We start from the raw sequence: 56569 nt of genomic DNA on the forward strand, positions 1-56569 counted from the left end.
AGCGGCCGCTGCCAACGGGCAACCCACGCTTCCGCCCCCACAGCCTTCCAGCAGCGGCTCTGGGTTTCTGGGCGCTCTGTCCGCCAAGGTTTGGGAGGAAGCCGCCGATCAGCTGGACCTCCGCCGGCAGCGACTGGGGTTCGGGGCCCTCGTGGAGCCAACCTTTAGCTGAACTTGTAGCGGCGAGGGACCAGTCGTGTCCTTCGATGGGCGCCGCGACGGAGACACCCGGTGCACGTGTGCCTCTTGCTGCTGAGCGGGTGGTTCGCAGCGAATGAACGAATCTTCGAGAGGGAAAGCGATGGGCGGCAGGAGTCTGACCCAAACTGAGGCCGAGGGGCGGGCGAGCCTGCTGACGGTCGAGCGGTATGACGTTGCCGTGGACCTTTCGGAGTTGATGACCGGTTCGCGGGTCCGGTGCGCGTCGACGATCACTTTTACCTGTCACCGGCCCGGGGCCGAGACCTTTGTCGATTGTGCGGCGATGGTCGAGAGCGCCACGCTCAACGGGGTCGTGTTGCGGTCGGCTGTTGAGGGCCGGATCGCGCTGACCGATCTTGCCGAGCGCAACGTCCTCACGGTGGTTTCGGTGACGGAGTGCTCGGCCGATGGCCGGGGCGTGCACAAGGCGGTCGATCCCGCTGACGGCGAGACGTATGTCTACACCGACTTCAGTCCCGACTACGCCCGGTACGTGTTGGCCTGCTTCGATCAGCCGGACCTCAAGGCGCCGTGGGCGTTCACCGTGACCGCTCCTGCCGGCTGGCGGGTGTTGAGCAACAGCGGTGACCCGCAGATCGAAGACCTCGGCTCGGTGCGACGCTGGACCTTCCCGCCGACGCCGCCGCTGGCGGCGTACAACACCGTGATCAATGCGGGCCCGTACTACGAATTGCGTCGTAGCGGAGCTGGTCATGATCTCGGGCTCTTCGCCCGGCAGTCGCTGGCTTCGATGCTGGACCGGGACGCCGACGAACTGTTCACCCTGACCACCCAGGGGCTCGAGTTCTTCGCCGGCAAGTTCGGCATGCCGTTTCCGCAGCACAAGTACGACCAGGTCTTCACGCCCGAGTTCCCCGGCGCGATGGAGAACTTCGGCTGCGTCACTTGGATGGACTGGTTCCTGCGCAGGAGCACGCCGACCAGGGCGGAGTGGGACATCTTCGCGCGGTACCTGTTGCACGAGCTCGCGCATATGTGGTTCGGCAACATCGTCACGATGCGCTGGTGGGACGACCTGTGGCTGAATGAGGCGTTCGCGGAGTTCGCGAGCAATTGGGCCGCGGTGAGCGTGACGGCGTACACCGATGCCTGGACGGCGCATCTGGCCGGCGAGAAACTCAAAGCCTATTTCATGGACCAGGGACCGACGACGCACCCGATCCGCCAGCAGGTCCGCGACGTCTCCGAGGCCGCAGCGACGTTCGACGCCATCACCTACCCCAAGGGCGCGTCAGTGCTGCACCAGCTGATGACGTATGTCGGCGAGGCAAAGTTCTCCGCGGGTCTGACCAGCTACTTCGCCACGCATGCCTGGGGCAGCACCACGCTGGAGGACCTGATCGATGCGGTCGCCGACGCCAGCGGACGTGACCTGGACCAGTGGCGTGCGGGATGGCTGGAAACAGCGGGCACCGACCGGCTGACTCTTGACCACGACGGAGATGAGTTTGCCCTGGTCGCTCAGGGTCCGGGTGGCCAGCCGCGCCCGCATGTGCTTGCCGTCGGCGCCTACGAGCGTTCAGGGGACCGCCTTGAGCGGATGGCACTCGTCGGAGTCGAGGTAGCGGGCGAACGGACCCGGCTCGACCTTCCAGTAGGAGCCGACCTGTATCTGGTCAACGATGAAGACCTGACCTTCGCCTCGACGAGACCTGACGCCGCGACCAGGGACGCGTTCTTCCGCAACGCCGCCCGCCTGCCCACTGCGACCGCGCGGGGTGTCGCTGTCACTACGGCCTGGGACATGCTGATCAACGGCGAAGCGACAGCCGCCGAAGCTGTGCAGTGCCTGACCGGAGTGCTGGCTGTCGAGACGTCCGCGTCGGTGATCGAGCCGTATCTCAACCTGGCTGTCGAGGCCGCAGATCTGTGGAGCCCGGAGTCGGAGCGGGACGAGTTGCTGCGGGCAGTGGCTGCGGCGTGCCGCAGTCTCTCCGGCGTCGGCGCCTACCGCAAAGCGGCGTTGCGTGGCTTCGCTCGCACTGCGGCCGAGGTGGAGGAGGTTGCGTGGCTCCAGACCGAGGCTGGGGAGGACATTGATCTCCAGTGGCGAGCACTGGTTCGCAAGGCTCAGCTCGGAAGCCCGAACGCAGCCGAGGCTCAGGCTCTGCTCGACCGCGACCCGGATCCCGACGCATGGATCAGCAGGCTCCAGGTCCGCGCTGCGACCCCGGACGCGGCAGAGAAGAAAGCGGTGTGGCAGACGCTGGTGACGGACCGCGCGGTGCCTATCGCTTCGGTCCACTCAGTTGCGGCCCTGTTCTGGAGCGCCGGCCAGGACGGCTTGCTGAGGCCCCACGCGGAGGCCTACCTCGATCTCGTGCCAACCATCCACCACAGCGGAACCGTGCAGGCGAGGACCTACACCAGAAGCCTCTTCCCGCTGTTCGGTATCGACCTGACCTTCGTACGACGAGCGGAAGACCTGGCGGCACGGGCTGTCCCGGTCGTCCGTACGAACCTCCTGGACCAGGCCGACCGGATGCGCCGCATACTGCACTCCCGCGGCTGAAGGCTTTCCAGCCCGGTCCACAGCTCGATCTGCAATTCCTCGATGCTGGTGAGAAGCCATACCACAGTCGGTGATTTGTGACGCTCTGTAGGTGAGTTCATCACCGGGTCGGGCCCGCCGGGGTCACAGCCCCGTCCCCACCCATTCACGGCTGGATCTGACACAGCTTCTGAGGCAGGCGGTGCCGGCGGGCCGTCGGCGCTCAGCGGAGCACGGCCGCCAGCAGGTCGGTGCCGAGGGCTGTCAGGCCGGGCAGGTTGAGGGTGTAGCGGATGTAGCGACCGTGCCGCCGGGCGGTGAGCAGGCCCGCGCGGCGCAGGACGGCGAGGTGGCGGGAGACCTCCGGGGACGACAGTTCCCAGGTGTGGGCCAGCTCGCCGGTGGTGTGGGGGCCGCGGGCCAGGGTACGCAGCAGTCGCAGCCGTACCGGATGCGCGAGTGCCTCCAGCCGCAGGGTGACCGTCTCCAGCGACACCGGCTGCTCCGACGGACTCGGCTCGGCCACGGGGTACTGCACCACCGGCTGCCAGCCCGGCGCGTGGACCGCCACCAGGTGCGGTCGGCCGAAGACACTGGGGATGAAGGTGACCCCGGCGCCGTGGGCCGAGGTCGCCTTGTCCTGCAGCTTGTCCACGACTATGCAGTCGCCCTCCGGTGACAGGGTGACCGCCCCGGAGACCGATGCGAGGGCCGCCCCGACGCCCTGGCGCCTCAGCAGGTCGTTCTTCAGGCGCAGGTCGCCGGCGAGCTGCACGGCGACGTCCGCCCAGGCGGCGTCGAAGAAGGCCTCGGCGCACTGCTCCAGGGTGTCGCGCACCCGCGCCCGCACACCGGCCGGGTCCGCGAGCAGCCGCTGCGCGAACGCCTCCTGCCGCGGGCCACGCGCCTGTGCCAGCTCCAGGGCCCGCTCGCGCGCCGTCGCGTCGGTCAGGGGCGACGGCGCCGCGAAGCGCACCCGGTTGCCGCCGCACGTGGTCACGAGCGCGGCCGTCACATACGTCTCGTCGTCGATCCGGTCCACGTTGTCCAACTCCTCGGCGAGGGTCGGACGGGGCCGGGCGGGGATCAGGAAGTCGGCCTGTGAGGAACGCCAGAGGAACTCCGCCTCCCGGAGCCGCTCGGCCAGCTCGGGCCGCAGCCCGGCCCGGACGTCCGAGGCCCAGTCGGCGAGCTGCGGATGATGCCCGGGTTCGGCCAGCACGTGCAGCATCGCGGTCAGCTCGGCCAGCGGGGACGCGGCGAACCGCAGCCGCTCGGACGGCAGTCCGCCGATGTCGATCCTCAACGTCACCGCATCATCATCACGGACCGGTCAGCATCGCCGACAAGGCGGCCCGCGCCGGCGTCGGTTGACGGTGTTCGTCAACCGGCGCAGCCGGCCCGGCGTGGCGTCCGCACCGTTGGCGCCATGGCAACCACCGTCAAGATCCGGCCCCGCGTCCTCGTCCGTGCCTCCGGAGGTCCCCGCTACGCCGTCGCCCTGGTCGTGGACGCGCTCGGCACCGGCCTGCTGCGGCCCTTCCTGCTGCTCTACGGAGTCACGGTGCTGAGGCTGTCCGCGCCGGCCACCGGCATCGCCATGACGGCCGGCGTCGTCGTGGGCCTGGTGTGCATGCCCGCGGTGGGCCGATGGCTGGACCGGGGCGCGCGCAGCACGGTCGTCGCGGCGTCGATGCTGGTGCGGGTGCTGGGCGTGGTGCTTCTGCTCGCCACCCCGGCGGGGCACGTCTGGCTGTTCGCGACGGCGGCGCTCTTCCTCGGCATCGGCAACCAGGCATGGCCGGCCGCCCACGCGGCTCTCGTCGCCACCGTCGCCCACGGCCGGGAACGCGATGCCGCCCTCGCGGCGGGCCGAGCCCTGCGCAACGCCGGCCTGGGCGTCGGCGCGCTGCTCGCCACCGTGGCCCTGACGGGCGGCGCCACCGCGTTGCAGGCGCTGGCAGCCGTCACCGGGCTCGCCTATCTCACCGCGGCGGCCCTTGCCTGGTCGGTGCACCTCCACGCGCATCCGGCCGCCACCCCGGCCAAGGGCAGGGACGACGAGCCCGCGCCCCGGATGCGCGCGCTGCTGGCCGCCAACGTCATCTACGTCTTCTGCCTCAACGTCCCCGAAATCGCGCTGCCCTTGATCCTGGTGACGCAGTTGCAGGCATCCCCGGTGTGGTCGGCGGCCATCTTCGTGGCCAACACCGTGCTGGTGGTCACCCTGCAGGTGCCGGTCACCGTCCTGCTGTCCCGCTACTCCCGGCGGACCGTGCTCGCCCTGGCCGGGGTGGTGCTCACCGCGTCCTACCTCGGCTTCCTCGCGGCCACCTCAGTGGGGGACGGCTGGGGTGCCCCGGCCGTCGCCGCGGTGTCCGTCGTCTGCACGATCGGCGAGATCATCTACGCCGGCAGCGCCACCGCGCTGGTCACCGCCCTCGCTCCGGTCCATGTCCTGGGGCGTTCCCTCGCCCGTTTCGAGCTCTCCACGGGCTTCGGCCTGGCCGTCTCCCCGGCCGTCATCACCGCGCTCGCCCCTCACGGCCCGACCGCCCTCTGGGGCAGCCTCGCCGCCGCGACGCTGCTGTCCTCCTGCGCCGTCGTCACCGAGAAGCAACTCCGGTGACCGGAAACCGATCACCCGAGGCCGACGACGATACGATGCCCCCCGTAAAGGACGCGCCCAACTCCCGGAGGGAACCCTCATGGCAGGCGAGCCGCAGGACGACTGTCTGTTCTGCAAGATTGTCGAGGGACACGTCCCGGCGACGATCGTCCGGGAGACGGAGACGACCGTCGCGTTCCGGGACATCAACCCCCAGGCGCCCACCCACGTCCTGGTCATCCCCAAGGCGCACTACAAGGACGCCGCCGCCCTCGCCACCGCCGAACCGGACCTCGTCGCGGACGTCCTGCGGGAGGCCGGCGCAGTCGCCGACGAGGAAAAGCTCGAGAGCTACCGGATCGTCTTCAACACCGGCGCCGGCGCCGGTCAGACCGTCTGGCACGCCCACGCCCACGTCCTGGGCGGCCGCGGCATGCAGTGGCCCCCCGGATAGGTCGCAGCTGCCGTGTCCGTACGTGAATTGGTGGTCCTCGGCACCGCGAGCCAGGTCCCCACCCGGCACCGGAACCACAACGGGTACCTGCTGCGGTGGGACGGACAGGGAATCCTGTTCGATCCCGGCGAGGGCACGCAGCGGCAGATGCTGCGTGCCGGAGTGGCCGCGCACGACCTGAACCGGATCTGCATCACCCACTTCCACGGGGACCACTCGCTGGGACTGGCCGGGGTCATCCAGCGGATCAACCTCGACAAGGTTCCGCATCCCGTCACCGCCCACTACCCGCGTTCCGGGCAGCGCTTCTTCGACCGGCTGCGGTACGCCACCGCCTACCGCGAGACCGTCGACATCGCCGAGGCCCCGATCAGCGAGGACGGCGTCATCGCCGCCACCGGCGGCCACAATCTGGAGGCCGCGCGGCTCTCGCACCCCGTCGAGTCGTACGGCTACCGCCTCGTCGAGCCCGACGGCCGCCGCATGCTGCCCGAACGGCTCGCCGCGCACGGCATCAAGGGGCCGGACGTCGGACGGATCCAGCGGGAAGGGGTGCTGGACGGGGTCTCGCTCGACGACGTCAGTGAGGTCCGGCGCGGGCAGCGGTTCGCCTTCGTCATGGACACGCGGCTGTGTGACGGCGTGTACTCCCTCGCCGAAGGCTGCGACATGCTCGTCATCGAGTCCACCTTCCTGGACGAGGACGTGCAACTCGCCGTCGAGCACGGTCATCTGACCGCCGGCCAGGCCGCTCGGGTCGCGCTCGACTGCGGCGTACGGCATCTCGTGCTCACCCACTTCAGCCAGCGCTACGCCGAGCCGGACGAGTTCGAGCGGCAGGCGCGGGCCGCCGGGTTCGAGGGGGAGCTGACCGTCGCGCACGACCTGCTGCGGGTGCCACTTCCGAAACGGCGGTAGCACCGCCGTACGATGCTTCGATGCCCCTCCCCAAAGCAGAACTGCACCTCCACATCGAAGGCACCCTCGAACCCGAGCTCGCCTTCGAGCTGGCCGCACGCAATGGCGTCGAGCTGCCGTACCTGGACACCGACGAGATCCGCAAGGCCTATCAGTTCGAGGACCTCCAGTCCTTTCTGAACCTGTACTACGAGCTCATGGCCGTCCTGCGCACCGAGCGGGACTTCGAGGACCTGGCGAACGCCTACCTCGCCCGCGCCGCCGCGCAGGGCGTGCGGCATGCGGAGATCTTCTTCGACCCGCAGGCGCACACCAAGCGGGGCCTGGAGCTGGGCACGGTCGTCGAGGGGCTGTCGCGGGCGCTGGGGAGCAGCGAGGCGAACCACGGGGTCTCCACCCGGCTGATCATGTGCTTCCTGCGCGACGACTCCGCCGAGTCGGCCATGGACACGCTCCGGGCCGCCGAGCCGTATCTCGACCGGATCACCGGCGTCGGCCTCGACTCGGCCGAGGTCGGCCACCCGCCGGTGAAGTTCCGCGAGGTCTACGAGGCCGCCGCCGCGCTCGGTCTGCGGCGTGTCGCGCACGCCGGCGAGGAAGGCCCGCCCGCCTACATCACCGAGGCCCTTGACGTCCTCGGTGTCGAGCGCGTCGACCACGGGCTGCGGTGCATGGAGGACCCGGCACTGGTCGAGCGGCTGGTGCGGGAGCGGGTGCCGCTGACGTTGTGTCCGCTGTCGAACGTACGGCTGCGCACCGTCGACGTCCTCGCCGACCACCCGCTGCCCGCCATGCTCGACGCCGGGCTCCACTGCACGGTCAACTCCGACGACCCGGCCTACTTCGGGGGGTACGCCGGCGACAACTTCGACGCCGTACGTCAGACCCTCGGCCTCACCGACGAGCGGCTCCGGGAGCTCGCCCGCAACTCGTTCCTCGCCTCCTTCCTGGAGGACGACGAGGAGCTGCGGGCGCGGTACCTGGCCGAGGTCGAGGCCTACGAGTTCGGGTAGCCGGCGAGGCTAGGTGGCCGCGGTGAGGCGGTCGGGGGCCGCCGGGCCGGCCGCGGCGGTGTCCAGGGGGATCTCGACGACCTCGACGTTCTCCACGACCCCGACCTCGACCGTCCGCCGGCTCCGGCGGCTCAGCGCCACCGCCGTCATCGGTACGGCGACGATCAGCAGCCCGACCGCGAGGACCGCGCCCATGACCGGGAACCCGGCCTGTGCCGACAGAACGCTCCCGGTCATCGGGCCCGCCGCCGTGCCCAGCGACGACGCCGAGCCGACGAGGACGGCCCAGCGGCCGCGGGTGTCGAGGGAGGCGGCGAGGCCGATGAGGTACGACAGGACGATCGGGTAGAAGGTGTTCCAGGCGATCTCACCGGTCGCGAAGGTCGTCAGGTCGGTGGCGGACGCACTGAGCGCGATGCACGCCGCGATGACTGCCGTACCGGCGCCGATGGGCAGCGCCTTGCCGAGGCGCGGGCCGAGCGCGCCCGCCCCGGTCACGCCCAGCAGGCCCGCGCCGAGCCCCACGGCGAACACCGCGCCGACCGTGGTCTCGGTCAACTGCGCCTGCGTCAGACCTATTCGGCCGCTGACGCCCCAGAGGGAGTTCTGGGCGAGCGACCAGCACAGCATGCAGGCCGCGAGGGTCAGGCCGTGGCGCAGGTGGGGGAGGCCGGAGCCGTTCCAGCCGGGCTGGTGCGACGTGGCCGTGGCGGCCGGGAGCCGGCCCGTCAGTGGCCATACGGCGAGCGCGGTGAGCGCGATCGCGGCCAGCGGCTGGCCATGGCCCGGGCCGAGGTGCGGCACCGTCAGATAGACGCCGCCCGCGAGGGCGGAGACGCCGAGCAGGCCGAGCGTGGTGGCCCGGTGCGGGTCCGGCTGGGCGGCTATGCGGGTGGCGGCGACCGCGGTGGCAGTACCGGATCCGAAGCCGCCGATCATCACGCCCAGGACGACGGACGGTACGGCGTGCGCGAGCGCTGCCACGCCGTAGCCGAGGACGGCGAGCGTGAGGCCGGTACGGGCCAGCCTGCGCGCCCCGATCCGCTCGACGCGCGAGGCCAGCAGGAAGCCCGCCGAAGCCGAACTCAGCAGCAGTGCGCTGCCGACGGCGCCGGCCTGGGTGGGGGACAGCGGAAGACCGGAGTCGAGCCTGCCGACGACCGTCGGCAGCAGATATGGAGCGAGGTACCCGGCCGTGAAAAGGGCGACGAGGGGCCAGGGAGTGGTGCGAGGGGCGAACACGGGCGTTCCCAGGGCATGCGAAAGGAGCGGCTCAAGAGGGGGAGGGGCGCAGGCCGTCGACGGACAGGAACGCGCGGAGAATTTGTATCAAGCACATGGTTCGGAGAAGAAGCGCGGGGGGTGTGATCTGGCGCACGTTGTGTTTGGGGCGGGGAAGGCCGGGTAAAAGAGGGCTTTCCTGAGGGCGTCAGGTCAGGCAATCGGCGCTAGCGCCAGTGCACCGACCCGCCCGCCGCAGGCGCCGTCGCCTCGATCTTTGCCCTGACCTCGCGCATCACTGCGACGATCCGCTCCTCGTGTCCCGCCGACAGTCGTGCCACCGGCACCGAGCAGCTGATCGCGTCCTGGGCCGGGGAGTCGTAGCGCAGGGCGAAGCCGAAGCCGACGATGCCGGGGACGCCCTCCTCGCGGTCGATCGAGTAGCCGCGCGCCCGCACCTCGGCGAGGTCGGCGGCGAGGGAGACCCGGGTGGTGTGGGTGTGGGCGGTGAAGGGCTCGTACGGGCCCTCGGGGAGGTCGTCGTCGGGGCGCTCGGCGAGCAGTGCCTTGCCCAGCGCGCCCACGTGCGCGGGGAGCCGGCGCCCGACTCGGCTGATCGTCCGCAGGTACTCGTGCGACTCGCGCGTCGCCAGATACGCCACGTCCCGGCCGTCCAGCCGCGCCAGGTGGATCGTCTCGCCCAGCGCCTCCGACGCCTCGTCGAGATACGGGCGTACGGCGCGCACGCGCGGGTCGGAGTCGAGGTAGCTGGTGCCGGTGAGCAGGGCGTGGATGCCGATGCCGTAGAGGGAGCCGGTGACGTCCGTGCGGACCCAGCCGCGGGAGATCAGGGTCTGCAGCAGCGCGTACATGGAGCTGCGCGGCACGTCCAGTGCGTCGGCCAGCTCCTGGAGGCGTGCGGGACGGTCGCCGCGCGCGGCGAGGAGCTCCAGCAACTCCACCGTGCGCGCCGCCGACTTCACCTCGCGGACGCCGCCTGTCTCTGACATGGGGCGATGGTAATCGGAGCGCCTCGGAAAGTGCCTCGGAAGCGCCTCGGATCGGCCGTGGCATTGACGGTCACGGTTCGCGTATCTAATCTCGATTCTCATACATGGATGACATCTACATGGGGAGATGACGAAGGTGAGCCTCGATACGGACCGGGTGAGCCTCGATACCGACACGACCCGGCGCTTGCGGGACGGCATGGCGCACGGCGTGCTGTCGTTCCCCCTCACGAGCTTCCGCGAGGACGGCTCGCTGGACCCGGACGGCTTCCGCGCCCATGTCGTCGCCCAGGCCGCCACCGAACCCGGCGCCGTCTTCCCCGCCTGCGGCACCGGCGAGTTCTTCTCGCTCGACGAGGACGAGTACCGGCAGGTCGTGTCGATCGCCGTCGAGGAGACGGGCGGACGGGTGCCGGTCGTCGCCGGGATCGGGTACGGCTGGGCGCAGGCCGCACGGTTCGCGCGCATCGCCGAGGAGGCCGGCGCCGACGCCCTCCTCGTCCTGCCGCACTACCTCGTCGCCGCCCCGCAGGACGGACTGGTCGCCCAGCTGGAGCGGATCGCCGCCCGCACCCGACTCCCGCTCATCGCCTACCAGCGCGGTCAAGTCGCCTTCACCGCCGACTCGTTGCGGCGGATCGCCCGCATTCCGAACGTCATCGGCCTCAAGGACGGCCACAGCGACCTCGACCGGCTCCAGCGCCTCACCCTGGCCGCTCCCGAGGGCTTCCTCTTCTTCAACGGGGCCGCCACCGCCGAGATCCAGGCCCGCGCGTACGCCGCCGTCGGCGTCCCGGCCTACTCCTCCGCCGTCCACGCCTTCGCCCCCGAGATCGCGAACGCCTTCTTCGCCGCACTCCAGGGCGGCGAGCACGGCACCGCCGACAAGCTGCTGCGCGACTTCTACGTCCCGCTCGTCGAGCTCCGCGACCGGGTGCCCGGATACGCCGTGTCCCTGGTGAAGGCGGCGGCCCGGCTGCGCGGCCGCTCCGTCGGCCCCGTACGCGCCCCGCTCACCGACCCGTCGGCCGGTGACCTGGCCGACCTCCGCGCCCTCCTCGCCACCGGACTCGACCTCGTGGGAGCCGCCCTGTGAACCTCACGATCACCGATGTCCGTCTGACGCCCATCCTGGTCGCCGACCCGCCGCTGCTGAACACCCAGGGCGTCCACCAGCCGTACACACCCCGCCTGATCGTGGAGGTCGTGACGGCCGACGGGATCACCGGGGTCGGCGAGACGTACGGCGACACCAAGTACCTGGAGCTCGCCCGGCCGTTCGCGCGAAAGTTGATCGGCTGTCAAGTCAGCGATCTCAACGGGCTGTTCGGGGTCGCGGACGAGGTGGCCGTCGACCGGTCCCGGGTGTCCGGACAGGTCGACGTGGGCGGGCTGCGCGGGGTCCAGACCGCCGACAAGCTGCGGCTGTCCGTCGTCTCCGGCTTCGAGGTCGCCTGCCTCGACGCCCTCGGCAAAGCACTCGGGCTGCCCGTGCACGCGCTGCTCGGCGGCAGGGTGCGCGACGCGGTCGAGTACAGCGCGTATCTCTTCTACAGGTGGGCCGACCATCCGGCGGGCGTCGCGGCCGAGAAGGACGACTGGGGCGCCGCCGTCGACCCGGCCGGGGTCGTCGAGCAGGCGCGGAGGTTCACGGAGCGGTACGGGTTCACCTCCTTCAAGCTCAAGGGCGGTGTCTTCCCGCCGGACGAGGAGATCGCCGCCGCACGGGCACTCGCGGAGGCCTTTCCCGGGCATCCCCTGCGCCTCGACCCCAACGGGGCCTGGTCCGTCGAGACCTCGCTGAAGGTGGCGCGGGAGCTCGGGGACGTCCTGGAGTACCTGGAGGATCCGACGCCGGGTACGGCCGGTATGGCCGAGGTGGCCGCGCGCAGCGGGGTGCCGCTGGCGACCAACATGTGCGTGACGACGTTCACGGAGATCAAGGAGGCCTTCACCAAGGACGCCGTGCAGGTCGTGCTGTCCGACCACCACTACTGGGGCGGACTGCGCAACACCCGGCAACTGGCGGCGGTCTGCCGCACCTTCGGCGTCGGGGTGTCCATGCACTCCAACACCCATCTGGGCATCTCCCTGGCCGCGATGACGCACGTGGCGTCGACCGTCCCGAACCTCCACCACGCCTGCGACTCCCACTACCCCTGGCAGTCCGAGGACGTCCTCACCGAGCGCCTCACCTTCGAGGGCGGCAAGGTCGCCGTGTCGGACGCGCCCGGCCTGGGCGTCGAGCTGGACCGCGACCGGCTCGCGGAGCTGCACCGGCGGTGGCTGGATGACGACGGCTCGCAGCGGGACCGGGACGACGCGGCCGCGATGCGGGTGGCCGAGCCCGGCTGGGTCACGCCGTCGGTGCCTCGCTGGTAGCGGCTCGGACAGGATCGCGGTGGCGTTGTCGGTGGGGTGGTGCAGACTGGCCAGATCAGCACCACGTCAGGGAGCGCACCGTGACCACGCCCACCGCGCCGACCGGAAAGGGAGCCTCGCCCCAGAGGCCGTCGTCCAGAGCAGGAGGGCCGTATCGCCGGGCCCAGGTCGACCCCCTCGTCGGCCTGCGCACGGCCGCCGACCCGCCGTGGGACGTGTATCTCACGGGCACGGTCTTCCTCGACATCATCTTCACCGGCCTCGACTCCGCCCCGGTGCGCGGGACGGAGTCCTGGGCGCGCGGCATGGGGTCGAGCCCCGGCGGTGTGGCGAACATGGCCACCGCCCTGGCCCGCCTCGGCCTGAAGACGTCGCTCGCGGCGGCCTTCGGCGACGACCACTACGGCGAGTACTGCTGGGATGCGCTGGAGCACGGCGAGGGCATCGACCTCTCGCCGTCGCGCACGGTGCCGGGCTGGCACTCGCCGGTGACGGTCTCGATGGCGTACGAGGGGGAGCGCACGATGGTCTCCCACGGCCACGAGCCGCCTCCGGAGGAGCCGGCGCCGGACTGCCCGCCCCGTGCGCGGGCCGCCGTGGCCTCCCTGGTGCCGGGGACGCGTGCACCCTGGATCGCGCAGGCCGCGCGCAAGGGGGCCCGGATCTTCGCCGATGTCGGCTGGGACGACACGGGGGCGTGGGACCTGGCGGGGCTGGCCGATCTGGAGTATTGCGAGGCGTTCCTGCCGAACGCGCAGGAGGCCATGCGGTACACCGGCGCCGACTGCCCGCGCGAGGCGGCCCACGCCCTGACCGAGCACGTCCCCGTCGCGGTCGTCACCCTGGGCGCGGAGGGCGCGTACGCGGTGGACAGCAGGACCGGGGAGACGGCTGTCGTCCCCGCGATCGCCGTGGAGGCCCTGGACCCGACCGGCGCCGGTGACGTCTTCGTGGCCGGCTTCGTCGCCGGCACCCTGGCCGGCTGGCCGCTGGCCGACCGGCTGGCCTTCGCGGGCCTCACGGCCGCCCTGTCCGTGCAGGAGTTCGGCGGCTCCCTGTCGGCCCCCGGCTGGGCCGAGATCGGCGCCTGGTGGCGCCAGGTCCAGTCCCTCGACCGGCAGGACCCCGAGGCCCTGCACCGGTACGCGTTCCTGGCGGATCTGGTGCCGCAGGATCAGGGCAGACCCTGGCCGCTGCGGCGGGCGGTGCCGACGATCGGGTTCCGCCGGTCGGCGTGACGGTCAGCCGGGCGTGGCCGGCGTGAGCACCACGAAGTCCGCGTTCGACGGGTCCACGCACACCGCGAGCCGGCCCACGCCCTCCGCGTCCTCCGGTCCCATCTGCACACTGCCGCCGTTCTCGGTGACCTTGGCGACCGCGGCGTCGCAGTCGGTCACGTTGAACACCGGGTGCCAGTACGGCCGCCCGCCCGCCAGCACCAGATTCTCCACGGGGAGCTCCATCAGGCCGCCCTGCATGCGCTCCTCGGGCTGTCCGGCCGGGGTGATGAGGGTGTACGCGCCCCCGCCGCCCGGCATCGGCATGTCGCTGAACTGCCAGCCGAAGACACCGCTGTAGAACTCCTTCGCGCCCGCGGCGTCGGTCGTGTACAGCTCCGTCCACGACAGCGAACCCGTCTCGTCCGCCAGCTCGAAGCCCGAGTTCTTCCCCGGCTGCCAGACGGCGAACTGGCCGCCCAGCGGGTCGTCGTACTGCGCCATCCGTCCCCAGTCGTCGAGGTCCCGCGGAGGCACCCGCACCGTGCCGCCCGCGCCCTGCACGGCCTGCGTCGTGGCGTCCGCGTCGGTGACGGTGTAGTAGATCATCCAGGCCGAGCGGGCGCCCTCCTCGGTGAGCTTGCCGAGCCCGGCGACGGTCTTGCCGTCCTTCTTGAACATCCCGCCTTCCATGTCGCCGCCCTCGCCCATGGACTCGTACTCCCAGCCGAGCACCGCGCCGTAGAAGGCCGCCGCGGCCCGGACGTCAGGGGCGCCGAGGTCGAGCCAACAAGGGGAGCCGGGAGCGAGGTCAGTGGTGATCATGACGAGTCCCTTCGCCGATCCGCTACGACCTCAGCGTGACACCCGGCACTGACAACCGCCCGTCGTGGCCCGACGGGATGCCGTGCCGGCCGGCTCTCGTTACGATCCGGCCATGAGCGACGACGAGCCTCACGACCGGCAGGCGCTCGCCGCCGTCGCGCACGACTGGGCGGCGGCGATGGTCTCCAACGACCCCGCGCGGATCGCGGATTTCATGACCGACGACTGGGCCATCGTCTCCGAGTCGGGCATCTCGACCAGGGAGCAGTTTCTGTCGTTCGTCGAGTCCGGCGACCTGACCCACTCGTCGTTCCAACTCGTCGGCGAGCCCAGGATCCGGCTGCTCGGCGACTCGGCGGTCGTGACGGTACGCATCACGAACACCGCCCACTACAAGGGCGAGCGCTTCGACGCCGACGAGTGGACGACCGACGTCTTCGTACGGCGGGACGGCCGCTGGCGCTGCGCGCTCAGCCACATCACCCCGGCGGCCCGGACCTGAACCGCCGGGAGGCCGAGGGCCTCCTGAAACTCCCGGGACGGCGAGGGGTTCCTGAACCTCAGCCCGCCGTCACCGTCGTACGCACCGCCCCGTCCGGCCCCGCCACCAGCACCGGCGTCTGCGGTCCGCCGAGATCCCGTACCGCCGCGCGGTCCTCGTCCGAGGCGCCCTCGGCCTCCGTCACGACCGCCGCCGCCTCCAGCGACTTCGCGCCCGACGCCACCGCCATCGCCACCGCCGTGCGCAGCGCGCTCAGCTTCAGGGAGTCCAGGGCGACCGTCCCGGCGACATAGGTGCGGCCGGTCTCGTCCCGTACGGCCGCACCCTCGGGCACGCCGTTGCGGGCCCGCGCGGAACGGGCCAGGGCGACGATCTTGCGGTCCTCGGGGTCGAGCGCGCTGTTGTCGGTCATGACCTGAGCATACGTAGCGGCGCCCGTGCTAACCGGCCACGGGGTACATGGCCCCGCGCCGCCCCTCCGGGGAGGCCAGCCACTGCAGCTTCGCCGCCGTGTTCGCCTCGTCCAGCGGCGTGTGCAGGACGATCGACAGGTCGGGCCGCACCGGCATCTGCATCACGCTCGACTCCATGCACAGCAGCCCGACGAGCGGATGGTCCAGCTCCTTGCGGATCTGCCCGGCGTCCTCGATGTCCCGCCGCTCCCACAGCGCGGTGAACTCCGGGCTGGACGCCTTCGCCTCGGCCAGCACGGCCTGGAAGCCCTCGTCGTCGGGAGAGGCCGAGCACACCGCACGGAACTGCGCCACGACCGTCCGGGCGTTCTGCTCCCAACTCCTCGAACGCGACCGGTACATCGGGTCCGTGAAGAAGTCGATCAGGCAGTTCCACCGCTTGCCGGGCCGCATCCCGAGCACGGTCGCGGCGGCGTCGTTGTAGAGCACGCCGTTGTAGTAGCGGTCCATGATGTGCGCCGGATACGGCATCCACGCGTCGATCAGCCGCCGCAGCCCGTCGCACATGTCCCGCTTCTCGGGCGCCACTTCGGGAGCCGGCGGATTCAGCCCGGCCAGCAGATACAGATGCCGGCGCTCGGCGTTGCTCAGCCGCAGCACCCGGCCCACCGAGTCCAGCACCTGCGGCGACACGGAGATGTCCCGCCCCTGCTCCAGCCACTGGTACCAGGAGGCGCCCACTCCGGCGAGCACGGCGACCTCCTCGCGCCGCAGCCCCGGCGTACGGCGCCGCGCCCCGCCGCCCGGCAGTCCCGCCTCGCCCGGTGTGACCCGGGCCCGCCTGCTCATCAGGAACTCGCGCAGCTCGCGCCGCCGATGACTCTTCAGCGCGCTCCCGGACACGTCGGACACGTACGGATCCCCCTCATCCCGGTGGCTGGTGGTGCCACCACCAGGACAACTTCCGGCTCCCCACGGCTATTCCGGCGCCCGCAGGCTCTTGCCCATGGCGATCGACACCACCACCACTCCCACTGCCACACCCACCCCACCGCTCGGCACCCCCCGGTCCCCCCGGATGTCGACGCGCGACAAACTCGTCCTGTTCGTCCTGTGCGCCGCCCAGTTCATGGTCGCGCTCGACTTCTCCGTCCTGAACGTCGCCCTCCCCGTCCTCGGCGCCGACCTCGGCATGAGCCCCTCGGCGCTGCAGTGGGCGGTGACGGCGTTCGCGTTGCCGTCCGGCGGCTTCCTGCTCCTCTTCGGCCGCATCGGCGATCTGTACGGCCGCCGCAGGCTGTTCCTCACCGGACTCGCCCTGTTCGCCGCGGCCTCGGTGCTCGCGACGTTCGCCTGGGACCCGGCGTCGTTCCTCGCGGGGCGCGCCCTGCAGGGTCTCGGCGCCGCGTTGATCGTCCCGACGGGCATGTCCCTGCTGACCACCACCTTCGCCGAGGGCCCCGCCCGGGACCGTGCCCTCGGCATCTCCGGGACGCTGATGTCCCTCGGCTTCACCGTCGGCGTGGTCGCGGGCGGCGTCCTGACCGACGCGCTCGGCTGGCGCTCCACGATGGGTCTGCTCGCCGTCTTCGCCCTGGTCGTGCTGCCGCTCGCGCCCGGCCTGCTGCCCGAGTCCCGCACGCCGGACCGCCCGCACCTCGACGTGCCCGGCGCGATCACCGTCACCGGCGGTCTGCTGGCCCTGATCTACGCCCTCACGACGGCCGCCGACGACGGCTTCGCCCGCGCCGACGTCATCGCGACCCTCATCGCGGGCCTCGCGCTCCTGGCGACTTTCGCGGTCGTCGAGTCCCGCACCGCGTCACCGCTCGTCTCCCTGCCCATGCTGCGCCGCCGTACGGTGGCATGGGGCAACCTGGGCGGTCTGGTCACCTTCTCGATGATGTCGACGGTGGTCTTCGTCCTCACCCTGTACCTGCAGGAAGTGCTCGGTCTGTCGGCCTGGGAGACGGGTCTGGTCTTCGGCGTGCAGGGCGTCATGTCGGTGATCGCCGGCTCGCTCACGCCGAGGTTCATCAGCCGTCTCGGCGCGCGCCGCATCCTGGTCGTCTCGCTCGCCGGCCAGGGCGCCTTCGGCATAGCCCTGCTGTTCCTGAACGCGCACGTCTGGTCCGTCTGGCTCGTCACGGCCGCCGTCTCGCTGGCGAGCATGTTCCACCTGGGCGCGATCATCTCCTACGGCCTGACCGTGACCTCCGGCGTCCCCGACGAGGAGCAGGGTCTGGCCACCGGCCTGGTCACCTCGACCCAGCAGGTCGGCATCACGATCGGCATCCCGCTGCTGGGCGTCCTCGCGACGACCTCCGGTGACCTGCTCTCCGGCACCCGCACGGTCCTGGCGCTCGACGCGGCGATCGTCCTGGCCGCCGCGGCCCTGATCGCCGTCGGCCTGCGCACCGGGCGCACGGCCGGATCGGGCGAGAGCGGCTCAGGGGCGGTCGAGGCGGAGCCGGTCGGCTCGCGGTAGGCCGGCCACGACCAGGTCGTACGAGTCCTCGACGAGCTCCCGGACGAAGCGGTCCGGGAGCTCGCCGTCGACGGTCACCGTGTTCCAGTGCCGTTTGTTCATGTGATAGCCGGGGACGATGAGCCCCGGGTACTCGCCGCGCAGGCGGACCGCGTCCTCCGGGTCGCACTTGAGGTTGACCGTCAGGGGCCGCGCGTCCAGGTTCGTCAGGGCGAACAGCTTGCCCAGCACCTTGAAGACCGAGGTTTCCGGATTGAACGGGAAGTCCTCCACGGTCGCGTTGAAGGACAGGCAGAACGCGCGCAGCTCCTGAGGTTTCACTCCGTCACTCGACCTTCGTCTCCTCGCCCGGGCGGCCGACCGGACCCACCGGCTCCACCAGCACGGTCACGATCTTGTTCCGGCGGCCGGCCGCCGCCTCCGCGGTCAGGCGGAGTTCCCGGGCGTCCGGGAGCTCGACCAGGGACGACGCCCCGGCGATCGGGACGCGGCCGAGTGCCTTCGCCAGCAGCCCGCCGACCGTCTCGACGTCCTCGTCGTCGTATTCGTCGAGGCCGTACAGCTCACCGAGGTCGGTGATGTCGAGGCGGGCGGTGACGCGGTAGCGGTCCTCGCCGAGCTCCTCCACGGGCGGCAGCTCGCGGTCGTACTCGTCGGTGATCTCGCCGACGATCTCCTCGAGGATGTCCTCGATGGTGACGATGCCGGCGGTGCCGCCGTACTCGTCGATGACGACGGCGACGTGGTTGCGGTCCTTCTGCATCTCGCGCAGCAGGTCACCGGCGTTCTTGGTGTCCGGTACGAAGACGGCGGGCCGCATCGCCGTGGAGACCAGCTCGCTCTCCGCGTCCCGGGAGATGTGCGTCTTGCGGGCCAGGTCCTTCAGATACACCATCCCGACCACGTCGTCCTCGCTCTCCCCGACGACCGGGATACGCGAGAAACCGGAGCGCAGGGCGAGGGTGAGGGCCTGGCGGATGGTCTTGTACCGCTCGATGACGATCAGGTCGGTGCGCGGGACCATCACCTCGCGCACCAGAGTGTCGCCCAGCTCGAAGACGGAGTGCACCATCCGGCGCTCCTCGTCCTCGATCAGCGACTCCTTCTCGGCGAGGTCGACCAGCGCCCGCAGCTCCGCCTCGGAGGCGAACGGGCCGCGGCGGAAACCCTTGCCGGGCGTGAGCGCGTTGCCGATGAGGATCAGCAGAGGGGGGATCGGCCCCATGATCCGCGCGAGCGGCAGCAGCACGTACGCCGCCGCCGTCGCCGTGTTCAGCGGGTGCTGGCGGCCGATGGTGCGCGGGGAGACACCGACGGCGACGTACGACACCAGCACCATGACCGCTATCGCGACCAGGAGGGCCTCGGTAGTGCTGTCGAACTCCTGCAGGCAGGCGTAGGTGACTAGCGCGGCGGCGGCCATCTCGCAGGCCACGCGCACCAGCAGCGCCACGTTCAGATAGCGGGTCGGGTCGGCCGCGACGAGCGCGAGCTTCTCGCTGCCGCGACGGCCGCTGCGTACGGCCTCCTCGGCGCGGAAGCTGGAGACGCGCGCCAGGCCGGCCTCCGCGCAGGCGGCGAGCCAGGCGACGACCACCAGGGCGATCGCGCCGGAGACGAGGGGGAGGCTCATGACACGGTCGGGGCCGGGGAGGGGCCGGTCAGGCCCTTCTCCGTACGCCAGCCGTCCACGATGGCGGCCTGCAGGCCGAACATCTCGGCCTTCTCGTCGGGCTCCTCGTGGTCGTACCCGAGGAGATGCAGCACGCCATGGACGGTGAGCAGCTGGAGCTCCTCGTCCATGGAGTGCTGCGTGGGCGCCTCGGTCCCCTGCTTCGCGGCGACTTCGGGGCACAGCACGATGTCACCGAGGAGCCCCTGCGGGGGCTCGTCGTCGTCCTTCGACGGCGGCCGCAGCTCGTCCATGGGAAAGGACATGACATCCGTCGGACCGGGCAGGTCCATCCACTGGATGTGCAGCTGCTCCATGGCGTCGGCGTCCACGACGATCACCGAGAGCTCGGAGAGCGGGTGGATGCGCATCCGCGCGAGGGCGTAGCGGGCGATGTCGAGGATCGCCTGCTCGTCGACCTCGGTTCCGGACTCGTTGTTGACGTCGATCGACATGGTCGCGCTGATCTACTTCCGTTTGTTCCGGGCGCCCTTGTGGGTGCCGTTCTCCGTGCCGTTCACGCTGTCGTACTTCTCGTACGCGTCGACGATACGGCCGACCAGCTTGTGCCGGACGACATCGTGGGACGTGAGCCGGGAGAAGTGGACGTCGTCGAGGCCCTCCAGGATCTCCTGGACCTGACGCAGTCCCGACTTGGTGCCGCTCGGCAGGTCGACCTGCGTCACATCACCCGTGATCACGATCTTCGAGTCGAAGCCGAGGCGGGTGAGGAACATCTTCATCTGCTCGGGCGAGGTGTTCTGGGCCTCGTCGAGGATGATGAAGGCGTCGTTGAGCGTGTTGTGCGTGAGCAGGTAGTCCTGGGTGACGTAGAGAGAGTCCTCGGCCGCAACCTGGATGCATACGGTCTCCTCGCGGCCTGCCGGCTCGATGCTGTCAATGAAGCGCATCGGGCGTCCGCCGCCTCCGGCCGCGTGGTATTTCTCGCGCTTGCGGGCGAGGCGGAAAGGCTCGACGCCTTCGGGGAGGCGGATGTCGATGACGTGGGCGTCGCGGTTGAAGGTGACGTCACGGCCGTTGGCCCTGCCCGGCTTGCGTCCGGCAGCGGCGCGACGGCGGCGGCTGTACGCGACTCCGCCCAGGGACTGGACCAGTGCGATGACATCGTCGCGGAGCGGAATCGACGTCGTCGAGTACTGGATTCGGCACGAGCGGTCTGCCTGGGTGACCGGACCGCCGTCGGAGTCGAGCAGACCCTGGAGGACTGCCAGCCGTACCCCGGCAGCGTTGTGCAGGTAGTCGTCGGGTACGAACTTGGAGTGCGAGCGGGTGCGCAGCAGATCCAGCTCACGCAGGATCCGGGTGACCGGATTCTCCAGAGTGACCACGTCACCAGGACTCTTGATCCGGTTGAGGACGTAGTCGGGTCCACTGCGGTGGCGCACGGCGACGCCCGGGAGCGCGGCTTCCAGGGCCACGGCCAGTTCTGGGTCCGCTGTCGCGAACGAGGGCGTGGTGGAGCCCGTGAGGCAGCCGTCACCGAGGAGAAGCCCGAGCGCGTACGGATCCATGGGAACTTCGCGCTCGGGGTGGGCAACCGGAGCGGTGAGCATAGGCAACTCGAACCGCCTGGCATGTCCGGCACGGAGATTGCCGATCATCTCCCGGGTCTCCAGGACTCGCCACGGCTTGTCGCGGCGCTGGTCGTCGCGCGTCCTGACCGTCCACAGGTGCTCGGCGCAGCACAGGGTCCAGGAGCCGTCCTGGGCCGTGACGCGGTAGATGTCCCGCTCGCCTTGTGGGTAGACACCGAGGACCGGCGTCGGCTCACCATTCGAGCCGATGACGAGGTCACCGACCTGAAGGTCACCGATGGGACGCCAACCGTCCGGGGTCAGGACGTTGGTGAACGTCGGCTGGGCACGGCCTCTCATGTATGCCAGCGGTGCCACCTCGATCGTCCCCGCAGCCATCAACCGAGGAATCGAGTCCGGGTCCAGCATGTCGTGCAGCGCGTCGTACAGCGGACGCAGGTACGGGTCGATCTTCTCGTAGAGCGTGCCCGGGAGGAATCCCAGCCGCTCGCCGGCCTCGACCGCCGGGCGGGTCAGGATGATGCGGTTGACCTGCTTGGACTGGAGGGCCTGGACGGCCTTGGCCATGGCCAGGTAGGTCTTGCCGGTGCCGGCGGGTCCGATGCCGAAGACGATGGTGTGCTTGTCGATCGCGTCGACGTAGCGCTTCTGGTTGAGCGTCTTGGGGCGGATGGTGCGGCCGCGCGAGGACAGGATGTTCTGTGTGAGCACTTCGGCCGGGGTCTCCTGGCCGTCGCCCTCCCCGTTCTCACTCGCCCGCAGCATGGCGATCGAGCGTTCCACTGCGTCCTCCGTCATCGGCTGTCCGGTGCGGAGCACCAGCATCATCTCGTCGAACAGGCGCTGGATGAGGGCGACTTCAGCGGCGTCGCCGACCGCGCTGATCTCATTGCCCCGGACGTGGATGTCGGCCGCCGGGAAGGCCTTCTCGATCACACGCAGCAGGGAGTCGCCGGACCCCAGAACGGTCACCATGGGGTGCTGGGCGGGGACGGTGAACTGTGCTCTCGCCTGCCCCTGCGCGGGTGTGTGAGCTGTGGGTGTCTGAGTCATGGGCCGGCTCGTAGGCCTTGCTCGTCCTCCTCGAAACGACTCGCCCGCCACGTGGGCGGTCTGGCGTTTTCCAGAGTACGCCGGGGGACTGACAAGCCCGTAGGCCTTTTCCCCACGGCCCGGCTCCGCCGCAGGTCACCGTACCTGGGGGCGGCCGCCCCCAGACGCCCGCTTCGGCCTGAACGGCCTCGTCCTCAAACGCCGGACGGGCTGGAATGCCCGGCCCGCGCTGGAAACAGCTCCTCCGGCGAGCAGTGTCCCCTCCGGCTCAGAAGCCCAGCTTCCGCAGCTGGCGCGGGTCCCGCTGCCAGTCCTTCGCGACCTTGACGTGCAGGTCCAGGAAGACCGGCGTACCCAGCAGCGCCTCGATCTGCTTGCGGGACTTGATGCCGACGTCCTTGAGGCGCTTGCCCTTGGGGCCGATGATGATGCCCTTCTGGCTGGGGCGCTCGATGTAGACGAAGGCGTGGATGTCGAGGAGGGGCTTGTCGGCGGGGCGGTCCTCGCGGGGGAGCATCTCCTCCACCACGACCGCGATGGAGTGGGGCAGCTCGTCCCGGACGCCCTCCAGCGCGGCCTCGCGGATCAGTTCCGCGATCATGACCTGCTCGGGCTCGTCGGTGAGGTCGCCCTCGGGGTAGAGCGCCGGCCCCTCCGGCAGGAGCGGGACGATCAGGTCGGCCAGCAGGCCCACCTGCTGGTCACCGACCGCGGAGACGGGGACGATCTCGGCCCACTCGAAGCCCAGCTCCTTGCCGAGCTGGTCGATCGCGATGAGCTGCTCGGCCAGCCGCTTGCTGTCCACGAGGTCGGTCTTGGTGACGATCGCGATCTTCGGCGTCTTCTTGATCGACGCCAGCTCCTTCGCGATGAAACGGTCACCGGGGCCGAGCTTCTCGTTCGCCGGCAGACAGAAGCCGATCACGTCGACCTCGGCCCAGGTCGTACGGACGACGTCGTTGAGGCGCTCGCCGAGCAGGGTGCGCGGCTTGTGCAGCCCAGGGGTGTCGACCAGGATCAGCTGGGCGTCCTCCCGGTGCACGATCCCGCGGACCGTGTGCCGCGTCGTCTGCGGCTGGTTGGCGGTGATCGCCACCTTCTGGCCGACCAGAGCGTTCGTAAGGGTGGACTTGCCCGCGTTGGGGCGGCCCACGAAGCAGGCGAAGCCGGCGCGGTGGGGTGCCCCCGACGATGCGGACGGCTCGGATGACTGGCTGCGAACGCTCATGGCGCCCATTCTCCCTGATCCACAGACCCTCGCCGCACAACAGACCGACCGCCAACCGTCCGGTGAGCTTCCGGAAACCCCCGCGCAACGAAACGTCACGGAAACACAGCCGTGCGCGACCGGAAACGCGCAGCCGTGAACCTCTGACGAGCCCCCACACCGTTGGAGACGACCGTGACCCTCGCCGCCGCAAGCGTCGACACCGGCGACACCGCCTGGCTGCTCGCCGCCACCGCCCTCGTCCTGCTGATGACCCCGGGCCTGGCCCTCTTCTACGGCGGCATGGTCCGCACGAAGAGCGTCCTCAACATGCTGATGATGAGCTTCGTGTCCATCGCCCTGGTCACCGTCGTGTGGCTGGCCTGCGGGTACTCGCTCGCCTTCGGGGAGGACGCGTTCGGCGGCCTCATCGGCGGGCTCGACCACGCCGGAATGGCCGGGCTCGGTCCGGACAGCGTGCAGGGGACCGTCCCCACCGTCCTCTTCGCCACCTTCCAGCTGACCTTCGCGATCATCACGGCCGCGCTGGTCAGCGGCGCGATCGCGGACCGGGCGAAGTTCGGGGCGTGGGTGGTGTTCGTGCCGGTGTGGGCGCTGCTCGTATACGTTCCCGTCGCGCACTGGACCTGGGGCCCCGGCGGCTGGATCCTCGACCGGCTCGGCGCCCTCGACTTCGCCGGCGGCCTCCCCGTCGAGATCACCTCCGGCGCCTCCGGCCTCGCCCTGGCCCTGGTCCTCGGCCCGCGGCTCGGGTTCAAGAAGGACGCCATGCGGCCGCACAACCTGCCGATGGTCGTGATCGGCGCAGGTCTCCTCTGGTTCGGCTGGTTCGGGTTCAACGCCGGCTCCGCCCTCGGCGCCAACGGCCTCGCGGCAGCCGCCTTCCTCAACACCCTCGCGGCCGGCTGCACCGGCCTGCTCGGCTGGCTCTTCGTCGAGCAGAAGCGCGACGGTCACCCGACGACACTGGGCGCGGCCTCCGGCGCGGTCGCCGGTCTGGTGGCCATCACGCCGTCCTGCGGCTCGGTCTCGCTGCTCGGCGCGCTCGTCATCGGCCTCGCCGCAGGCGTCGTCTGCTCCTACGCGGTCGGCTGGAAGTTCAAGTTCGACTACGACGACTCCCTGGACGTCGTCGGCGTCCACCTCGTCGGCGGTGTCATCGGCACCCTGCTGATCGGCGTCTTCGCGACGGCCACGATGACCGGCGGTGCCGAGGGTCTCCTCTACGGCGGCGGGCTCGCGCAGCTCGGCAAGCAGGCGGTGGCCATCGTGGCCGTGGGCGCGTACGCCTTCCTCGTCACCTATGGCATCGCCAAGCTGATCGACAAGGTGATGGGCTTCCGGGCGAGCGAGGAGCAGGAGCACACCGGCCTGGACCTTACGGTGCACGCCGAGACCGCCTACGATCACGGGGTCCTGGGGCACGGTGCCCCGGTCTCGGCGTCCCTCGCCTCGTCCGTCTCCTCCTCCCTCCCCGCCGCGCAGAAGGTCAAGAAGCAGGCATGAAGCTGATCACCGCCATCGTCAAGCCGTACCGGCTCGACGAGGTCAAGACCGCCCTCCAGGAACTCGGCGTGCACGGTCTGACCGTGACCGAGGCGAGCGGGTACGGCCGGCAGCGCGGCCACACCGAGGTGTACCGGGGCGCGGAGTACCAGGTCGACCTGGTGCCGAAGGTCCGCATCGAGGTCGTCGTCGAGGACGCGCTGTCCGAGGACGTCATCGAAGCCATCGTGAAGGCCGCGCAGACCGGCAAGATCGGCGACGGCAAGGTCTGGGCGCTGCCGGTCGAGACGGTCGTACGGGTACGGACGGGCGAGCGCGGCCCCGACGCGCTGTGAAGCCGTAACAGCGCCGGGACCGCGCCCCTTTCAGCGGGTCGGAACGTCAGAGCCGCAGTGCGTCACGCGACTCAGTCGAACACGAACGGGCCCGGCGACTGCGGCCCGGTCGCCGTGCAGGTGATGGTGATGCCGAAGACGGTCATGGTCAGCGAGCCGCCGAAGGCCTCCAGGCTGTCCCCGGAGGCGACGGTGCCGCTGAGCGGGCCGACCTGGACGGGGTCGCCGGCGGCCATCGCCGGGTTCTCCGTGCCGCTGAAGCTCGTGGTGCCGCCGCTCGCCTTCACCAGGGTGAGCGTCGAGGAGATGGAGTCCTCCCCGAGCGCGATCGGCGCGGTGATCGCGGAGGAGTTGACGGTGATGGTGGCGGCGGTGCCGTCCTGCGTCGCCGTCAGGGTGGCCTCGCCACCGCCGAAGCTGCCGCAGTCGGCGGTGATCGTCGCGGAGCCGGGTGCGACCGCGAGGGCGGCGGGTGCGAAGGCCAGCCCGGTGACCGCGAGGGTGCCGGCCACCAGCGCGGCACCTGCTCCAATGCGCATGCGTCTCATGGGGATTCAGTCCCTTTCAAGGGTGGGGGAGTTCCTTGTGTGGGGGGTGGGGGAACTGCTCGGCAGGTGGATGCGGACACACTGCGTGGAGAGCTGAATCTGACGGTCCGTCGGAACCGCCGTTTCCATTGATGCGCGTGGGGCGAGGGTCGGCAAGGGTGATTTCCGGCCTCCATTACCGGAAGGTCAGCTACCGGATCAGGCCTTGCTGGGCGACATGTCCTGCAGGCCCACCACCCGCAGGAGTTGCAGCCGCTCGTAGGCATCGGTCCCGGGCCGCGCCGAGTGAACGACCAGCAGGTGGTGGTGTTCGTGGCTGACCATGACCTCGCAGTCCAGTTCCAGGAGGCCGACCAGGGGGTGCAGGAAACGCTTGGTCGCGCGGTTGCGCTGCGACACCTCGTGTTCCTCCCACAGCCGGGCGAACTCCGCGCTGGACGCCCGGAGTTCGGCGACCAGCGCGGCCGGTTCCGGGTCGTCGGGGCGGGCCGCGGCCACCGCGCGCAGGGTGGCCACATGGGCGCGCGCGTGGCCCGCGTGATCCTCCTCCGGGAAGAGCACTGTATGCCCGCACGGACCCCGACCCGTGGCTGGCGGTCGTGTCCACCGAGCGGATCCGGCGGGAGCTGGGGTATCGGCCGCTGTTTCCGTCGGTTTACGCGGCCCGGGAGGCCGGAGCGCTGTGACCGGCCTCCGGTTCCCTGACAGATGTCAGGGACCGGCGCCCTGAACCACGCGCGATGCTGGGTCACTCGGGGGCGGCCCACCTGACCACGGCTGCCCCGAGTGACCGCAAACGGAGGGCGACATGGTGAAGACACGGTTGCGCGAGAAGGCCGGCATGGGTGTGGCGGCAGTGCTGATGACGGCCGCCATGGGTGTGGCCGCGGCGCCGCCGGCGGCGGCCGCCCCGGCGGACTGCCCCCGGGAGTACGTCTGCGTGTGGAACAACGACACGGCGTCGGGCAAGCCGACGTGGAAGTCGAAGGGGAATCTGTACGACCTGCACTCGGAAAACGGGGTGACCATCGTCAACAACGGTGTGCGCCAGCCGGGTGCCGACCACATCTGGTACAACCTCACCACCACGCCGGAGAACGGCGGCAACTTCAAGGGCTGCCTGCACTACCCGAACGACACCAACATGGTGACCTTCGAGGGCCCCGTCACCCTGCACAGCGCACGGTGGGGCCGCGAATGCTGAGCTGACCGCCTCCCGCCCCGCCCCTAGTCCACACCCCTGATCCGTCCCACCAGCACCGCCCCCGCCAGCCCCGCCACCGCCGCCACCAGGTACAGCACCCGGTATCCGCCGAGGTGGGTGACGATCGGGGCGGCGAGGGCGGGGGCCGCCACCTGGGGGAGGGCGTTCGCCACGTTGATGACGCCGAGGTCCTTGCCGCGGTCGAGGGCCTTCGGCAGGACGTCCGTCATCAGCGCGAAGTCGACCGACATGAACACCCCGAGGCCCAGGCCCAGCAGCGCCGCCACGACGATCGCGCTCGGCCAGGTCTGCCAGCCGGCCAGCAGGCCCCGTCGCCGCCGCCATCAGCACCCCGGACCACATCACGAACGGCTTGCGGCGACCCACCCGGTCCGACCAGGCGCCGCCCACCACGACCGTGGCCACCAGGGTCGCGCTGTTCACCGCGGTGAGGATCAGGACGCCCTGCTCGGGGTCGTCGTGGTGCAGGCGGTCCCGCAGGTAGTACAGGAGGTAGAGGATCACCAGCGCGTTGCTGAGGTTGATCAGGAAGCGGGTCAGCCAGGCCCAGCCGAAGTCGGGATGGCGGCGCGGGCTCAGCCAGAAGCCGCGCGCGAACGAACCCCAGGACCACGTCGGCCGGTCCGTGGCCGCCAGCCTCAGATCCCGGTACCGCAGGACGTACGGCAGCACACCCGCCACCGCGAACACCGCGCACGCCGCGTACCCCGCCGCGATCCCGCCCGCCGCCGTCGCGAGCCCCGTGCCGACGACCGCGCCGAGGATCTGCGCAGCCCCCAACCAGCCGCCCACCACACCCCGTTGCAGCCGAGGCACCCGGTCCGGCACCGCCGCCGTCACCGCGGCGAAGGACGCGTTCAGCGTCAGCTGGACCAGACACCAGCCGACCGCCATCGCCCACAGCCCGCCCGCCCCGGCGAGCAGCAGCAGCGACAGCGCGCCGCCCGCCGCACCGGCCACGATCCACGGCGTACGGCGGCCCCAGCGGGCCGTGGTGCGGTCCGACAGCGCCCCGAAGAAGGGGTTCGCCAGCAGCGACACGACCGCGCCCACGCCGGTCACCCAGGCCAGCAGCGTCTCCTTCGACATCCCCGTGCCGGGCGCGAAGTCCTCCGCCTGCCGGGCCAGCAGGAGCTGCAACGGGCCGTACCAGCCCACCCAGATCGCGACGTTGGCCAGCGACAGCGCCGCCGTCCAGCCCCGGCCGACCCGGTCGACGGGCTCGGCCAGGGCACCCGACGGCCGGGTGGACGTCACCTCTGGGCCCGGAGCACGTCCCGCAGCCAGCCGTAGGACGCCTTGGGAGTCCTGGTGAGCGTCTCGTAGTCCGTGTGCACCAGCCCGAAGCGCCGCGCGTACCCCTCGGCCCACTCGAAGTTGTCGAGCAACGACCAGACGAAGTACCCGCGTACGTCCACGCCCGCCTCCACCGCCCGGTGCAGCGCGCGGATGTGGCCGTCCAGGTAGGCGATCCGCTCCTGGTCGTCGATGCCCTCGTAACTGCAGCCGTTCTCGGTGATGACGACGGGCGGCAGCCGGTCGCCGTACCGCTCCCGGAAGCCGGTGAGCAGTTCGGTGAGGCCCTCGGGCACCACCGGCCAGCCGAAGTCCGTCGTCGCGACGCCCTCGATCTCCCGTACGGAGAAGGGCAGTTCCGCGGGCATGCTGATCCCGCCGAACTCGATCTCGGTGCCCTGTGGGGCGCCCACGCGGGTCGGCGCGTAGTAGTTGATGCCGTAGAAGTCGAGCGGCTCGGCGATGACCTTCAGGTCTCCCTCGACGTCCCCGGGCATCAGCTCCCCGATGCCTTCCGGGTAGGCGCCCAGCAGCAGCGGGTCGGCGAACAGCCGGTTGAGCAGTACGTCGTAGAAGCCCGCCGCCTCCAGGTCCGCCTGCTCCTGCGACGCCGGCCAGGTCGGGCCGTGCGAGTTGGCGACGCCGATGTCGCTCGCGCCGGCCGCGCGCAGCGCCCGTACGGCGAGACCGTGGGCCAGCAGCTGGTGGTGGGCGACGGGCAGCGCGTCGAAGAGGAGCCGCCTGCCGGGGGCGTGGGTGCCGAGGGCGTGGCCCAGCAGGGTGTGCTCGGCGGGCTCGTTCAGGGTGATCCACTTCTGCACGCGGTCACCGAGCCGCGCGGCGACCACGGACACGTACTCGGCGAAACGGGCCGCGGTGTCCCGCTCCAGCCAGTCCAGGGCGACCGGCAGATCCCAGTGGAAGAGCGTCGGCACCGGCCGTACGCCCGCCGCGCACAGCTCGTCCACCAGGCGGTCGTAGAAGTCGAGGCCCTTGGGCGCGTTCACCCGCGGCCACGAGATCGAGAAGCGGTACGCGTCGACGCCCAGCTCGGCCAGCAGAGCGACGTCCTCGGGGTAGCGGTGGTAGTGGTCGCAGGCCACCGCAGCCGTGGAACCGTCCTTCACCCGGCCCGGCTCGGCCGTGAAGGTGTCCCACACGGAGGGCTCGCGCTCGTCCGCCGCGCCCTCGATCTGATGGGCCGAGGTGGAGACACCCCACAGGAATCCGGCCGGGAACTGAGGTATCGGGTTCGTCGCGCCGCGCGCATCAGTCGCCATGCGCCGGATCATCCGTACCAGCGGTAACGGAAGTCAACGGGCGGGCGTGAACAAGCAGTTACGGCCCACCGCGAGTGCCGGTCACGCCCCCTCCTTCAGTACCCGTGAGATCAGCTTGCGCTGTTCGTCCGTGAGCCGGGGATCCGAGCAGTACACCGTCGTGCCGTCCACGGTGATCTGGTAGCTGAAGCCGTCCGGAACCCCGACGGGGGGCGTGCCCCGGCCGGACGCGACCGCGCGCTCGGCCAGGGCGTGCCACTCCTGGGCGTCGGGCCGCCCCGAGGTGTCCACCTCGGCGTGCCGCTCGATGCCCGCGAATCCACCCGTGCGCCGTACCAAAATCCGCATGGGTCCCTGTCTAGTACGGACTTACTGGATCCGCACCCCGACCTGCTCCCACGCCTTCGACACGGCCTGGAGCTCCGCGCCGCCCTCGCCGAACCGCTCGCGGGCGGCCTTGACGGTCAGCTTGGCGAAGTCGGTGAACATGGCCCGCTCCGACAGCTCGCCGCCGGTCAGGACGTCGTACCAGACCTGCCCCGCCTTCTCCCAGGCGTTGCCGCCGAGCGCGGTGGCGGCCAGGTAGAAGGCGTGATTGGGGATGCCGGAATTGATGTGGACGCCGCCGTTGTCGCGGCCGGTGCGGACGTAGTCGTCCATCGTCGCGGGCTGCGGGTCCTTGCCGAGCACGTCGTCGTCGTACGCGCTGCCCGGCTCCTTCATGGAGCGCAGGGCCTTGCCCGAGACACTGGGCGCCAGCAGACCCGCCCCGATCAGCCAGTCGGCCTCGGTGGCGGTCTGGCCCAGCGTGTACTGCTTGATCAGCGCGCCGAAGACGTCCGACATGGACTCGTTCAGGGCGCCCGGCTGGCCGTAGTAGGTCAGGTTGGCCGTGTACTGGGTGACGCCGTGGCTGAGCTCGTGGCCGATGACGTCGATCGGGATGGTGAAGTCGAGGAAGATCTCGCCGTCCCCGTCGCCGAACACCATCTGCTCGCCGTTCCAGAAGGCGTTGTTGTAGTTCTCGTCGTAGTGGACGGTGGCGTCCAGGGGCAGGCCGTCGCCGTCGATCGAGTGGCGGGCGTAGGCCTTGAGGAAGAGCTCGAACGTGGCGCCGAGTCCGGAGTAGGCGCGGTTGACCGTGGCGTCCTGGCCGGGGTCCGCACCCTCACCGCGGACCTTGGTGCCGGGCAGGGCCGTGCGGTGCTGGGCGTCGTAGACGGTGCGCAGCGGCTGGTCCGACGGTGCCTTCTCCGTCGGGGCGGCCGCCAGGGCGAACTCGGTCGTGACGCGGCGCCTGCCGCGCAGCTCGCTGTCGCGCATCAGGGTCCGGCGAGCCGGGCCGGAGAGTGCGGGGTCGTCGTTCCGGGCCAGTTTGTCCAGGACGTGAGGTGGTACGACGGTGCAGAAGACGGGCTCGAAGCCCCCGTTGGTCGTCATGACCGGCACCATTGCACTGCGTTAGCGAGCTGTCACTAGTCGCAACCATGATTGGTGAAATATGCGGATAGGGAGCGGCACGCTCTGTGACGAAGTGGTATGGCGCACGTTTTGTCCTATTCGCCCCCCGGGTCCCGCATACTGATACGACGCCCCGCACGGGGAGCGGCTCGGCTAGCATGCTTCGCATCATGCGTTTCGGGCTGCTTCTTCTTAGCTGCCGCGGCGAGGGCCTGTAGTCCAGGTCGACTCCCTCCCCGCGGAGCTTGGCGTTGCGTCGTCGGCCGTCCTTCCGGACATCCTGAGGAGCCCGAAGCATCATGGCGAATCGCCAGCAGCCCAGTTCCATGCCGATCCACAAGTACGGCCGCTACGAGCAGGTCGACATCCCGGACCGCACCTGGCCCCAGAAGCGTGTCACCGCCGCCCCCCGCTGGCTCTCCACCGATCTGCGTGACGGCAACCAGGCCCTGATCGACCCGATGTCGCCCGAGCGCAAGCGCCGGATGTTCGACCAGCTGGTCAAGATGGGCTACAAGGAGATCGAGGTCGGCTTCCCGGCGTCGGGCCAGACGGACTTCGACTTCGTGCGGTCGATCATCGAGGACCCCGGGGCGATCCCCGACGACGTCACCATCTCCGTACTGACCCAGGCCCGCGAGGACCTGATCGAGCGGACCGTGGAGTCGCTGAAGGGCGCCAAGCGGGCCACCGTCCACCTGTACAACGCCACCGCCCCCGTCTTCCGCCGGGTGGTGTTCCGCGGCTCCAGGGACGACATCAAGCAGATCGCAGTCGACGGCACACGGCTGGTCGTCGAGTACGCGGAGAAGCTGCTGGGCCCGGAGACGGAGTTCGGCTACCAGTACAGCCCCGAGATCTTCACCGACACCGAGCTGGACTTCGCGCTGGAGGTCTGTGAGGCGGTGATGGACGTCTACCAGCCCGGTCCGGGCCGCGAGATCATCCTCAACCTGCCCGCCACGGTGGAGCGTTCGACGCCGTCCACGCACGCGGACCGCTTCGAGTGGATGGGCCGCAACCTGTCCCGCCGCGAGTACGTCTGTCTGTCCGTCCACCCGCACAACGACCGCGGTACGGCCGTCGCCGCCGCCGAGCTGGCGCTGATGGCCGGCGCCGACCGCATCGAGGGCTGCCTGTTCGGGCAAGGCGAGCGCACCGGCAACGTCGACCTGGTCACCCTGGGCATGAACCTGTTCTCGCAGGGCGTCGACCCGCAGATCGACTTCTCCGACATCGACGAGATCCGTCGCACGTGGGAGTACTGCAACCAGATGGAGGTCCACCCGCGCCACCCGTACGTGGGCGACCTGGTCTACACGTCCTTCTCCGGCTCCCACCAGGACGCCATCAAGAAGGGCTTCGACGCCATGGAGGCCGACGCGGCCGCGAAGGGCGTCACCGTCGACGACATCGAGTGGGCCGTGCCCTACCTGCCGATCGACCCGAAGGACGTCGGCCGCTCCTACGAGGCCGTCATCCGCGTCAACTCGCAGTCCGGCAAGGGCGGTATCGCGTACGTCCTGAAGAACGACCACAAGCTGGACCTGCCGCGCCGGATGCAGATCGAGTTCTCCAAGCTCATCCAGGCGAAGACGGACGCCGAGGGCGGCGAGGTCACCGGCGGTGACATCTGGGGGGTCTTCCAGGACGAGTACCTGCCGAACCCGCAGAACCCGTGGGGTCGGATCCAGGTCAAGAACGGTCAGTCGACGACGGACACGGACGGCGTGGACACGCTGAAGGTGGAGGCGACGGTCGACGGCGTCGACACCGTGCTGTCCGGTACCGGCAACGGTCCGATCTCGGCCTTCTTCGACGCCCTGCAGTCCATCGGCATCGACGTACGGCTGCTGGACTACCAGGAGCACACGATGAGCGAGGGTGCGTCGGCGCAGGCCGCGTCGTACATCGAGTGCGCGATCGACGGCAAGGTCCTGTGGGGGATCGGGATCGACGCGAACACCACGCGTGCGTCGCTGAAGGCGGTCGTCTCCGCGGTCAACAGGGCGGGGCGCTCCGCGGGGGCGCCGCAGTAGGAAATGCCGCGAGGGGTTGTCGATCGGCTGCCGCGCCGTCGTGGCTTGTCGCGCAGTTCCCCGCGCCCCTTGAGGGCGTTGTCGCGCCCGGCGTTCAGAGGCCCCGTTCACCCTTTTCGGGTGGGCGGGGCCCGTCCGTTTTCGGCCATTGACCTGTGCAGGTCACGGAAAGGTCTCGTCCGGGGTGCTGACTCCGCCTCCATGATGTGGCTAACATCACGCAAGCGCGGCGATGTTGCCGCGGGGTTACGGAGGTGCGACGTGCTGCCAGGACGGGGACAAGACGGCCGTGCCGCCAGGCTTGCGCGCATCCTGGGGACCCGCACCGCATGGTCGGCCGTGGGTGACGGCGAGTTCTTCTGCCCGGGCTGCGGGGGTGACCGCAATTACCAGCGGCTGACCGGGCACCGCCGCTTCACCCTGCTCGGCGTGCCGGTCCTGCCGCGCGGCGAGACCGCGCCGGTCGTGGAGTGCGCGGCCTGCCAACGCCACTTCGGCACCGACGCCCTCGACCACCCCACCACCACCCGCTTCTCCGCGATGCTCCGCGACGCGGTCCACACCGTCGCCCTCGCGGTGCTTGCCGCCGGCGGCACCTGCGCCCGTCCATCCCTGGAGGCCGCCGCCGCCACGGTGCGGGCGGCCGGCTTCGACGACTGCACGGAGGAGCAGCTCAACGCGCTGGTGGAGGCCCTGGCCGCGGACACCGGGCGGGTCTTCTCCGAGCCCTGCGGTGCCGGCCTGGCCATAGAGCTCCACGAGGCCCTGGACCCCCTCGCCCCGCACCTCGCCCCCGCGGGCCGCGAATCGATCCTCCTCCAGGGCGCCCGCATCGCCCTGGCCGACGGCCCCTACACCCCCGCCGAGCGAGACGTCCTCGCGACGGTCGGCTCCGCGCTCACCATCTGCGCCGAGGACGTGACGAGACTGCTGGCCGCGGCGGCACGGACGCCGTCGTAGGCCCGCACCATCAGCGGTACGTCACAGATACGGCCACGTCGGCCCGGGCACCGCGCTCCTCGTGTCACCGTCGGAGTTGTCCGCGCCCGGGTCGAACGGCATCCAGTCGCCGCTGACGTCGATGCCCAGCAGGAAGGCCGCGACCACCCCGATGACGTCGGGGACGAGCAGCCCGACCGCCAGGGCGATGTCCGCCGCGACGGGCAGCTGTCGGCGTCCGGTGGGCGGGCGCGGCCTACTCAGGCATGGCGTCCCGCCGTACTCCCCAGGGAGTAATCGCGCCGTCGCGCCGCCCCCGGCAGTAGGCCCCAACTCGCCCTCCCGCCCGACGAATCGGCCCTCCCGCGCCGGGAGTCTGGAAGCGACCCAGACACTCGACCCGGAGGGAGGCCCGTCTCATGGGGGCCGCAAGGAGTAGTACGCGACGGCGGCGGGCCGTTCCCTGGCTCGTGCTCGGGCTGTGGATCGCGGTGCTGGCGCTGGCGTCGCCGTTCGCGTCGAAGCTGGCGGATGTGCAGCGGGACCGTGCCGTCGACTATCTGCCGGCGAGCGCCGACTCCACGCAGGTGGCGAAGATCGAGGACCGGCTGCCGGGTGGCGAGGCCACCGAGATGGTCGTCGTCTATCACCGGGACGGCGGGCTGAGCGCGGGGGACAGGGCGACCGCCGCCGAACAGATCGAGCGGATCGCGGGGGCCCACCGGCTCACCGGGAAACCCGAAGGCATTCCGTCCCAGGACGGCACCACCCTGATGTACCCAATCGCCAGCACCGAGCCGGGGCAGGACGAGGAAGCCCGGGACGCACTGGTCAACTCAGTGCGGGACATCGCGCAGGACAGCGACGGGCTGAACGTCGACGTCGGCGGGACGGGCGCGCTCGCCACCGATGCGAACGAGGTCTACGACTCGCTCGACGGACCCCTGCTGTACACCACGGCCGCCGTGGTCGCGCTGCTGCTGATCCTCATCTACCGCAGCCCGTTCCTGTGGCTCGTCCCGCTCGCCGTCGCGGGCATGGCCGACTATCTGTCGATGGGCGTCGCCTACGGCCTCAACCAGGGGTTCGGCACGTCCGTTTCCGGCCAGAGCTCCGGGATCATGACGATCCTGGTGTTCGGGGCGGGCACCGACTACGCACTGCTGCTCGTCTCCCGGTACCGGGAAGAACTACGGCGGATCGAGCGGCCGTACGACGCCATGGCCGCCGCGCTCAAGGGCTGCGGGCCCGCCGTGCTCGCCTCCTCCGGCACCGTCGCCGCCGGACTGCTGTGCCTGCTCGCCGCCGACCTCAACTCCAGCAGGGGCATGGGCCCGCTCGGCACCGTCGGCGTGCTGTGCGCACTGGCCGCGATGCTGACCCTGCTGCCCGCGATCCTCGTGCTGCTCGGCCGGCGCGTGTTCTGGCCGCTCGTGCCCCGCTACGGCAGCACACCCAAGGCCCGCCGGTCCCTGTTCACGGCGATGGGCAGCTCCGCAGGACGCCGGCCCCTGACCGTCCTCGCGGGCGGCGCGGTCCTGCTCGGCGCGCTCGCGCTCGGCGCCCTGAACCTGCCCGGCAACCTCAAGCAGGAGGACTCGTTCACCAGCAAGCCCGACGCGGTCGCCGCCATGGAGACGCTCGCCGAGGCCTACCCCGAGCGCGGCACCCAGCCCATCACCGTCATCACGCGGGAGGGCCGCGCCGCCGAGACGCTCGCGTCGATCCGCGGCACCGACGGCGTCGACAGCGCGCAGGAAGGCCGTACCGGAAACGGCTGGACGGAGATCTCCGTCCTCGCCACCGCGGCACCCCAGTCCGCCGGGGAGACCGCCACCATCGAGGCCCTGCGCGACAAGCTCGACGGCTCCTACGTCGGCGGGCCCAGCGCCGAGCAGATCGACCTGAAGGACACCAACGCCCGCGACCGCCTGGTCGTCGTACCGATCGTGCTGCTGTCCGTGCTGCTGATCCTCGTCGCCCTGCTGCGCTCGCTCGTCGCGCCGCTGATCCTGGTGGCGGCCGTGGTCGCCGTGTGGGGCGCGGCGCTCGGCATCGGCGGGCTCGTCTTCGAGCCGCTCCTCGGCTTCGAGGGCACGGACCCCGGGCTTGGACTGCTCTCCTTCGTGTTCCTGGTGGCCCTCGGCGTCGACTACGGCATCTTCCTGATGCACCGGATGCGCGAGGAGTGCCTGAACGGCGCCGAACCGGCGTCGGCCGCGCTCACCGCGCTGCGCACCACGGGCGGCGTCATCGCCTCCGCCGGGCTCGTCCTCGCCGCCACCTTCGCGGTGCTCACCAGCATGCCGCTCGTCCCACTCGTCGAGCTGGGCTTCGTCATCGCCGTCGGCGTGCTGCTGGACACCTTCCTGGTCCGCACCTACCTGGTCACCAGCGCGAGCGTGGCACTGAGGCGCAGGATGTGGTGGCCGGGCCCCCTCTCCCGCGCACCCGAGGGGCCCCGACCGCCGGCCCCGCCGAAGGAACCGGAGCCCGTGGCCGTCTCCGTGTCCTGACCGACCGGCGCCCCTCCCTCCCGGAGGGGCGCCCCCGTCCCGGAAGATGAACTCCGTGCAGGCAACCACGAAGGCGGCGCGGTCCCGCCCCGGCGAGCGGATCATGGCGGCGATCAACCGCGCCCCCCTCACCGCCCCGCACCGCACACGCAACGACGCGCTGCTGGCCGTGGCCTGGGCCGTTCTCGCCACCGCCATGGCCCTGCTCGGCCACGAGGAAATGCGCCCCGACGCGCTCGGCTGGACCCTGCTGCTCGCCGCCCACGTGCCCCTGGTCTGGCGGCGCCACCGGCCGCTGCTGGTCCTGCTGGCGGTGATGGTCTGCATCGCCCCGTACCACGCCCTGGAGAACAACCACGCCGCGCCCATCTTTGCGACCATGGTGGTGCTGTACACGGTCGCGGCGACCGGCACGGTACGTCGCACGCTGCTCAGCGGCGCCGCCGCCCTCGGCGTGACACTGATCCTCAACGCCCTCACCAACCCCGACGGGACGGTGGAGATCCTGCGGATCTCCGGCTGGGTCTTCGCGTTCCTGTTCTGCGGCATCGACGTCCGCTACTACCGCCAGTACGTCGCCGCCATCGTCGAACGCGCCGAGCGTGCCGAACGAACCCGCGAGGAGGAGGCCCGCCGCCGGGTAGCCGAGGAACGCCTGCGCATCGCCCGCGACCTGCACGACCTGCTCGCCCACAGCATCACGCTCATCGGCGTGCAGACATCGGTGGCCGCGCACGTGCTGGCCGCCGACCCCGAGCGGCTGAACCGCGAGGCGATCGCCAAGTCGCTCGACGACATCGCCGGGACCTGCCGCACGGCGCGCGGCGAGCTGCGTACGACGCTGGACCTCCTGCGCGAGCAGGGCGCGGTGGGCGAGGCACGCGGCCCGCTGCCCGGCATCGACGGGCTGCCGGACCTGGTGGCGGCGGCGCGGTTGGCCGGTGCGCGGGTGGCGTCGGAGGTGCGGGTTCGGGAGGCGCCGCCCGCCGTCGGGGCGGCCGCGTACCGGATCGTGCAGGAAGCGCTGACGAACGTCGTACGGCACGCAGGGCCCGAGCCCGCCGTACGGGTGGAGCTGTACGAGGAGCAGGGCGCCCTGCGCGTGTCGGTGACCGACGACGGGAGGCGCCCCGCCCCAGGCTCCACCACATCCGTCCCCGGCTACGGCCTCGTCGGCATGCGGGAGCGGGCCCGCAGCGTGGGTGGCACACTCGACGCCGGACCGGGCGACGAGGGGGGATTCCGGGTGAGCGCCGTACTGCCTGTCGGAAGCGACGGGGGAGGACAGAGATGATCCGCGTCCTGCTCGCGGACGACCAGACGCTCGTGCGGGAGGCGTTCGCCATGCTGGTCGAGTCGGCCCCCGACATGGAGGTCGTCGGCCAGGCGGCCACCGGCCGGGAGGCCGCGGAACTGGCCCGTGGCACCCGCGCCGACCTCGTCGTGATGGACATCCGCATGCCCGACCTCGACGGCATCGAGGCGACCCGCCTGATCGCGGCCGACGAGGACCTGGCCGGGGTGCGGGTGCTGGTCCTCACCACCTACGACACCGACGAGAACATCGTGGACGCGCTGCGCGCCGGCGCCTCGGGATTCCTCGTCAAGGACACCCGCCCGGCCGAACTCCTCGACGCCATCCGCACGGTGGCCGCGGGCGAGGCGCTCCTGTCACCGGGGCCGACCGCACGGCTGATCGAGCGGTTCCTGCGCAGCCCTTCCGCGCCCACCGCCGGCGGACCCGATTGCCTGTCCGAACGTGAACGCGAAGTGCTGACGCTGGTCGCCCGCGGGCTCAACAACACGGAAATCGCGGAAGCATTGGGGCTCAGCCCGCTGACGGCGAAGACACACGTCAGCCGCATCATGGGGAAGCTGGGCGCCCGCGACCGGGCGCAGTTGGTCATCGTGGCCTATGAGTCAGGGATGGTGACACCGGGGATCCTGTGACGGACAGGGCAATGTCTGACCCTCCGTCAAGGGAGCTCGATGACCATCCTGAGGCGCTCACTCAGTCGTACATACCTAGTCACCGCAGTACTCCTGACCACCCCTCTGGTCGCGACCGGCAACGCCTCGGCGGGGGAAGCCGGCTGCACGTCCTCCGTGCCGTACGTCTCGGGCGAGGGCGGCTACGACACCTACCGCATCCCGGCGACGATCACGACCCCGCGCGGCACGGTCCTGGCCTTCGCCGAGGGCCGGCACGACGGGGCGGGCGACACCGGCGACATCGATGTCGTCCTCAGACGCTCCCTCGACGGCGGCTGCACCTGGGGTCCGCAGGCCGTGGTCGCCTCGGGGGACGGGGACACCCGGGGCAACCCGGCCCCCGTGGTGGACCCGCGCACCGGCGCGGTCGTGCTGGTCACCTCCTACAACAGCGGGGACGTGACGGAGGCGCAGATCATGCGGGGCGAGGCTACGCCGGAGCAGAGCCGGCGGGTGTTCGTCCAGCGGAGCGCGGACGACGGCCGCCACTTCTCGTCCCCGCGGGACATCACGGGCCAGGTGAAGCCGTCGAACTGGCGCTGGTACGCCACCGGGCCCGGACACGCCATCGCGCTGCGGCGCGGTCCGCATGCGGGGCGGCTGGTCGTCGCGTCGAACCACTCGGCTGCGCCGGCGCCGGGGTCCGGGGACACCGGGCAGGAGTCCAAGTACTACGGCGCCCACGCCATCTACAGCGACGACGGCGGGCGTTCCTGGCGGATGGGTTTCGTCGACGACTCGTACGACGGTTTCAGCAACGCGAACGAGTCCACCGCGGCCGAACTCCCCGACGGCAGGCTGTACTTCAACTCCCGGGACCAGAACGGCACGAGTGCGGGGAACCGGCTCGACAGTCACTCCAGTGACGGCGGTGAGACGCTGGACCGGCCGTACACGGTTCAGCCGGCGTTGAACGAGGTGCCGGTAGTGGAGGGAAGTGTCCTCCAACTCGCGGGTTCTCGCGGTGCGTTGCTGTTCTCCGGCCCCTCCGTGCCCACCGTGCGCCAATCGATGGCTGTGTGGCGGAGTACGGATGGTGGGGCGACCTTCACGAAGGCGCTGACGCTGTCTCAGCGGCGGGCGGCGTACTCGGATCTGGTGCCGTTGGGGCGGCGGGTGGTTGGGATTCTGTACGAGACGGGGGTGGCGGGGACGTACGAGACGATCGAGTTCCGCAGGTTGCCGACGGCTGACCTGGAGTAGGTTCCGGCGCCGGTCCAGGCATTTCAGCCCGTCCGGTGGTGCCCCCTCTGGGGGAGTTTGAGGACGAGGCCGTTCAGGCCGAAGCTGGGGGCGGCAGCCCCCAGGGACGGGGCGGGTAGGGGCGGCGGGGGCGAAAATCCCCCTAAAGCAACCCCGCCCCCGCCAAGAACTTCCCCACCCGCTCAACCTCCTCCGTCGACAACGCCACCTGCGGCTCCGCCGTGGCCGCGCAGTCGATGACCCCCCGCAGCTGCAGCGCCGCCTTGAAGGCCCCCAACGCCGACGAACTGCCCCCCATCCGCCCGGGATCCCCGACCGTCACCATCCCGAACAGCCCGCACAACCGCTCCTGCTCGGCCCGGGCCGACTCCCGGTCCCCGGCCCGGCACAGCTCGAAGAGCCGCACGTACCCCCGCGGGTCGACGTTCGCGAGCCCCGGCACCGCCCCGTCCGCCCCCACCGCAAGCGCGGCGTCGGCGATGAGTTCGGAGCCGGTCAGGACGCTGAAGCCGGTGATGTCGGACCGGGTGCGGGCGCCGATGACGACCTCGCGGAAGGTGGCGAGGTCGCCGCTGGAGTCCTTGAGGCCGGCCAGGGCGCCCTCGGCGGCCAGGTCGAGGATCACCTCGGCGGGGAGTTTGACGTGGACGGCGGCCGGGAGGTCGTACGCCACCACCGGGACGGGGCACGCGGCCGCGATCAGGCGGTAGTGGCGGGCGATCTCGGCGGGGTGGGTCCGGGCGTAGAAGGGCGCCGTGGCGACCACCGCGTCCGCACCCGCCCGAGTGACCTCGCGTACGTGATCCAGCACCCTCGGCGTGGTCATGTCGATCACTCCGGCCAGCACCGGGAGCCGGCCCCCGACGTGCCCGGCCACCGCCTCCACCACCACCCGGCGCTGCCCGTCCGTCAGATACGCCACCTCCGACGTCGAGCCGAGCACGAACAGGCCGTGCACCCCGGCCTCCACCAGGTGGTCGACCAGCCTGAGCAGGGACGGGACGTCCACCTCGCGGTCCGGTGTCAGGGGCGTGCAGACGGGCGGGATGACACCGGTGAGCGGGGTGGGGATCATGATCAAGGCTCCCTGGAACTGTGGCTCTGTCGTACGAGGTCGCGCGTGGCCTCGCCCTCCTCCACCGGATGGTGGCACCTGTAACGGTGCTCGGGCGTTGACGCGGCCGAGAAGTCCGGCATCGCCTCGGCGCACACCTCGTCCGCCTTCCAGCATCGCGTCCGGAAGGGGCACCCGCTCGGCGGCCGTGTCGCGGAGGGGACCGGGCCGACCAGAGGGATCGGGTCGATGGGGTCGAGCAGGCCGGGGGTCGCGGAGAAGAGGGCGCGGGTGTACGGGTGCCGGGAGCCGTCGGTGACCCCGGTCGCGCGGGCCTCCTCCACGATCCGGCCCAGGTACATCGTGATCACGCGGTCGCTCATCCGGCGTACCGTCTGGATGTCGTGCGAGACGAAGACCAGGGCGAGGCCCAGCCGCTCCTTCAGGTCGAGGAGGAGGTTCAGGATCTGGGCCCGCACCGAGACGTCCAGCGCGCTCGTCGGCTCGTCCGCCACCACCAGGTCGGGGTCCAGGGCCAGTGCGCGGGCGATGGCCACGCGTTGGCGCTGGCCGCCGGAGAGCTGGCCGGGAAGGGCGTCCGTCAGGGCGCGCGGGAGGCCGACCAAGGACATCAGCTCCCTGACCCGGTCCTCGCGCTCGCTCCTCGTGCCCCGGTCGTGCACGTCCATCGGGTCCCGCAGTATCTGCCGGACCGTCAGGCGCCTGTTCAGTGCCGTCGACGGGTCCTGGAAGATCATCCCGATGCCGGCGCCCACCGCCGTCCTGCGCTCGGCCGGCGACATCGTCCACAGGTCGCGTCCCCGCAGGGCCACCGTGCCCGACGTCGGGCGCTGCACTCCCACCAGGACCTTCGCCAGCGTCGACTTGCCGCACCCCGACTCGCCGACCACGCCCACCGTCTCGCCGGGCGCGATGACGAGATCGGCGCCGGTCAGGGCGTACACCTTGTCCCGGGTGAACAGCCCGCCGCTGCGGGCCCTGTGCACGACGTGCGCGTCCGAGAGCTCCACCAGCGCGTTCACTGCACGACCCCGCTTTCCGAGCGGTCTGTCGGCGCCAGCACGATCGCCGGGTGATGGCAGGCCGCCGTGTGCGTGGCCGTCCCGACCAGGTCGGGCGGCGTCGTCCGGCACACCTCGCTCGCCAGCGGGCAGCGGTCCGCGAAACGGCAGCCCGCCGGGAAGTCGGCGGGGGAGGGGACGACGCCCTTGATCTGCGTCATCCGCTCCTGTGCCGACTCGAGCGACAGCACGCTGCCGAGCAGGCCCCGCGTGTAGTGATGCGCCGGCGCCTCCACCAGGTCGGCGGTCACGCCGGTCTCGACGATCTGGCCGCCGTACATCACGACCACCCGGTCGGTGACGTCCGCGATCAGCGCGAGGTCGTGCGAGACGAGGATCAGGGCGAAGCCCAGTTCCTCTCGCAGCCTCAGCAGCAGCTCTATGATCTGCGCCTGCACGGTGACGTCCAGGGCGGTCGTCGGCTCGTCGGCGACGATCAGCTTGGGGTCGCGGGACAGGGCCATGGCGATCAGGACGCGCTGGCGCTGGCCGCCGGAGAGTTCGTGCGGGTAGCTGCGCAGGGTGCGGTCGGGGTCGAGGCCGACCAGCCCCAGGAGTTCGTGGGGACTGCGGTGGCCTCCGCGGCGTACGACCTGCTTGAGCTGGGAGCGGATCGTCATCGCCGGGTTCAGGGAGGACAGGGCGTCCTGGTAGATCATCGCCATCTCGTGGCCCAGCAGCTTGCGGCGCACCCGCATCGGCTCGCCCACCAACTGCCGCTGGTTGAAACGGACATGGCCGCGCACCCGGGCGCCCTTCGGCTCCAGGCCCATCACCGCGAGGGCGGTGAGCGACTTGCCGCAGCCCGACTCGCCGACCAGCCCCAGCACCTCACCCGGCTGCACCTCGAAGCTGATGCCGTCGACGATGTCCACGCCGCTGTGCCGGCCCTCGAACCCGATCGCCAGGTGCTCCACCGCGAGCACCGGCAGCTGCCCCTGGGGCAACGGCCGTGCCCGTGCCCGCAGCCGCGCCGCCGCCTCCGTCAGCCCCGGCAGCTGCAGCACCTCACCGCTGCCCGGCTCCGGTGCCTCGAGGCGGTCGTCGTGCTTGCGTACGTCGACCTCGCGGGCCGTGGGCGCCGCCCAGGCGTCCGACACGCCCTCGGAGAGGATGTTCAGCGACAGCACCGTCACCAGCATCAGCAGGCCGGGGAAGACGGTCGCCCACCAGCCGCCGGTGAGCACCATGTTCTTGCCGTCGGCGATGACGCTGCCCCAGGAGGGGTCGGGGGGACGGACGCCGGCCCCGATGAAGGACAGCGACGCCTCGAAGACGATCGCCTCCGCCACCTGGACCGTGCAGAACACCAGCACCGGGGCGGCGCAGTTGATCGCCACGTGCTTGATGACGATGTGCGGGGTGCGGGCGCCGATGACCCGTTCCGCCGTCACATAGTCCTCGCCGTACTGGTCGAGGACGTTCGCCCGGACGACGCGGGCCACCGGCGGTGTGAACAGGAACGCGATCGCGCAGATCAGGACGGTGATCCCGCCGCCGAAGACCGCGACGAGCACGGCGGCCAGCGCGATGCCCGGGAACGCCATCACCACGTCCAGGCAGCGCATCAGCGTCTCGTCGACCGCCTTGCGGGAGGTGGCCGCGATCGCGCCGATCAGGGCACCCACGACGAGCGCCAGCCCGGTCGCGCCGAGCCCGATCGCGAGCGACCAGCGGGCGCCGTACATCAGCCGGCTGAGGATGTCCCGGCCGAGGCTGTCCTGGCCCATCCAGTGCTCGGCGGACGGATGCCCGGTGCCGTCGATCGGCGGCTGCTGGTCGAGCGGGTCGTGCGGGGCGAGGACCGGGGCGAGCAGGGCGGTGAGGACCACGATCGCCAGGAAGCAGACGGCGACCTTCGACAGCAGCGGCAGCTTGCGCCAGCCGCGCAGCCGGATGCCGGGCTGGGACAGCGCCTCGGCGAGACGCTTGCGGTTGAACGTCATGTCGCCTCCCGCAGGCGCGGGTTGACCAGCAGGTACAGGATGTCGATGACGAGGTTGACGACCACGAAGCCGGTCGCCGTGGTGAGGACGACGCCCTGGACGACGGCCGGGTCACCGTTCTTCACGGCGTCGATCATCAGCTTCCCCATGCCGGGGAGGGAGAAGATCGTCTCGATGACGACCGCACCGCCCAGCAGATAGCCGACGCGCAGACCGAGGACGGTCAGCGGATTGATGAGCGCGTTGCGGAGCACGTTCCGGCCCACGACCACCCGCGGCGGCAGCCCGCTGCCGATCGCCGTGCGGACGTAGTCCTTGTCCAGCTCCTCCACCACCGACGTCCGCACGATCCGCGTCAGCTGCGCCGCCACCGGCAGCGAGAGGGCGAGAGCCGGGAGGGTCATGGTCTTGAGCCAGCCCGTGAAGGAGTCCGCCGGGTTGATGTAGCCGCCGGTCGGGAACCAGCCGAGGTCGACGGCCAGGTACTGGATCATCAGCAGCGCCAGCCAGAAGCCGGGGGCGGCCACACCGGTGAGGGAGACGACCCGGATGATCTGGTCGGGGAGACGGTCGCGGTAGATGGCGGCCGTCACGCCGCCGACCAGGGACAGGACGACCGCGATGCCGAGGCCCAGGAAGGTGAGCTGGAGGGTCAGCGGCAGCGCGGTCATGACCTGGTCGACGACCGGCGCGCGGGTCAGGGCGCTGATGCCCATGTCGCCGTGGAGCAGGTCGCCGATGAAGGCGACGTAGCGGACGGGGAGGGGATCGAGCAGGCCGTTCTCCTCGCGGAAGTCGTGCAGTTGCTGGGCGGTGGGGTTCGCGCCCTGGAAGAACGCGGACGCCGGGTCGACGTCCGAGAACCGCATCACCAGGAACACGAACAGCACGATGCCCAGCATCAGCGGCACGAGCAGCGCGACGCGGCGGGCCAGGATCCTTACGACGGTGATCACAGAAGGGCTCCTAGGCCCACTTGGCCTGGAGGAGGTTGATGCCGGGGTACGGCTGTGCCCTTATCCCGGTGAGCTGCTCGGGGTTCCAGGCCGTCATCAGCTCGTTGTGGACGACCGGGTAGAGCACGGCCTGCTCGGCGACGACGTCGATGTAGTCCTGCACGATCGTCTTCTTCTTCTCGGCGTCCGGCTCCCGGGTCGCCCGGTCCATGTCCTTGAAGAGCGCCTTGGCGATCGAGTTGTCGGCCCACCGCGTGTACTGCATCCACAGGTTCTCGGGGCCGTAGTTGTAGTGCATGATCAGGTCGGCGTCGAGGCCGAACTGGTTGGGGTTCGAGGCTGCGGCGACCACCTGGTAGTCCTGCTTCTGGTCCATCTTGGTGAAGACGGCCGTCGTCTCCTGCGGGGAGAGGGTGGTCTTGACGCCGATCGCGTCCCAGGACGCCTTGATGGTCGGCAGGCAGTCCACGATCCAGCTCACGTTGACGGCCAGGATCTCGATCTTCAGCCCGCTGACCCCGGCCTCCTTCAGCAGCGCCTTCGCCTTGTCGGGGTCGTAGTCGTAGACGCTCTTCGCGCGCCGGTAGCTGGGGTTGGCCTCGTTGAGGAAGGACGACGCCGGCTTCCCGTGCCCCTTGAGGGCGACCTCGATCATCTTCCCGGTGTCGATGGCGTAGTGCAGCGCCTGGCGGACGCGTACGTCGTCGAAGGGCTTGTGCTTGGTGTTGAACATCAGGAAGAGGTTGTTCATCCCGGCGCCGCCCGCCACCGTCAGCCCGCCGCCCTCCAACTGCCCGATGTTGGCGTACGGGATGTTGTCGGCGATCTGCGCACCGGCACTGGCGCCGGAGATCCTGGCCACGCGCGGCGCCGCGTCCACGATCGTCAGCCAGTTCATCTTCTTGAAGGCGGCCTTGCGCGGGCCGTTGTAGTCGGGATACGCCTCGAAGGTGGTGTTGGACTTCGGGTGGTGCGCGGTCTGCCGGTACGGCCCCGAGCCGATCGCCTTGCCCGCGATGGCGTCCTCCCAGCCGCCCGGCTGGGAGAAGACGTGCTTCGGCATGATCTTGGCCAGGGTCAGCCGTGAAATCCCGTCCGGGAAGGGGAACTTGAGGACCAGCTCGACGTTCTGCGCGTCGATCTTGCGGACTTCCTTCAGCCAGCTCGCGAAGAAGCCCTTGGCGAGGGTCTGGGTCTTCGGGTCGAGGATCCGGTCGAAGACGAAGACGACGTCGTCGGCCGTGACCGGCTTGCCGTCGTGGAACTTCGCGCCCGCGCGCAGGGTGAACTTCCAGGTCGTGGCGTTCGGGTCGGCCGGCACCTGGGTCGCGAGCGCGGCGTACGGCTCCCGCGAGATCGGGTCGGTGTCCAGCAGCCCCTCGTAGATGTGGTTGTTGGCGGCCATGCAGAAGGCGGACGCGGTCTGGGTCGGGTCCCAGCTGCCGTCGTTGCCGTAGCCGATGACCGCCGTCAGCGTCCGGTTCCTGCCACCGCCCCCGCCGGTCTCGTTCGTGGACTGGGGCCCCGACGAACAGGCCGACAGCGACGCGGAGACGGCGGCGGCCGCGCTCAGCGCACCGGTGTACTTCAGGAACGACCGGCGGTGCAGCGCCGGCACGTCGTGGGTCACGTCGCGCACGGGTCCTCCAGCGGTGGGTTGTGTGAGGAGATACGACGTCCTACGTCCTGACGGTCAGCGCGACCATAGGTGGGGTGCTGGGGGCGGTCAAGGGATCTCACACGAATGGCGCATCTGCCACAGGTCGGACCAATGGCGCTGTGAAATGGCGCGAGTTGACCCCCCGTCAGAGGCGGTTCGGGCAGACATGGGACGTGGGACGTCCGGGTGCGCGTACGATGCGCCGCATGCCCGGGCAGCCCAGGAACAGCCGTACGTCCGAGGAGTCCAGGAACAGCCGGATCCAGCGGCAGGTCATGCAGCTGATCATCGACCGCAGGCTCCAGGCGGGCGCGCTGCTGCCCACGGAGGCCGAGCTGATGGAGGACCTCGGCGTCAGCCGCAACTCCGTCCGTGAGGCGCTCAAGGCGCTCCAGGCCCTCGACATCGTGGAGATCCGGCACGGCTACGGGACGTATGTCGGCCAGGCCTCGCTCACTCCGCTGATCGACGGTCTGACGTTTCGCACGCTCGCCCGGCACGACCACGACGACCCGGGGGCGCTGGCGGAGATCCTTCAGGTGCGGGAGGTGCTGGAGGAGGGGCTGATCCGGCGGGTGGCGGCGACGGTGACGGAGGCCGAGCTGGACCGGCTGGAGGCGGTCGTGGCGCGGATGGAGGTGGCCGGGCGGGCGGGGCGCGCCTTTCCCGACCTGGACCGCGAGTTCCACGAGCTGTTGTACGCGTCGCTCGGCAATGACCTGGTGCCGCAGCTGCTTGCCGCGTTCTGGACGGTCTTCCGGCGGGTGTCCGGCGCCCGCGGCCACACCGACGACCCCTCACCCGACGTCACGGCCGGCCGGCACCGGGACATCGTGACGGCGCTGCGGGCCCGTGATGTGGAGGGGGCGCAGCGGGCGATGGCGGTGCATTTCCGGGGGATCGCGGCGCGGGCGGGGCAGGGGCTTTTCCCGCCCCCGCCGCCCCTGCCCTTGCCGTCCCTGGGGGCTGCGCCCCCAGACCCCCCTACGGCCTGAACGGCCTCGTCCTCAAACGCCGGACGGGCTGGATTTGCCGGGTGCGCTGAGAATCATCCTGACCGGTCAGGAATCGAGAAGCGCCCGCACCTGCGCGCCGCTAGCGTGACCGCCATGGACATCAGCATTCACGCCAGTTTTCTCCCGCACGACGACCCCGAGGCCTCCCTCGCCTTCTACCGCGACGCGCTCGGTTTCGAGGTCCGTACCGATGTCGGTCAGGACAAGATGCGCTGGATCACGGTCGGCCCCGCCGGCCAGCCCGGTACGTCCATCCTCCTCGCGCCCCCCACCGCCGACCCCGGCATCACCGAGGACGAGCGCCGTGTCATCGCCGAGATGATGGCCAAAGGCACCTACGGCTGGATCCTGCTCGCCACCTCGAACGTCGACGACACTTTCGAGAAGGTGCAGGCCAGCGGCGCCGAGGTCGTCCAGGAGCCGACCGACCAGCCGTACGGCATCCGCGACTGCGCGTTCCGCGACCCGGCGGGCAACCTGATCCGTATCCAGGAGCGGGGCTGAGACCCAGCCCGGCCCCGCCACCACCCCCGCCGTTGCCGGCCGCGTTCCCGACCGAGTTGCAGATGGAGACTTCACGATGACCGAGCCGCACGTTGCCGACAGCCACGACCTGATCCGCGTGCACGGCGCGCGCGAGAACAACCTCAAGGACGTCAGCATCGAGATTCCGAAGCGCCGCCTGACGGTGTTCACCGGTGTCTCCGGCTCGGGCAAGAGCTCGCTGGTGTTCGACACGATCGCCGCCGAGTCGCAGCGGCTGATCAACGAGACCTACAGCGCGTTCCTGCAGGGCTTCATGCCCAACAACGCGAGGCCCGAGGTCGACGTCCTCGACGGGCTGACCACCGCGATCACCGTCGACCAGCAGCGCATGGGCTCCGACCCCCGCTCCACCGTCGGCACCGCCACCGACGCCAACGCGATGCTGCGCATCCTCTTCAGCCGGCTCGGCAAGCCGCACATCGGCCCGCCCGCCGCGTACTCCTTCAACGTCGCCTCGGTCTCCGCGAGCGGCGGGTTCACGATCGACCGGGGTGCCGACAAGACGAAGACCGAGAAGGTCAGCTTCAGCCGCACGGGCGGCATGTGCACGCACTGCGAGGGCCGGGGCACGGTCTCCGACATCGACCTCACGCAGCTGTTCGACGACTCGAAGTCGCTCTCCGAGGACCCGTTCACCATCCCCACCTACACCGGGGACGGCTGGGTGGTCCGGGTCATCGCCGAGTCGGGGTTCTTCGACAAGGAGAAGCCGATCCGGAAGTACACCAAGAAGGAGCGGCACGACTTCCTCTACCGCGAGCCGACCAAGGTCAAGATCAACGGGGTCAACCTCACCTATGAAGGACTGATCCCGAAGCTCCAGAAGACCTTCCTGTCCAAGGACCGCGAGTCGATGCAGCCGCACATCCGGGCCTTCGTGGACCGGGCGGTCACCTTCGCCCGGTGCCCCGACTGCGACGGCACCCGCCTCAGCGAGCTGGCCCGCTCCTCGAAGATCGGCAAGATCAACATCGCCGACGCCTGTGCCATGGAGATCCGTGACCTGGCCGAATGGGCCCGCGGGCTCAAGGAGCCGTCGGTGGCGCCGTTGCTCGCCAAGCTCCGGCACACCCTGGACTCGTTCGTGGAGATCGGCCTCGGCTACCTCTCGCTCGACCGCGCCTCCGGCACCCTCTCCGGCGGCGAGGCGCAGCGCACCAAGATGATCCGTCACCTCGGCTCCTCGCTCACCGACGTCACGTACGTCTTCGACGAGCCGACGATCGGCCTGCACCCGCACGACATCCAGCGCATGAACAACCTGCTCCTGCGCCTGCGGGACAAGGGCAACACCGTGCTGGTCGTCGAGCACAAGCCGGAGACCATCGCCATCGCCGACCACGTCGTCGACCTCGGCCCCGGCGCCGGTACGGCGGGCGGCACCGTGTGCTTCGAGGGCACGCTGGAGGGGCTGCGCAAGAGCGACACCGTCACCGGGCGGCATCTCGACGACCGGGCCACCCTGAAGGACACGGTCCGCAAGCCCACCGGCACGCTCCCGATCCGCGGCGCCGGCGCGAACAACCTCCAGGACGTCGACGTCGACATCCCGCTCGGCGTGCTGACCGTCGTCACCGGCGTCGCCGGCTCCGGCAAGAGCTCTCTCGTGCACGGCTCGATCCCCTCCGACGAGGGCGTGGTGTCGGTCGACCAGACCCCGATCCGCGGCTCCAGGCGCAGCAACCCGGCGACGTACACCGGAGTGGCCGACCCGATCCGCAAGGCCTTCGCCAAGGCCAACGGTGTGAAGCCGGCCCTGTTCAGCGCCAACTCCGAGGGCGCCTGCCCCACCTGCAACGGCGCCGGTGTCATCTACACCGACCTGGCGATCATGCAGAGCGTCGCCACCACCTGCGAGGACTGCGAGGGCAAGCGGTTCGACGCCTCGGTGCTGGAGTACCACCTCGGCGGCCGCGACATCAGTGAGGTGCTGGCGATGTCGGTGACCGACGCCGAGGAGTTCTTCCGCGCGGGCGAGGCGCGGATCCCCGCCGCGCACAAGATCGTCGAGCGGATGGCGGACGTCGGCCTCGGCTACCTCACCCTCGGCCAGCCGCTGACCACGCTGTCCGGCGGTGAGCGGCAGCGGCTGAAGCTGGCCACGCACATGGGGGACAAGGGCGGCGTCTACGTCCTCGACGAGCCGACCACCGGCCTCCACCTCGCCGACGTCCAGCAGCTCCTCGGCCTGCTCGACCGGCTCGTCGACTCCGGCAAGTCCGTCATCGTGATCGAGCACCACCAGGCCGTCATGGCCCACGCCGACTGGATCATCGACCTCGGCCCCGGCGCCGGTCACGACGGTGGCCGGATCGTCTTCGAGGGCACCCCCGCCGACCTCGTCGCCGACGGCTCCACCCTCACGGGCGAGCACCTCGCGGCCTACGTCGGCGGCTGACCCGCGATGTGCTTCTGGACGGGCCGGGACCTGGCCCGCGAGAATGTGGGTGTGCGATCCAACTCGACGTCCGAGGAACAGCGGCTGCGGAACCTCGCGCTGCTGCGCCGGGTCCGTGACCGGATGGACCGGGAGTACGCCCAGCCGCTGGACGTCGAGGCGCTCGCGCGCGGCGTGCACATGTCGGCCGGGCACCTCAGCCGAGAATTCAAGCTCGCCTATGGCGAGTCGCCGTACGGCTACCTGATGACGCGGCGGATCGAGCGCGCGATGGCGCTGCTGCGCCGCGGCGACCTCAGTGTCACCGAGGTCTGCTTCGAGGTCGGCTGCTCGTCGCTGGGCACCTTCAGCACGCGCTTCACGGAGCTGGTCGGCATGACGCCCAGCGCCTACCGGCGGCAGGCGGCGGACGCTACGGCGGGGATTCCGTCGTGCGTGGCGAAACAGGTGACCAGGCCGCTGCGGAACCGGGAAGTGCCGTTCGGCCGGGCGGCGGCGGTCGCCGGCAAGGCGCCGGTCGGCAGCTCGGCGCAGCCGCAGGCATCGTGACGTCCCGGGGGCGCCGTCCCCGGGACGGCGCCCCCGGCTTGTCACCCGCACCAGTGCGACGACTCAGGTGAGCGCCTGAGCCAGCAGCCTGGCCGACTCGGCGACCAGGGCGTCGTCCCACTCCGCGTCCCGGTCGGGCTTCGTGGACAGGACGGCGAGGACGAGGGGGGTGCCCTCGGGGGTCCAGGCGAGGCCGACGTTGTTGGTGGTGCCGTAGGAACCCGAACCCGTCTTGTCGGCGATCGTCCAGGTCGGGGGCAGGCCCGCGCGGAAGCGTTTGCCGCTGGTCGTGTTGCTCAGCAGCCAGTGCGTGAGGAGCTCGCGGTCGGCGCGGTTCAGGGCGTCGTCGCCGAGGACCAGACGGGCGTAGGTGCGGCCGATCGCGCGCGGGCTCGTGGTGTCCGTGACCCGCCACGGCTCGGCCGAGTTCAGCTCCGGCTCCCAGCGGTCGAGGCGCGTCACCGGGTCGCCGAGGGAGCGGGCGAAGCGGGTGACGGCGGTGGGGCCGCCCAGTTCGCGCAGCAGGAGGTTGGCGGCGCCGTTGTCGCTGTAGGTGATGGCGACCTCGCACAGTTCGGCGACCGTCATCCCCGTGGCGAGGTTCTCCCTGGTTTTGTCGGAGCCCTCCTTCGGCAGGTCGGCCTCCGTGTAGTGGATGCGGTGGCGCAGGAACTCGCCGTCGCGGTCGAGGTCGCGCACGACGGCCGCGGACGACAGGGTCTTGAACACCGAGCACATCGGGAAGAGCTCGTCGGCGCGGTGCCGGACGGTCCGCCTGGTGGCCACGTTGTGCCCGAACACGCCCAGGCGGGCGCCGTGTTGCCGCTCCAGCGCGCGCAGGCGGCCGGTCACGTCGGTGCCGCCGGTGGCGTGGGCCGGGGTGCTCGGGAGGAGGGCTGCCGCGGTGGCGGTGGTGCCGGCCGTGAGGAGGGTGCGTCGGGTCATCGGGGACTTGGCGGAGACTCGGATCTTGCTCTCCTTCGCTCGTGGGTCGTCGACGATCTCTTCATTGATCGACGCCGCCCGTCATCCCTTGGTTGCGGCGCCGTAGACCATCGGCCGACGGCGCGCCCGGCCCGCGCTCGCCACAGTGGCCGTATGGAGAACACCAAGGGGATCAGCAGGGCACGGTTTCTGGCGGGGGCGGCGGCCGTCGGACTGGCGGGAGCAGCACTGCCCGCCGGGCGGGCCGCGGCGACCGGGCGAGGGCACGGGCACCGGGGGCTGAAGCACCGGGGCGTCGTCTACACCGTCGGCGCCGGCGAGACACCCGGCACCGCGTGGAGCGCCGCCCGGATGCGCAGGGACGTCCGGGCGATCCGCGACGACCTGCACGCCGACACCATCGACGTCACCGGCGACGGCGTCGAGCGCCTCACCGCCACGGCCGCCGAGGCCGCCGAGCGCGGGCTGCACGTCTGGCTCCAGCCGACTCTCGGCGATGTGCCGGAGCGGGAGATCCTGGACTCGATCGCCGAGTGCGGCCGGTTCGCGGAGCGGCTGCGCCGGCAGGGCGCGAGCGTCGACTTCAGTGTGGGCTGCGAGTTCTGGCTGTTCGTGCCGGGGATCGTCCCCGGCGCGACGGTCCTGGAGCGCGTCGACAACCTCCAAAAGGGCAATGTCGACATGGCGAGGATGCAGCGCCGCCTGGCCCGCTTCACCGCGAAGGCCGCCGCCGTCGGCCGCTCCGTCTTCCACGGCCGGCTCAGCTATGCCGCCGCGCAGGACGAGGAGTTCGAACCGGTCGACTGGAACCTCTTCGACGTCGTCGGCATCGACTACTACTCGTTCTTCACCCAACCGGCCGACTACGTCCGGGAGTTGCGCCGCCATCTGCGCTGGGGCAAGCCCCTGGCCATCACCGAGTTCGGCACGTGCGCGTACGTCGGGGCGCCCGAGGCGGGCGGCATGGGCTGGGACATCGTCGACTACACGAAGGAGCCCAACGAGATCAAGGGCGACCTGGTGCGCAGCGAGCGCACCCAGGCCGCCTACCTGGTCGATCTGCTGGAGGTCTTCGAGTCGATGGGGCTGTACGCGGCGATGGCCTTCGAGTTCGTCACCGCGGACGCACCGCACCGCGCCGACAACCCGCGCTACGACCTCGACCTGGCGAGCTACGGCATCACCAAGGCCATCAAGGACCGCCCCGACGACCCGTCCTCGGGCTGGCACTGGGAACCGAAGGAGGCGTTCCACGCGCTGGCCCGCCAGTACGGCCGGCGGGCGGGGACCGGCCGCCGGGGTGACCATGGCTGAGGAGGTGCGTGCATGGACTGGACCCTTGAGCTGATCGGTGTGCCGGTCACCGACCTGGACCGGGCCAAGAGCTTCTACAAGGACAGGTGCGGTTTCCGCGTCGACATCGACGCGCCGTTCTACAACGGCGCCCGCTTCGTCCAGCTCACCCCGCCCGGTTCCCGCTGCTCCATCGTGCTGGAGTCCGGCACGCCGGGCGCGCCGGGCCGGTCCCGGATGGCGCCCGGTTCCCTCCAGGGGCTTCAGCTGTGCGTCACGGACATCGAGGCGGCGAGGGCGGAGCTGGTGGAGCGCGGGATCGACGTGAGCCCGGTGACGCATGTGGGCGCGTCCGGCTGGGCGGAGGGCCGGGGCGAGGAGAGCTGGACCTCCTTCCTCTTCTTCCAGGACCCGGACGGCAACGGCTGGGCGGTACAGGAGTCCCCGGCACCCCTGACCGAACGCTGACCTACTCGCAGTACGTGTCCCGGGCCGGCCGCTCGCCGGTCGCCAGGAAGCGGGAGACGGCGGCGTCGCCGCACGCGTTGCCGTTGTTCAGGTAGGCGTCATGGCCGGTGGAGTCGTTGACCACCATGACGGCCCGCCGGCCGTAGGCCTCCCGCAGCTTCAGGGCACCGCTCAGCGGTGTGGCCACGTCCCGTTCGTTCTGGATCATCAGGACGTTCGACGGCCCGCGGTCCGTCACCCGCAGCGGCGCCTCACGCGGCTGCCACGGCCACGCGGTGCACGGCAGGGCGTTGCGCGGCATGCCCGCGGTGAGCGGGTACTTCGCCCGGCTCTCGGCGACGCCCTTCTCGTACACGGCTGCCGACCTGGGCCACGCGGCGTCGTTGCAGATCGTCCCGGCGCCGACCGCCATGTAGTTCTGCAGCGCCGTCTGTGGCGGGCTCGGCGGCGCCGGCGGCAGCGTGCCCTTCTCCGCGGCCAGCATCAGCTTCGCCAGGACCGGGTAGTCGTCGGGGTCGTAGAGGCTGTTCAGCATGGTCGCGCGCAGCACGTTGCCGCTCAGCTCCGCCGGGTTGGCGCCGGGCCAGGGGAGCGGCTCGCGGTCCAGGCGGGCGGCGAGGGCGAGGAAGCGCGAGCGCACCCGGGCCGGGGTGTCGGCGACACGGTCCGGATTGCCGGGCCGGGACGCCCACTTGGCGAACTCGGGGAAGTTGTCCTCGACGCCCACCTCGAACGCCCGGAGCCAGGCGCGCTCCGCCGCCACGGGGTCGGGGTTGTCGCTGCTGTCCAGCACGATCCGGTCGGTGCGCTGCGGGAACAGCTCGGTGAAGGCGGCGCCGATGTAGGTGCCGTAGGAGACGCCCCAGGCGGACAGCTTGCGCTCGCCGAGAGCGGCCCGGATGCGGTCGACGTCCCGGGCGTTGTTGAGCGTGCTGATGTGCTTGATCAGCTCGCCGCCGTTACGGGCGCAGGCGTCTCCCAGGCGCCGGCCCATCGCCAGGTTCTCGGTGACGGAGCCGTCGGTGGCGGGCCAGGGCAGCCGCTTGTCCACGGCCAGGTCGGCGTTGTCGACGTCACAGCTGACCGGTGTGGAGGGCGCGTTGCCGCGCGGTGCGAACCCGATCAGGTCGTAGGCGTCCCGCACCTTCTGCGGCATCCGCTGCCCCACGTCCGAGGGGTGGCCGAGGCTGTCCCCGCCCGGCCCGCCGGGGATCATCAGCAGCGCGCCCCGGCGGGCGGCCGGGTTCTCGCTCCGGATGCGGGAGACGGCGATGTCGATCTTCGGCCCGCCGGGGTCGGCGTAGTCCATCGGGACGGCGAGGGTCGCGCACTGCTGGCGCGGATCGAGCCCCTCGCCCTCGCACTTGGTCCACTTCAGCGGCGTGGGCGAGCCGGTGGCGTTCGCGGTCAGCGGGGTGACGAGCCCGAAGACGACTCCGGAGGCGGCTGCGATCAGGGCGGCGCTCTTCGTGATCTGCTTCATGCTCAGCAGCCTGACGGACCTTCACGGAGCGTCACATCCGGGCAACTCCCGGATCTTCCCTGGGGATTACCCCCATACGTCCGCTACGGCGATTCTTTCCGATCATCGGATCGTTGGTCTGGTTGTGCCGTTGGCTGACGCGCAGTGGGCACGGACAGAACCGTTGTTGCCGGACCGAACGCCGAAGCGGGGCGGGTGCTGGCGCTGACCACGTTTGACCGGGACCGTGACCAGGCCGAACGAGATAGCTCCGGACCAGATCGATCGGGGCATGACAGACCTCCGCAGCCACCCCGAGCACCACAAGTCACGTCCGCCACGCATACGCGCACAACCTGGGCGCGCACCGTGGAGTCACGGCTAGCACACAGAGTCCGCAGCAGGCTTCGTTGCAACTTTCACTACTGGTTCAGGGCGGCTCGCTCCCCCCTCCGGGCGGCAGGCACGCCAAAACTGCTGCTAGCGGGCAAGGCAGCCGGCTCATGGGCGAAAGCTCACTCTGTCTGTCCCCGCCAATAGAGCAAACTATTCCAGGTGATGATGGTGTCAGGGTGATGGAACCCCAATACTCGCTCGACGTCGGCCAGCAGAGCTTCCAGGGCGCTTGCTGCGGCGGCCGCGTCTCCGGCTTGTCCCCACCAGCGGGCAAGATTATGCCGGGTGGCCAGGGTGCCGCGGTGGTCCGGGCCCTGCACTCGCACCCGGTCGCGCAGCAGTTCCTCCAAAATAGCTACTGCGGCGGCCGCGTCTCCGGCTTCCCCGCACCAGTGGGCAAGCTCGTGCCGGATGGTCAGAGTACTGGGGTGGTCTGGTCCCAGCACTCGCACGCGGTCGGCCAGCAGTTCCTTGAAGGCGGCTGCGGCACCCGTCGCGTCTCCCGCCTTCCCCCGCCAATAGGCGAGATTGTGCCGGACGGTGAGCGTGTCGGGATGGTCTGGTCCCAGCACTCGTACCCGGTCGGGCAGCAGTTCTTCAAAGGCGGCTGCGGCGCCCGCTGCGTCTCCCGCCTCCCCCCGCCAATGGGCGAGATTGTGCCGGACGGTGAGCGTGTCGGGATGGTCTGGTCCCAGCACTCGTACCCGGTCGGGCAGCAGTTCCTCAAAGGCGGCTACTGCGGCGGCCGCGTCTCCGGCTTCCCCGCACCAGCGGGCGAGCTCGTGCCGGGTGGCCAGAGTGCTGGGGTGGTCCGGGCCCTGAACCCGTATCTGGTCGGGCAGCAGTTCCTCCAAGGCGGCTGCGGCACCCGCCGCATCTTCCGCCTCCCCCCGCCAATAGGCGAGCTCGTGCCGGGTGGCCAGAGTATTGGGGTGGTCCGGTCCCAGCACTCGTACCCGGTCGGGCAGCAGTTCTTCAAAGGCGGCTGCGGCACCCGTCGCGTCTCCCGCCTTCCCCCGCCAATAGGCGAGATTGTGCCGGACGGTGAGCGTGTCGGGATGGTCTGGTCCCTGCACTCGTACCCGGTCGGGCAGCAGTTCTTCAAAGGCGGCTGCGGCGCCCGCTGCGTCTCCCGTCTCCCCCCGCCAATAGGCAAGACTGTGCCGGGTGGCCAGAGTATTGGGG

General features: G+C 70.7%; 49 protein-coding genes and 3 pseudogenes. 26 read left to right on the top strand and 26 right to left on the bottom strand.

All coding sequences use genetic code 11. The features are described 5' to 3' along the window. Window positions 1–301 precede the first annotated feature (301 nt). A complete protein-coding gene (pepN, locus tag ACWGDB_RS09995; RefSeq protein WP_453821991.1) occupies window positions 302–2734 on the top strand; it encodes an aminopeptidase N in 2433 nt (810 codons plus the stop codon). 202 nt (window positions 2735–2936) lie between these two features. Here pepN and ACWGDB_RS10000 read toward each other — a convergent pair whose 3' ends face one another. After that, entirely contained in the window at window positions 2937–4025 is a 1089-nt protein-coding gene (locus ACWGDB_RS10000; protein ID WP_453821992.1) for a DUF5937 family protein, read from the bottom strand. Window positions 4026–4142: 117 nt separating this feature from the next. Between ACWGDB_RS10000 and ACWGDB_RS10005 the strand changes: the two genes are divergently transcribed. The 4 genes from ACWGDB_RS10005 to ACWGDB_RS10020 all read left to right on the top strand — a co-directional run bounded on the left by ACWGDB_RS10005 (window position 4143) and on the right by ACWGDB_RS10020 (window position 7706). Beyond that, window positions 4143–5342 (top strand): MFS transporter, encoded by a 1200-nt coding sequence (locus ACWGDB_RS10005; protein WP_453821993.1) that lies wholly within the window; start codon window positions 4143–4145, stop codon window positions 5340–5342. Window positions 5343–5421: 79 nt separating this feature from the next. Further along, on the top strand, window positions 5422–5775 hold the full coding sequence (locus ACWGDB_RS10010; RefSeq protein WP_453821994.1) for a histidine triad nucleotide-binding protein: 354 nt from the start codon (window positions 5422–5424) through the stop codon (window positions 5773–5775). A 12-nt stretch (window positions 5776–5787) separates the two neighbouring features. Beyond that, window positions 5788–6693 carry a ribonuclease Z gene (locus tag ACWGDB_RS10015; protein WP_453821995.1) on the top strand — a complete coding sequence of 302 codons (906 nt, stop codon included), beginning with the start codon at window positions 5788–5790 and terminating at the stop codon, window positions 6691–6693. Window positions 6694–6713: 20 nt separating this feature from the next. Beyond that, complete coding sequence (locus ACWGDB_RS10020) at window positions 6714–7706, top strand: adenosine deaminase (RefSeq protein ID WP_383611019.1); 993 nt, start codon at window positions 6714–6716, stop codon at window positions 7704–7706. A gap of 9 nt (window positions 7707–7715) precedes the next feature. Here the strand turns inward: ACWGDB_RS10020 and ACWGDB_RS10025 are convergent, their stop codons facing one another. Both ACWGDB_RS10025 and ACWGDB_RS10030 read right to left on the bottom strand, forming a co-directional pair. Beyond that, window positions 7716–8948 (bottom strand): MFS transporter, encoded by a 1233-nt coding sequence (locus tag ACWGDB_RS10025; protein WP_453821996.1) that lies wholly within the window; start codon window positions 8946–8948, stop codon window positions 7716–7718. Window positions 8949–9154: 206 nt separating this feature from the next. Next, entirely contained in the window at window positions 9155–9937 is a 783-nt protein-coding gene (locus ACWGDB_RS10030; RefSeq protein ID WP_453821997.1) for an IclR family transcriptional regulator, read from the bottom strand. 127 nt (window positions 9938–10064) lie between these two features. Between ACWGDB_RS10030 and ACWGDB_RS10035 the strand changes: the two genes are divergently transcribed. The 3 genes from ACWGDB_RS10035 to ACWGDB_RS10045 all read left to right on the top strand — a co-directional run bounded on the left by ACWGDB_RS10035 (window position 10065) and on the right by ACWGDB_RS10045 (window position 13557). Next, a complete protein-coding gene (locus ACWGDB_RS10035) occupies window positions 10065–11033 on the top strand; it encodes a 5-dehydro-4-deoxyglucarate dehydratase (protein ID WP_453821998.1) in 969 nt (322 codons plus the stop codon). Then, entirely contained in the window at window positions 11030–12319 is a 1290-nt protein-coding gene (locus ACWGDB_RS10040; protein ID WP_453821999.1) for a glucarate dehydratase family protein, read from the top strand. The genes ACWGDB_RS10035 and ACWGDB_RS10040 overlap by 4 nt, the downstream gene beginning before the upstream one ends. An 80-nt stretch (window positions 12320–12399) precedes the next feature. Beyond that, window positions 12400–13557 (top strand): carbohydrate kinase family protein, encoded by a 1158-nt coding sequence (locus ACWGDB_RS10045; protein WP_453822000.1) that lies wholly within the window; start codon window positions 12400–12402, stop codon window positions 13555–13557. Between the two features lie 3 nt (window positions 13558–13560). Here the strand turns inward: ACWGDB_RS10045 and ACWGDB_RS10050 are convergent, their stop codons facing one another. After that, window positions 13561–14361 (bottom strand): VOC family protein, encoded by an 801-nt coding sequence (locus ACWGDB_RS10050; protein WP_453822001.1) that lies wholly within the window; start codon window positions 14359–14361, stop codon window positions 13561–13563. A gap of 112 nt (window positions 14362–14473) precedes the next feature. Here ACWGDB_RS10050 and ACWGDB_RS10055 point away from each other — a divergent pair, with 112 nt between their 5' ends. Beyond that, window positions 14474–14863, top strand: coding sequence for a nuclear transport factor 2 family protein (locus ACWGDB_RS10055; RefSeq protein ID WP_453822002.1), 390 nt, complete (start codon window positions 14474–14476; stop codon window positions 14861–14863). A 58-nt stretch (window positions 14864–14921) separates the two neighbouring features. Here ACWGDB_RS10055 and ACWGDB_RS10060 read toward each other — a convergent pair whose 3' ends face one another. Continuing rightward, window positions 14922–15275 (bottom strand): cytidine deaminase, encoded by a 354-nt coding sequence (locus ACWGDB_RS10060; protein ID WP_453822003.1) that lies wholly within the window; start codon window positions 15273–15275, stop codon window positions 14922–14924. A gap of 28 nt (window positions 15276–15303) precedes the next feature. Continuing rightward, window positions 15304–16125 (bottom strand): helix-turn-helix transcriptional regulator, encoded by an 822-nt coding sequence (locus ACWGDB_RS10065; protein ID WP_453822173.1) that lies wholly within the window; start codon window positions 16123–16125, stop codon window positions 15304–15306. Between the two features lie 157 nt (window positions 16126–16282). On the opposite strand from ACWGDB_RS10065, the gene ACWGDB_RS10070 reads away from it, so the two are divergent. Next, window positions 16283–17764, top strand: coding sequence for an MFS transporter (locus ACWGDB_RS10070; protein ID WP_453822004.1), 1482 nt, complete (start codon window positions 16283–16285; stop codon window positions 17762–17764). Here the strand turns inward: ACWGDB_RS10070 and ACWGDB_RS10075 are convergent. The 5 genes from ACWGDB_RS10075 to era all read right to left on the bottom strand — a co-directional run bounded on the left by ACWGDB_RS10075 (window position 17726) and on the right by era (window position 23282). Then, window positions 17726–18085: an MmcQ/YjbR family DNA-binding protein gene (locus ACWGDB_RS10075; protein WP_453822005.1), complete on the bottom strand. Its 360-nt coding sequence runs from the start codon at window positions 18083–18085 to the stop codon at window positions 17726–17728. The genes ACWGDB_RS10070 and ACWGDB_RS10075 overlap by 39 nt on opposite strands. Before the next feature lie 4 nt (window positions 18086–18089). Beyond that, window positions 18090–19397, bottom strand: a complete 1308-nt coding sequence (locus ACWGDB_RS10080; RefSeq protein ID WP_453822006.1) for a hemolysin family protein — start codon at window positions 19395–19397, stop codon at window positions 18090–18092. After that, on the bottom strand, window positions 19394–19891 hold the full coding sequence (gene ybeY / locus ACWGDB_RS10085; RefSeq protein ID WP_369270954.1) for an rRNA maturation RNase YbeY: 498 nt from the start codon (window positions 19889–19891) through the stop codon (window positions 19394–19396). The genes ACWGDB_RS10080 and ybeY overlap by 4 nt, the downstream gene beginning before the upstream one ends. A gap of 12 nt (window positions 19892–19903) precedes the next feature. After that, window positions 19904–22045 carry a PhoH family protein gene (locus ACWGDB_RS10090; protein ID WP_453822007.1) on the bottom strand — a complete coding sequence of 714 codons (2142 nt, stop codon included), beginning with the start codon at window positions 22043–22045 and terminating at the stop codon, window positions 19904–19906. A 268-nt stretch (window positions 22046–22313) separates the two neighbouring features. Next, on the bottom strand, window positions 22314–23282 hold the full coding sequence (gene era / locus ACWGDB_RS10095; protein WP_453822008.1) for a GTPase Era: 969 nt from the start codon (window positions 23280–23282) through the stop codon (window positions 22314–22316). A 165-nt stretch (window positions 23283–23447) separates the two neighbouring features. On the opposite strand from era, the gene ACWGDB_RS10100 reads away from it, so the two are divergent. Together ACWGDB_RS10100 and ACWGDB_RS10105 are read left to right on the top strand one after the other, a co-directional pair. Next, a complete protein-coding gene (locus tag ACWGDB_RS10100) occupies window positions 23448–24779 on the top strand; it encodes an ammonium transporter (protein ID WP_453822009.1) in 1332 nt (443 codons plus the stop codon). Next, window positions 24776–25114 (top strand): P-II family nitrogen regulator, encoded by a 339-nt coding sequence (locus tag ACWGDB_RS10105; protein ID WP_369270951.1) that lies wholly within the window; start codon window positions 24776–24778, stop codon window positions 25112–25114. Before ACWGDB_RS10100 ends, ACWGDB_RS10105 begins: the two co-directional genes overlap by 4 nt. A gap of 71 nt (window positions 25115–25185) precedes the next feature. On the opposite strand, the gene ACWGDB_RS10110 is transcribed toward ACWGDB_RS10105, so the two are convergent. Both ACWGDB_RS10110 and ACWGDB_RS10115 read right to left on the bottom strand, forming a co-directional pair. After that, complete coding sequence (locus tag ACWGDB_RS10110; protein ID WP_369270950.1) at window positions 25186–25662, bottom strand: hypothetical protein; 477 nt, start codon at window positions 25660–25662, stop codon at window positions 25186–25188. Between the two features lie 198 nt (window positions 25663–25860). Next, window positions 25861–26220, bottom strand: a pseudogene (locus ACWGDB_RS10115) (MmyB family transcriptional regulator); the annotation flags it as partial. 2 nt (window positions 26221–26222) lie between these two features. Here ACWGDB_RS10115 and ACWGDB_RS10120 point away from each other — a divergent pair. Continuing rightward, window positions 26223–26348 (top strand): annotated as a pseudogene (locus ACWGDB_RS10120) (NAD-dependent epimerase/dehydratase family protein); the annotation flags it as partial. Window positions 26349–26470: 122 nt separating this feature from the next. After that, entirely contained in the window at window positions 26471–26866 is a 396-nt protein-coding gene (locus tag ACWGDB_RS10125; RefSeq protein WP_453822010.1) for a peptidase inhibitor family I36 protein, read from the top strand. Between the two features lie 23 nt (window positions 26867–26889). On the opposite strand, the pseudogene ACWGDB_RS10130 reads toward ACWGDB_RS10125, so the two are convergent. The 4 genes and pseudogenes from ACWGDB_RS10130 to ACWGDB_RS10145 form a co-directional block, all read right to left on the bottom strand. After that, window positions 26890–28144, bottom strand: a pseudogene (locus tag ACWGDB_RS10130) (MFS transporter). Next, entirely contained in the window at window positions 28141–29475 is a 1335-nt protein-coding gene (locus ACWGDB_RS10135) for a GH1 family beta-glucosidase (protein ID WP_453822011.1), read from the bottom strand. The pseudogene ACWGDB_RS10130 and the gene ACWGDB_RS10135 overlap by 4 nt, the downstream one beginning before the upstream one ends. Window positions 29476–29544: 69 nt before the next feature. After that, window positions 29545–29811: a protealysin inhibitor emfourin gene (locus ACWGDB_RS10140; RefSeq protein ID WP_328881743.1), complete on the bottom strand. Its 267-nt coding sequence runs from the start codon at window positions 29809–29811 to the stop codon at window positions 29545–29547. Between the two features lie 21 nt (window positions 29812–29832). After that, the gene (locus ACWGDB_RS10145) at window positions 29833–30903 is read right to left on the bottom strand and encodes a M4 family metallopeptidase (RefSeq protein ID WP_453822012.1); all 1071 of its coding nucleotides are present in this window, start codon (window positions 30901–30903) and stop codon (window positions 29833–29835) included. Between the two features lie 320 nt (window positions 30904–31223). Here ACWGDB_RS10145 and leuA point away from each other — a divergent pair, with 320 nt between their 5' ends. Together leuA and ACWGDB_RS10155 are read left to right on the top strand one after the other, a co-directional pair. Then, a complete protein-coding gene (gene leuA, locus ACWGDB_RS10150; RefSeq protein ID WP_453822013.1) occupies window positions 31224–32963 on the top strand; it encodes a 2-isopropylmalate synthase in 1740 nt (579 codons plus the stop codon). Between the two features lie 261 nt (window positions 32964–33224). Next, window positions 33225–33923, top strand: a complete 699-nt coding sequence (locus tag ACWGDB_RS10155; RefSeq protein ID WP_453822014.1) for a TerB family tellurite resistance protein — start codon at window positions 33225–33227, stop codon at window positions 33921–33923. Window positions 33924–33944: 21 nt separating this feature from the next. On the opposite strand, the gene ACWGDB_RS10160 is transcribed toward ACWGDB_RS10155, so the two are convergent. Next, on the bottom strand, window positions 33945–34235 hold the full coding sequence (locus ACWGDB_RS10160; RefSeq protein ID WP_453822015.1) for a hypothetical protein: 291 nt from the start codon (window positions 34233–34235) through the stop codon (window positions 33945–33947). Between the two features lie 86 nt (window positions 34236–34321). Here ACWGDB_RS10160 and ACWGDB_RS10165 point away from each other — a divergent pair, with 86 nt between their 5' ends. The 4 genes from ACWGDB_RS10165 to ACWGDB_RS10180 are packed head-to-tail and all read left to right on the top strand — an operon-like array spanning window position 34322 to window position 39613. Further along, entirely contained in the window at window positions 34322–36418 is a 2097-nt protein-coding gene (locus ACWGDB_RS10165) for an MMPL family transporter (RefSeq protein WP_453822016.1), read from the top strand. A 46-nt stretch (window positions 36419–36464) separates the two neighbouring features. Then, complete coding sequence (locus ACWGDB_RS10170) at window positions 36465–37712, top strand: sensor histidine kinase (protein WP_453822017.1); 1248 nt, start codon at window positions 36465–36467, stop codon at window positions 37710–37712. Further along, window positions 37709–38368 carry a response regulator transcription factor gene (locus ACWGDB_RS10175; protein WP_328881749.1) on the top strand — a complete coding sequence of 220 codons (660 nt, stop codon included), beginning with the start codon at window positions 37709–37711 and terminating at the stop codon, window positions 38366–38368. The genes ACWGDB_RS10170 and ACWGDB_RS10175 overlap by 4 nt, the downstream gene beginning before the upstream one ends. A gap of 39 nt (window positions 38369–38407) precedes the next feature. Then, the gene (locus ACWGDB_RS10180; RefSeq protein ID WP_453822018.1) at window positions 38408–39613 is read left to right on the top strand and encodes a sialidase family protein; all 1206 of its coding nucleotides are present in this window, start codon (window positions 38408–38410) and stop codon (window positions 39611–39613) included. Window positions 39614–39755: 142 nt separating this feature from the next. Here the strand turns inward: ACWGDB_RS10180 and ACWGDB_RS10185 are convergent, their stop codons facing one another. The 5 genes from ACWGDB_RS10185 to ACWGDB_RS10205 are packed head-to-tail and all read right to left on the bottom strand — an operon-like array spanning window position 39756 to window position 46290. Then, on the bottom strand, window positions 39756–40691 hold the full coding sequence (locus ACWGDB_RS10185; RefSeq protein WP_453822174.1) for a dihydrodipicolinate synthase family protein: 936 nt from the start codon (window positions 40689–40691) through the stop codon (window positions 39756–39758). Beyond that, window positions 40691–41710, bottom strand: coding sequence for an oligopeptide/dipeptide ABC transporter ATP-binding protein (locus ACWGDB_RS10190; protein ID WP_453822019.1), 1020 nt, complete (start codon window positions 41708–41710; stop codon window positions 40691–40693). The genes ACWGDB_RS10185 and ACWGDB_RS10190 overlap by 1 nt, the downstream gene beginning before the upstream one ends. Continuing rightward, the gene (locus ACWGDB_RS10195) at window positions 41707–43695 is read right to left on the bottom strand and encodes a dipeptide/oligopeptide/nickel ABC transporter permease/ATP-binding protein (protein ID WP_453822020.1); all 1989 of its coding nucleotides are present in this window, start codon (window positions 43693–43695) and stop codon (window positions 41707–41709) included. The genes ACWGDB_RS10190 and ACWGDB_RS10195 overlap by 4 nt, the downstream gene beginning before the upstream one ends. Beyond that, complete coding sequence (locus tag ACWGDB_RS10200) at window positions 43692–44651, bottom strand: ABC transporter permease (RefSeq protein ID WP_453822021.1); 960 nt, start codon at window positions 44649–44651, stop codon at window positions 43692–43694. Before ACWGDB_RS10200 ends, ACWGDB_RS10195 begins: the two co-directional genes overlap by 4 nt. A gap of 10 nt (window positions 44652–44661) precedes the next feature. Beyond that, on the bottom strand, window positions 44662–46290 hold the full coding sequence (locus tag ACWGDB_RS10205; protein ID WP_453822022.1) for an ABC transporter substrate-binding protein: 1629 nt from the start codon (window positions 46288–46290) through the stop codon (window positions 44662–44664). A gap of 227 nt (window positions 46291–46517) precedes the next feature. Between ACWGDB_RS10205 and ACWGDB_RS10210 the strand changes: the two genes are divergently transcribed. From ACWGDB_RS10210 to ACWGDB_RS10225, 4 genes are all read left to right on the top strand, one after another. Further along, the gene (locus tag ACWGDB_RS10210) at window positions 46518–47306 is read left to right on the top strand and encodes a FadR/GntR family transcriptional regulator (RefSeq protein WP_453822023.1); all 789 of its coding nucleotides are present in this window, start codon (window positions 46518–46520) and stop codon (window positions 47304–47306) included. Between the two features lie 114 nt (window positions 47307–47420). Next, a complete protein-coding gene (locus ACWGDB_RS10215; RefSeq protein WP_328427750.1) occupies window positions 47421–47831 on the top strand; it encodes a VOC family protein in 411 nt (136 codons plus the stop codon). A gap of 76 nt (window positions 47832–47907) precedes the next feature. Then, window positions 47908–50271: an ATP-binding cassette domain-containing protein gene (locus ACWGDB_RS10220; protein WP_453822024.1), complete on the top strand. Its 2364-nt coding sequence runs from the start codon at window positions 47908–47910 to the stop codon at window positions 50269–50271. Between the two features lie 123 nt (window positions 50272–50394). Next, the gene (locus ACWGDB_RS10225; RefSeq protein WP_453822175.1) at window positions 50395–50820 is read left to right on the top strand and encodes a helix-turn-helix transcriptional regulator; all 426 of its coding nucleotides are present in this window, start codon (window positions 50395–50397) and stop codon (window positions 50818–50820) included. 63 nt (window positions 50821–50883) lie between these two features. Here ACWGDB_RS10225 and bla read toward each other — a convergent pair whose 3' ends face one another. Further along, window positions 50884–51765, bottom strand: a complete 882-nt coding sequence (bla, locus tag ACWGDB_RS10230) for a class A beta-lactamase (protein ID WP_453822025.1) — start codon at window positions 51763–51765, stop codon at window positions 50884–50886. 153 nt (window positions 51766–51918) lie between these two features. Between bla and ACWGDB_RS10235 the strand changes: the two genes are divergently transcribed. After that, window positions 51919–53079: an abortive phage infection protein gene (locus ACWGDB_RS10235; protein WP_453822026.1), complete on the top strand. Its 1161-nt coding sequence runs from the start codon at window positions 51919–51921 to the stop codon at window positions 53077–53079. 12 nt (window positions 53080–53091) lie between these two features. Then, on the top strand, window positions 53092–53526 hold the full coding sequence (locus ACWGDB_RS10240) for a VOC family protein (RefSeq protein WP_453822027.1): 435 nt from the start codon (window positions 53092–53094) through the stop codon (window positions 53524–53526). Window position 53527: 1 nt separating this feature from the next. On the opposite strand, the gene ACWGDB_RS10245 is transcribed toward ACWGDB_RS10240, so the two are convergent. Together ACWGDB_RS10245 and ACWGDB_RS10250 are read right to left on the bottom strand one after the other, a co-directional pair. Then, window positions 53528–55009: an alpha/beta hydrolase gene (locus ACWGDB_RS10245; protein ID WP_453822028.1), complete on the bottom strand. Its 1482-nt coding sequence runs from the start codon at window positions 55007–55009 to the stop codon at window positions 53528–53530. A 494-nt stretch (window positions 55010–55503) separates the two neighbouring features. Next, window positions 55504–56569, bottom strand: a 1066-nt coding sequence (locus ACWGDB_RS10250; protein ID WP_453822029.1) for a tetratricopeptide repeat protein, incomplete at its 5' end; no start/stop codon positions are given.

Source organism: Streptomyces sp. NPDC055013 (assembly GCF_053608645.1).

What these genes read in the sequence shown, in the direction of transcription:
- pepN (WP_453821991.1), top strand. Translation starts at nt 302, where the DNA reads ATGGGCGGCAGGAGTCTGACCCAAACTGAGGCCGAGGGGCGGGCGAGC.
- ACWGDB_RS10005 (WP_453821993.1), top strand. Translation starts at nt 4,143, where the DNA reads ATGGCAACCACCGTCAAGATCCGGCCCCGCGTCCTCGTCCGTGCCTCC.
- ACWGDB_RS10010 (WP_453821994.1), top strand. Translation starts at nt 5,422, where the DNA reads ATGGCAGGCGAGCCGCAGGACGACTGTCTGTTCTGCAAGATTGTCGAG.
- ACWGDB_RS10020 (WP_383611019.1), top strand. Translation starts at nt 6,714, where the DNA reads ATGCCCCTCCCCAAAGCAGAACTGCACCTCCACATCGAAGGCACCCTC.
- ACWGDB_RS10030 (WP_453821997.1), bottom strand. Translation starts at nt 9,937, where the DNA reads ATGTCAGAGACAGGCGGCGTCCGCGAGGTGAAGTCGGCGGCGCGCACG.
- ACWGDB_RS10035 (WP_453821998.1), top strand. Translation starts at nt 10,065, where the DNA reads ATGACGAAGGTGAGCCTCGATACGGACCGGGTGAGCCTCGATACCGAC.
- ACWGDB_RS10050 (WP_453822001.1), bottom strand. Translation starts at nt 14,361, where the DNA reads ATGATCACCACTGACCTCGCTCCCGGCTCCCCTTGTTGGCTCGACCTC.
- ACWGDB_RS10055 (WP_453822002.1), top strand. Translation starts at nt 14,474, where the DNA reads ATGAGCGACGACGAGCCTCACGACCGGCAGGCGCTCGCCGCCGTCGCG.
- ACWGDB_RS10060 (WP_453822003.1), bottom strand. Translation starts at nt 15,275, where the DNA reads ATGACCGACAACAGCGCGCTCGACCCCGAGGACCGCAAGATCGTCGCC.
- ACWGDB_RS10065 (WP_453822173.1), bottom strand. Translation starts at nt 16,125, where the DNA reads ATGAGCAGGCGGGCCCGGGTCACACCGGGCGAGGCGGGACTGCCGGGC.
- ACWGDB_RS10070 (WP_453822004.1), top strand. Translation starts at nt 16,283, where the DNA reads ATGGCGATCGACACCACCACCACTCCCACTGCCACACCCACCCCACCG.
- ACWGDB_RS10080 (WP_453822006.1), bottom strand. Translation starts at nt 19,397, where the DNA reads ATGAGCCTCCCCCTCGTCTCCGGCGCGATCGCCCTGGTGGTCGTCGCC.
- ybeY (WP_369270954.1), bottom strand. Translation starts at nt 19,891, where the DNA reads ATGTCGATCGACGTCAACAACGAGTCCGGAACCGAGGTCGACGAGCAG.
- ACWGDB_RS10090 (WP_453822007.1), bottom strand. Translation starts at nt 22,045, where the DNA reads ATGACTCAGACACCCACAGCTCACACACCCGCGCAGGGGCAGGCGAGA.
- era (WP_453822008.1), bottom strand. Translation starts at nt 23,282, where the DNA reads ATGGGCGCCATGAGCGTTCGCAGCCAGTCATCCGAGCCGTCCGCATCG.
- ACWGDB_RS10105 (WP_369270951.1), top strand. Translation starts at nt 24,776, where the DNA reads ATGAAGCTGATCACCGCCATCGTCAAGCCGTACCGGCTCGACGAGGTC.
- ACWGDB_RS10110 (WP_369270950.1), bottom strand. Translation starts at nt 25,662, where the DNA reads ATGAGACGCATGCGCATTGGAGCAGGTGCCGCGCTGGTGGCCGGCACC.
- ACWGDB_RS10125 (WP_453822010.1), top strand. Translation starts at nt 26,471, where the DNA reads ATGGTGAAGACACGGTTGCGCGAGAAGGCCGGCATGGGTGTGGCGGCA.
- ACWGDB_RS10135 (WP_453822011.1), bottom strand. Translation starts at nt 29,475, where the DNA reads ATGATCCGGCGCATGGCGACTGATGCGCGCGGCGCGACGAACCCGATA.
- ACWGDB_RS10140 (WP_328881743.1), bottom strand. Translation starts at nt 29,811, where the DNA reads ATGCGGATTTTGGTACGGCGCACGGGTGGATTCGCGGGCATCGAGCGG.
- ACWGDB_RS10145 (WP_453822012.1), bottom strand. Translation starts at nt 30,903, where the DNA reads ATGACGACCAACGGGGGCTTCGAGCCCGTCTTCTGCACCGTCGTACCA.
- leuA (WP_453822013.1), top strand. Translation starts at nt 31,224, where the DNA reads ATGGCGAATCGCCAGCAGCCCAGTTCCATGCCGATCCACAAGTACGGC.
- ACWGDB_RS10165 (WP_453822016.1), top strand. Translation starts at nt 34,322, where the DNA reads ATGGGGGCCGCAAGGAGTAGTACGCGACGGCGGCGGGCCGTTCCCTGG.
- ACWGDB_RS10170 (WP_453822017.1), top strand. Translation starts at nt 36,465, where the DNA reads ATGAACTCCGTGCAGGCAACCACGAAGGCGGCGCGGTCCCGCCCCGGC.
- ACWGDB_RS10175 (WP_328881749.1), top strand. Translation starts at nt 37,709, where the DNA reads ATGATCCGCGTCCTGCTCGCGGACGACCAGACGCTCGTGCGGGAGGCG.
- ACWGDB_RS10180 (WP_453822018.1), top strand. Translation starts at nt 38,408, where the DNA reads ATGACCATCCTGAGGCGCTCACTCAGTCGTACATACCTAGTCACCGCA.
- ACWGDB_RS10195 (WP_453822020.1), bottom strand. Translation starts at nt 43,695, where the DNA reads ATGACGTTCAACCGCAAGCGTCTCGCCGAGGCGCTGTCCCAGCCCGGC.
- ACWGDB_RS10210 (WP_453822023.1), top strand. Translation starts at nt 46,518, where the DNA reads ATGCCCGGGCAGCCCAGGAACAGCCGTACGTCCGAGGAGTCCAGGAAC.
- ACWGDB_RS10215 (WP_328427750.1), top strand. Translation starts at nt 47,421, where the DNA reads ATGGACATCAGCATTCACGCCAGTTTTCTCCCGCACGACGACCCCGAG.
- ACWGDB_RS10220 (WP_453822024.1), top strand. Translation starts at nt 47,908, where the DNA reads ATGACCGAGCCGCACGTTGCCGACAGCCACGACCTGATCCGCGTGCAC.
- ACWGDB_RS10225 (WP_453822175.1), top strand. Translation starts at nt 50,395, where the DNA reads ATGGACCGGGAGTACGCCCAGCCGCTGGACGTCGAGGCGCTCGCGCGC.
- bla (WP_453822025.1), bottom strand. Translation starts at nt 51,765, where the DNA reads ATGACCCGACGCACCCTCCTCACGGCCGGCACCACCGCCACCGCGGCA.
- ACWGDB_RS10235 (WP_453822026.1), top strand. Translation starts at nt 51,919, where the DNA reads ATGGAGAACACCAAGGGGATCAGCAGGGCACGGTTTCTGGCGGGGGCG.
- ACWGDB_RS10240 (WP_453822027.1), top strand. Translation starts at nt 53,092, where the DNA reads ATGGACTGGACCCTTGAGCTGATCGGTGTGCCGGTCACCGACCTGGAC.
- ACWGDB_RS10245 (WP_453822028.1), bottom strand. Translation starts at nt 55,009, where the DNA reads ATGAAGCAGATCACGAAGAGCGCCGCCCTGATCGCAGCCGCCTCCGGA.